Origin of the sequence: Cohnella algarum (assembly GCF_016937515.1) — a bacterium.
Classification (GTDB): Bacteria; Bacillota; Bacilli; order Paenibacillales; family Paenibacillaceae; genus Cohnella; species Cohnella algarum.
The window spans coordinates 1,732,403-1,788,770 of the sequence record NZ_JAFHKM010000002.1; the positions used below are offsets into that span (position 1 = coordinate 1,732,403).

The 56,368-nt window shown below is 59.4% G+C and carries 56 protein-coding genes, 2 pseudogenes and 1 riboswitch (2 of these 59 cut by a window edge); of the genes and pseudogenes, 45 read left to right on the forward strand and 13 right to left on the reverse strand.

Annotated elements, in window-relative coordinates; genetic code table 11:
- The 6 genes and pseudogenes from holB to rsmI all read left to right on the forward strand — a co-directional run.
- Window positions 1–5, forward strand: the end of a protein-coding gene (gene holB / locus JW799_RS07790) for a DNA polymerase III subunit delta' (RefSeq protein ID WP_205429331.1). 973 nt of this gene lie to the left of the window's left edge; the window shows 5 of its 978 coding nt (coding positions 974–978); its start codon lies beyond the left edge, outside the window; the stop codon is at window positions 3–5.
- A gap of 2 nt (window positions 6–7) precedes the next feature.
- The gene (locus JW799_RS07795; protein WP_080831674.1) at window positions 8–808 is read left to right on the forward strand and encodes a PSP1 domain-containing protein; all 801 of its coding nucleotides are present in this window, start codon (window positions 8–10) and stop codon (window positions 806–808) included.
- A gap of 39 nt (window positions 809–847) precedes the next feature.
- Entirely contained in the window at window positions 848–1,207 is a 360-nt protein-coding gene (locus JW799_RS07800) for an initiation-control protein YabA (RefSeq protein ID WP_080831673.1), read from the forward strand.
- A gap of 157 nt (window positions 1,208–1,364) precedes the next feature.
- The gene (locus JW799_RS07805) at window positions 1,365–2,321 is read left to right on the forward strand and encodes an MraY family glycosyltransferase (RefSeq protein ID WP_205429332.1); all 957 of its coding nucleotides are present in this window, start codon (window positions 1,365–1,367) and stop codon (window positions 2,319–2,321) included.
- A 143-nt stretch (window positions 2,322–2,464) separates the two neighbouring features.
- Window positions 2,465–3,237, forward strand: a pseudogene (locus tag JW799_RS07810) (tRNA1(Val) (adenine(37)-N6)-methyltransferase).
- Window positions 3,238–3,341: 104 nt separating this feature from the next.
- The gene (gene rsmI / locus JW799_RS07815) at window positions 3,342–4,295 is read left to right on the forward strand and encodes a 16S rRNA (cytidine(1402)-2'-O)-methyltransferase (RefSeq protein WP_240353200.1); all 954 of its coding nucleotides are present in this window, start codon (window positions 3,342–3,344) and stop codon (window positions 4,293–4,295) included.
- Between the two features lie 107 nt (window positions 4,296–4,402).
- Here rsmI and JW799_RS07820 read toward each other — a convergent pair whose 3' ends face one another.
- On the reverse strand, window positions 4,403–4,657 hold the full coding sequence (locus JW799_RS07820; RefSeq protein WP_080831669.1) for an AbrB/MazE/SpoVT family DNA-binding domain-containing protein: 255 nt from the start codon (window positions 4,655–4,657) through the stop codon (window positions 4,403–4,405).
- A gap of 321 nt (window positions 4,658–4,978) precedes the next feature.
- Here JW799_RS07820 and JW799_RS07825 point away from each other — a divergent pair, with 321 nt between their 5' ends.
- The 15 genes and pseudogenes from JW799_RS07825 (at window position 4,979) to JW799_RS07895 (ending at window position 18,338) form a co-directional block, all read left to right on the forward strand.
- Complete coding sequence (locus tag JW799_RS07825) at window positions 4,979–6,271, forward strand: HD domain-containing protein (RefSeq protein WP_205429333.1); 1,293 nt, start codon at window positions 4,979–4,981, stop codon at window positions 6,269–6,271.
- Between the two features lie 40 nt (window positions 6,272–6,311).
- The gene (locus JW799_RS07830) at window positions 6,312–7,085 is read left to right on the forward strand and encodes a TatD family hydrolase (RefSeq protein WP_080831667.1); all 774 of its coding nucleotides are present in this window, start codon (window positions 6,312–6,314) and stop codon (window positions 7,083–7,085) included.
- Between the two features lie 179 nt (window positions 7,086–7,264).
- Window positions 7,265–7,487, forward strand: a riboswitch (cyclic di-AMP (ydaO/yuaA leader).
- 437 nt (window positions 7,488–7,924) lie between these two features.
- Complete coding sequence (locus tag JW799_RS07835; protein ID WP_338026238.1) at window positions 7,925–8,911, forward strand: ubiquitin-like domain-containing protein; 987 nt, start codon at window positions 7,925–7,927, stop codon at window positions 8,909–8,911.
- A gap of 246 nt (window positions 8,912–9,157) precedes the next feature.
- Entirely contained in the window at window positions 9,158–9,715 is a 558-nt protein-coding gene (gene rnmV, locus JW799_RS07840; protein ID WP_205429334.1) for a ribonuclease M5, read from the forward strand.
- 7 nt (window positions 9,716–9,722) lie between these two features.
- Complete coding sequence (gene rsmA / locus JW799_RS07845; protein WP_080831664.1) at window positions 9,723–10,622, forward strand: 16S rRNA (adenine(1518)-N(6)/adenine(1519)-N(6))-dimethyltransferase RsmA; 900 nt, start codon at window positions 9,723–9,725, stop codon at window positions 10,620–10,622.
- Between the two features lie 94 nt (window positions 10,623–10,716).
- Window positions 10,717–11,601 (forward strand): sporulation peptidase YabG, encoded by an 885-nt coding sequence (gene yabG, locus JW799_RS07850; protein ID WP_205429335.1) that lies wholly within the window; start codon window positions 10,717–10,719, stop codon window positions 11,599–11,601.
- Between the two features lie 69 nt (window positions 11,602–11,670).
- Window positions 11,671–11,946: a biofilm formation stimulator Veg gene (gene veg, locus JW799_RS07855; RefSeq protein WP_080831662.1), complete on the forward strand. Its 276-nt coding sequence runs from the start codon at window positions 11,671–11,673 to the stop codon at window positions 11,944–11,946.
- Between the two features lie 159 nt (window positions 11,947–12,105).
- Window positions 12,106–12,285, forward strand: a complete 180-nt coding sequence (locus JW799_RS07860) for a small, acid-soluble spore protein, alpha/beta type (RefSeq protein WP_080831661.1) — start codon at window positions 12,106–12,108, stop codon at window positions 12,283–12,285.
- A gap of 196 nt (window positions 12,286–12,481) precedes the next feature.
- Entirely contained in the window at window positions 12,482–13,345 is an 864-nt protein-coding gene (gene ispE, locus JW799_RS07865) for a 4-(cytidine 5'-diphospho)-2-C-methyl-D-erythritol kinase (RefSeq protein WP_080831660.1), read from the forward strand.
- 115 nt (window positions 13,346–13,460) lie between these two features.
- Window positions 13,461–14,288, forward strand: coding sequence for a pur operon repressor (gene purR / locus JW799_RS07870; RefSeq protein ID WP_080831659.1), 828 nt, complete (start codon window positions 13,461–13,463; stop codon window positions 14,286–14,288).
- 12 nt (window positions 14,289–14,300) lie between these two features.
- Entirely contained in the window at window positions 14,301–14,699 is a 399-nt protein-coding gene (locus tag JW799_RS07875; protein ID WP_080831658.1) for a RidA family protein, read from the forward strand.
- 109 nt (window positions 14,700–14,808) lie between these two features.
- Window positions 14,809–15,093, forward strand: coding sequence for a septation regulator SpoVG (spoVG, locus tag JW799_RS07880; RefSeq protein WP_080831657.1), 285 nt, complete (start codon window positions 14,809–14,811; stop codon window positions 15,091–15,093).
- A 145-nt stretch (window positions 15,094–15,238) separates the two neighbouring features.
- Window positions 15,239–16,635, forward strand: a pseudogene (glmU, locus tag JW799_RS07885) (bifunctional UDP-N-acetylglucosamine diphosphorylase/glucosamine-1-phosphate N-acetyltransferase GlmU).
- A 52-nt stretch (window positions 16,636–16,687) separates the two neighbouring features.
- On the forward strand, window positions 16,688–17,644 hold the full coding sequence (locus JW799_RS07890; RefSeq protein ID WP_080831655.1) for a ribose-phosphate diphosphokinase: 957 nt from the start codon (window positions 16,688–16,690) through the stop codon (window positions 17,642–17,644).
- A 52-nt stretch (window positions 17,645–17,696) separates the two neighbouring features.
- Window positions 17,697–18,338: a 50S ribosomal protein L25 gene (locus JW799_RS07895; RefSeq protein ID WP_205429336.1), complete on the forward strand. Its 642-nt coding sequence runs from the start codon at window positions 17,697–17,699 to the stop codon at window positions 18,336–18,338.
- Between the two features lie 153 nt (window positions 18,339–18,491).
- On the opposite strand, the gene JW799_RS07900 is transcribed toward JW799_RS07895, so the two are convergent.
- Window positions 18,492–18,692 (reverse strand): hypothetical protein, encoded by a 201-nt coding sequence (locus JW799_RS07900; protein WP_080831653.1) that lies wholly within the window; start codon window positions 18,690–18,692, stop codon window positions 18,492–18,494.
- Window positions 18,693–18,859: 167 nt separating this feature from the next.
- Between JW799_RS07900 and pth the strand changes: the two genes are divergently transcribed.
- From pth to JW799_RS07920, 4 genes are all read left to right on the forward strand, one after another.
- The gene (gene pth, locus JW799_RS07905; protein ID WP_205429337.1) at window positions 18,860–19,432 is read left to right on the forward strand and encodes an aminoacyl-tRNA hydrolase; all 573 of its coding nucleotides are present in this window, start codon (window positions 18,860–18,862) and stop codon (window positions 19,430–19,432) included.
- Window positions 19,433–19,503: 71 nt separating this feature from the next.
- Window positions 19,504–19,734: an anti-sigma-F factor Fin family protein gene (locus JW799_RS07910; RefSeq protein WP_080831651.1), complete on the forward strand. Its 231-nt coding sequence runs from the start codon at window positions 19,504–19,506 to the stop codon at window positions 19,732–19,734.
- 260 nt (window positions 19,735–19,994) lie between these two features.
- The gene (mfd, locus tag JW799_RS07915; protein ID WP_205429339.1) at window positions 19,995–23,519 is read left to right on the forward strand and encodes a transcription-repair coupling factor; all 3,525 of its coding nucleotides are present in this window, start codon (window positions 19,995–19,997) and stop codon (window positions 23,517–23,519) included.
- Window positions 23,506–24,588 (forward strand): peptidylprolyl isomerase, encoded by a 1,083-nt coding sequence (locus tag JW799_RS07920; protein ID WP_205429343.1) that lies wholly within the window; start codon window positions 23,506–23,508, stop codon window positions 24,586–24,588. Before mfd ends, JW799_RS07920 begins: the two co-directional genes overlap by 14 nt.
- Window positions 24,589–24,727: 139 nt before the next feature.
- Here the strand turns inward: JW799_RS07920 and JW799_RS07925 are convergent, their stop codons facing one another.
- Window positions 24,728–25,807 carry a TIGR03943 family putative permease subunit gene (locus JW799_RS07925; RefSeq protein WP_205429345.1) on the reverse strand — a complete coding sequence of 360 codons (1,080 nt, stop codon included), beginning with the start codon at window positions 25,805–25,807 and terminating at the stop codon, window positions 24,728–24,730.
- A 20-nt stretch (window positions 25,808–25,827) separates the two neighbouring features.
- Window positions 25,828–26,835, reverse strand: coding sequence for a permease (locus JW799_RS07930; RefSeq protein WP_245809585.1), 1,008 nt, complete (start codon window positions 26,833–26,835; stop codon window positions 25,828–25,830).
- 408 nt (window positions 26,836–27,243) lie between these two features.
- Between JW799_RS07930 and urtA the strand changes: the two genes are divergently transcribed.
- From urtA to urtE, 5 genes are all read left to right on the forward strand, one after another.
- Window positions 27,244–28,542 (forward strand): urea ABC transporter substrate-binding protein, encoded by a 1,299-nt coding sequence (gene urtA, locus JW799_RS07935; protein ID WP_205429347.1) that lies wholly within the window; start codon window positions 27,244–27,246, stop codon window positions 28,540–28,542.
- A gap of 136 nt (window positions 28,543–28,678) precedes the next feature.
- Complete coding sequence (gene urtB, locus JW799_RS07940) at window positions 28,679–29,584, forward strand: urea ABC transporter permease subunit UrtB (RefSeq protein ID WP_080831646.1); 906 nt, start codon at window positions 28,679–28,681, stop codon at window positions 29,582–29,584.
- Between the two features lie 40 nt (window positions 29,585–29,624).
- Window positions 29,625–30,734 carry an urea ABC transporter permease subunit UrtC gene (gene urtC, locus JW799_RS07945; protein WP_080831645.1) on the forward strand — a complete coding sequence of 370 codons (1,110 nt, stop codon included), beginning with the start codon at window positions 29,625–29,627 and terminating at the stop codon, window positions 30,732–30,734.
- Window positions 30,685–31,470, forward strand: a complete 786-nt coding sequence (urtD, locus tag JW799_RS07950) for an urea ABC transporter ATP-binding protein UrtD (RefSeq protein WP_080831644.1) — start codon at window positions 30,685–30,687, stop codon at window positions 31,468–31,470. The genes urtC and urtD overlap by 50 nt, the downstream gene beginning before the upstream one ends.
- Window positions 31,448–32,155, forward strand: a complete 708-nt coding sequence (urtE, locus tag JW799_RS07955; protein ID WP_080831643.1) for an urea ABC transporter ATP-binding subunit UrtE — start codon at window positions 31,448–31,450, stop codon at window positions 32,153–32,155. The genes urtD and urtE overlap by 23 nt, the downstream gene beginning before the upstream one ends.
- 363 nt (window positions 32,156–32,518) lie before the next feature.
- Here urtE and JW799_RS07960 read toward each other — a convergent pair whose 3' ends face one another.
- Genes JW799_RS07960 through JW799_RS07985 form a run of 6 tightly spaced genes read right to left on the reverse strand, consistent with a single transcriptional unit; the run spans window position 32,519 to window position 37,796 of the window.
- The gene (locus tag JW799_RS07960) at window positions 32,519–33,106 is read right to left on the reverse strand and encodes a helix-turn-helix domain-containing protein (RefSeq protein ID WP_080831642.1); all 588 of its coding nucleotides are present in this window, start codon (window positions 33,104–33,106) and stop codon (window positions 32,519–32,521) included.
- Between the two features lie 47 nt (window positions 33,107–33,153).
- Complete coding sequence (locus tag JW799_RS07965; protein ID WP_205429349.1) at window positions 33,154–34,026, reverse strand: agmatinase family protein; 873 nt, start codon at window positions 34,024–34,026, stop codon at window positions 33,154–33,156.
- A 30-nt stretch (window positions 34,027–34,056) separates the two neighbouring features.
- Window positions 34,057–34,848, reverse strand: coding sequence for an ABC transporter permease (locus JW799_RS07970; protein ID WP_080831640.1), 792 nt, complete (start codon window positions 34,846–34,848; stop codon window positions 34,057–34,059).
- Window positions 34,838–35,665 (reverse strand): ABC transporter permease, encoded by an 828-nt coding sequence (locus JW799_RS07975; RefSeq protein WP_080831639.1) that lies wholly within the window; start codon window positions 35,663–35,665, stop codon window positions 34,838–34,840. The genes JW799_RS07970 and JW799_RS07975 overlap by 11 nt, the downstream gene beginning before the upstream one ends.
- A gap of 5 nt (window positions 35,666–35,670) precedes the next feature.
- Window positions 35,671–36,756, reverse strand: coding sequence for an ABC transporter ATP-binding protein (locus JW799_RS07980; RefSeq protein ID WP_176220550.1), 1,086 nt, complete (start codon window positions 36,754–36,756; stop codon window positions 35,671–35,673).
- Entirely contained in the window at window positions 36,732–37,796 is a 1,065-nt protein-coding gene (locus tag JW799_RS07985) for an ABC transporter substrate-binding protein (RefSeq protein ID WP_205429351.1), read from the reverse strand. Before JW799_RS07985 ends, JW799_RS07980 begins: the two co-directional genes overlap by 25 nt.
- A 369-nt stretch (window positions 37,797–38,165) precedes the next feature.
- Here JW799_RS07985 and spoVT point away from each other — a divergent pair, with 369 nt between their 5' ends.
- The 10 genes from spoVT to spoIIE all read left to right on the forward strand — a co-directional run bounded on the left by spoVT (window position 38,166) and on the right by spoIIE (window position 48,482).
- A complete protein-coding gene (gene spoVT, locus JW799_RS07990) occupies window positions 38,166–38,708 on the forward strand; it encodes a stage V sporulation protein T (protein WP_205429354.1) in 543 nt (180 codons plus the stop codon).
- A gap of 233 nt (window positions 38,709–38,941) precedes the next feature.
- Complete coding sequence (locus tag JW799_RS07995; protein WP_205429356.1) at window positions 38,942–40,666, forward strand: oligosaccharide flippase family protein; 1,725 nt, start codon at window positions 38,942–38,944, stop codon at window positions 40,664–40,666.
- A gap of 7 nt (window positions 40,667–40,673) precedes the next feature.
- On the forward strand, window positions 40,674–42,155 hold the full coding sequence (yabN, locus tag JW799_RS08000) for a bifunctional methyltransferase/pyrophosphohydrolase YabN (RefSeq protein ID WP_080831635.1): 1,482 nt from the start codon (window positions 40,674–40,676) through the stop codon (window positions 42,153–42,155).
- 171 nt (window positions 42,156–42,326) lie between these two features.
- Entirely contained in the window at window positions 42,327–42,599 is a 273-nt protein-coding gene (locus JW799_RS08005; protein WP_080831634.1) for an HU family DNA-binding protein, read from the forward strand.
- 3 nt (window positions 42,600–42,602) lie between these two features.
- Window positions 42,603–42,884 (forward strand): RNA-binding S4 domain-containing protein, encoded by a 282-nt coding sequence (locus JW799_RS08010; protein WP_080831633.1) that lies wholly within the window; start codon window positions 42,603–42,605, stop codon window positions 42,882–42,884.
- 675 nt (window positions 42,885–43,559) lie between these two features.
- Window positions 43,560–43,841, forward strand: a complete 282-nt coding sequence (gene yabP / locus JW799_RS08015) for a sporulation protein YabP (protein WP_080831631.1) — start codon at window positions 43,560–43,562, stop codon at window positions 43,839–43,841.
- Entirely contained in the window at window positions 43,838–44,431 is a 594-nt protein-coding gene (gene yabQ, locus JW799_RS08020) for a spore cortex biosynthesis protein YabQ (RefSeq protein WP_080831630.1), read from the forward strand. Before yabP ends, yabQ begins: the two co-directional genes overlap by 4 nt.
- Window positions 44,432–44,587: 156 nt before the next feature.
- Window positions 44,588–44,896, forward strand: coding sequence for an FtsB family cell division protein (locus JW799_RS08025; protein WP_080831629.1), 309 nt, complete (start codon window positions 44,588–44,590; stop codon window positions 44,894–44,896).
- 122 nt (window positions 44,897–45,018) lie between these two features.
- A complete protein-coding gene (locus JW799_RS08030) occupies window positions 45,019–45,459 on the forward strand; it encodes a S1 domain-containing RNA-binding protein (RefSeq protein WP_080831628.1) in 441 nt (146 codons plus the stop codon).
- A gap of 479 nt (window positions 45,460–45,938) precedes the next feature.
- A complete protein-coding gene (gene spoIIE, locus JW799_RS08035) occupies window positions 45,939–48,482 on the forward strand; it encodes a stage II sporulation protein E (RefSeq protein ID WP_205429358.1) in 2,544 nt (847 codons plus the stop codon).
- A gap of 301 nt (window positions 48,483–48,783) precedes the next feature.
- On the opposite strand, the gene JW799_RS08040 is transcribed toward spoIIE, so the two are convergent.
- Entirely contained in the window at window positions 48,784–49,968 is a 1,185-nt protein-coding gene (locus JW799_RS08040; RefSeq protein ID WP_205429360.1) for a helix-turn-helix transcriptional regulator, read from the reverse strand.
- A gap of 162 nt (window positions 49,969–50,130) precedes the next feature.
- Between JW799_RS08040 and JW799_RS08045 the strand changes: the two genes are divergently transcribed.
- Entirely contained in the window at window positions 50,131–51,012 is an 882-nt protein-coding gene (locus tag JW799_RS08045) for an SDR family oxidoreductase (RefSeq protein WP_080831683.1), read from the forward strand.
- Between the two features lie 51 nt (window positions 51,013–51,063).
- Here the strand turns inward: JW799_RS08045 and JW799_RS08050 are convergent, their stop codons facing one another.
- Both JW799_RS08050 and JW799_RS08055 read right to left on the reverse strand, forming a co-directional pair.
- Window positions 51,064–52,053 (reverse strand): sigma-70 family RNA polymerase sigma factor, encoded by a 990-nt coding sequence (locus tag JW799_RS08050; RefSeq protein ID WP_176220548.1) that lies wholly within the window; start codon window positions 52,051–52,053, stop codon window positions 51,064–51,066.
- Window positions 52,054–52,066: 13 nt separating this feature from the next.
- The gene (locus JW799_RS08055; RefSeq protein WP_080831623.1) at window positions 52,067–52,513 is read right to left on the reverse strand and encodes a carboxymuconolactone decarboxylase family protein; all 447 of its coding nucleotides are present in this window, start codon (window positions 52,511–52,513) and stop codon (window positions 52,067–52,069) included.
- Window positions 52,514–52,693: 180 nt separating this feature from the next.
- Between JW799_RS08055 and JW799_RS08060 the strand changes: the two genes are divergently transcribed.
- From JW799_RS08060 to hpt, 4 genes are all read left to right on the forward strand, one after another.
- Window positions 52,694–53,449, forward strand: a complete 756-nt coding sequence (locus JW799_RS08060; protein ID WP_080831622.1) for a vWA domain-containing protein — start codon at window positions 52,694–52,696, stop codon at window positions 53,447–53,449.
- Window positions 53,433–54,350 (forward strand): serine/threonine protein kinase, encoded by a 918-nt coding sequence (locus JW799_RS08065; protein WP_245809584.1) that lies wholly within the window; start codon window positions 53,433–53,435, stop codon window positions 54,348–54,350. The genes JW799_RS08060 and JW799_RS08065 overlap by 17 nt, the downstream gene beginning before the upstream one ends.
- Before the next feature lie 34 nt (window positions 54,351–54,384).
- The gene (gene tilS, locus JW799_RS08070; protein WP_205429362.1) at window positions 54,385–55,803 is read left to right on the forward strand and encodes a tRNA lysidine(34) synthetase TilS; all 1,419 of its coding nucleotides are present in this window, start codon (window positions 54,385–54,387) and stop codon (window positions 55,801–55,803) included.
- 63 nt (window positions 55,804–55,866) lie between these two features.
- A protein-coding gene (gene hpt, locus JW799_RS08075; RefSeq protein WP_080831619.1) for a hypoxanthine phosphoribosyltransferase crosses the window boundary here: on the forward strand, window positions 55,867–56,368 show its 5' portion. Its footprint extends 38 nt past the window's final position; the window shows 502 of its 540 coding nt (coding positions 1–502); it begins with the start codon at window positions 55,867–55,869; its stop codon lies beyond the right edge, outside the window.

Sequence of the window (56,368 nt, forward strand, 5' to 3'; positions counted from 1 at the left end):
GGTAGCGTTGTACGATGTTGTCGGCGTCCGCTTCAAAAAAGCGGGCAAAGTCTATTATTTCGACCCCGCCGAGCATCCGGTATCCAAAGATCAACACGTCATTGTGGAAACGGCGCGCGGTGTCGAATACGGCACCGTCGTGATCGGGCCCAAGAAGGTGGAAGAATCCGATGTCGTGCTGCCGCTCAAAAAAGTGATCCGCGTCGCCGGTGATCACGACGCCCATATGGTGGAGGAGAACCGGAACGCGGCCAAGAACGCTTTTACGATCGGGCTGCAGAAGATTAAGGATCATCAGCTTCGGATGAAGCTGGTGGACGTGGAATATACGTTTGACCGGAATAAAATCATTTTCTACTTCACCGCCGAAGGCCGCGTCGATTTTCGCGAGCTGGTGAAGGATTTGGCCAGCGTATTCCGGACCCGTATTGAACTTCGTCAAATCGGCGTGCGTGACGAAGCCAAGATGCTCGGGGGGATCGGTCCTTGCGGACGCGTTCTCTGCTGCTCGTCGTGGCTCGGGGATTTTGAACCGGTCTCGATCAAGATGGCCAAAGATCAGAACTTGTCGCTCAACCCGACGAAGATTTCGGGGCTGTGCGGGCGATTGATGTGCTGCCTCAAATACGAGCACGACAATTACGAAAGCGCGAAGGAAGAGCTGCCTGCCGTCGGCAAGGCCGTCGTGACTTCCTTCGGCGAAGGCAAGGTCGTCGGATTGAACGCGGGCAGCCGCACTGTCCATGTTCAACTGTTCGAAATCGGAAAAGTGAAGGAATTGCCTTTTGATGAAGTTGTGGTCAAGTAACGTTGCGACACTACCTGAGGCTTGAGGTGTAAGGCGTTGATGAAAGACATTTTTCTTCGCGTGGACGAGCTTGAAGCGTCTTTGGGCAATTTGCACGGGAACTTCGGCGAACTTCGGCTGCAGATCAAGCAATTGCTTGAAGAGAATCAACGGCTCCAGATGGAAAACCAGCAGCTGCGCAACGTGTTGAGGCGCGAAACGGCTGCCCAAGCTTCGGATGAGGCGACAGACGAACCGGCCGTCGTCAAAGGCAAGGACAAAGCATCCGCAGTCGTAGGGGAGGGCCACGACAATCTGGCCCGGCTGTATCATGAAGGTTTTCATATTTGCAACGTGTATTACGGTCATTTGCGCCTGGAAGGCGATTGCCTGTTCTGCTTGTCGTTCCTGAGCAAATAGCGTAATCACGGGAAGCGTGGAGATGAGATGCCGTCCGTCCCTCTGGGGACGGGCGTTTTTTTATAAAAAAACGTTAATGGCTCCTTAAGTTGACACTTCCCGACTTTTCCGACTACAATCGAGGAAAAAGCCTATCCATCCGGGAAAGGAGTCGAAGATGAGTTATCTTTTCGCTTTTCTGTTATCCTTGTTCATCGTGATCGCACTCATCCCGCCGCTGAAAAAAGCTGCGCTTCGCATCGGCTTCGTAGACAAACCGAGGGCGGACAACGCGCGAAAAATACATAGAGACCCGATTCCGCTGACCGCCGGCATTGCGATATTCATCGCTTTTATCGTTGCGTATTTGATCTTTGTTCGGGATTCCTGGCCTCAGACGGCCGCGATCGTCTTCGGCGGGCTGCTCGTCCTGCTGATCGGAATCGTGGACGACTGGTACAAGACGCACGGCAAGGAGTTTCCGGCTTTGCCCAAATTCCTCGTTCAAATTTCGGCGGCGGTTCTCGTTTACGCTTCCGGCATCGTCTTCGCCGGCTTCGAGAATCCGTTCAACGGAGCTTACATCGTCCTTCCCGAATGGCTGTCGTTCCTGTTCACCGTCCTGTGGATTTTCGGGGTAACGACCGTCATCAACTTTACCGACGGCATGGACGGTTTGGCGGGCGGCCTGTCGGCCATATCCGGCGGTACGCTGCTCGTCGTCGCGCTTGTCATGGGCCAGCAAAGCTCGGCAATGATGGCCGTCATTACGGTCGGCGTCTCCATCGGCTATCTCGTGTTCAACCGGCCTCCGGCCAAAGTGTTCATGGGGGACGCCGGAGCGACGTTTCTCGGATTCATGCTTGGCGTCGTCGCGCTCGACGGGGCGTTCAAGCAGGCAACCGTTCTTTCGCTGTTCATTCCCATTTTGGCGCTCGGGGTGCCGATTCTCGACAATATCCGCGTCGTTCTCGTCCGCATGATCAAAGGGGTTCCGATTTACCAGGCCGATTCGTCCCAGGTCCATTACCGGCTGCTGGCGACGGGCATGAAGCCGGTGCAGGTCGTCTCGTTTCTGTACCTGGTCAATCTTTGCTTCGGTCTGTTTTCGATCGTGCTGCTGTTGGCTCAATAACGGGCATTAAGCGATAAAACAGGTCCTCCGGTGCCGCGATCGGCCGAGGGCCTGTTCGTTTTGCGGCCGAATGATGAAATCGCGCATGAAATCGAGTAAGCTAATGAAGACGAAGATGAGAAAATGGAGATGGACAAACTAGCATGCAGCCTCAACCGAACCTGCTGCCCGGCGAACGGATCGACGATTTGCTGACGTACGAGCTGAAAATCATTCAAAGCTCCGATGTGTTCAGCTTTTCTTTGGACGCCGTGCTGCTTGCCCGTTTTGCCGGCGTGCCGCCGCGCGGACGGGTGCTCGACCTGTGCACAGGCAACGGCGTCGTGCCTTTGCTGCTGACGACGCGGACGAATGCCGCGATCGACGGCGTGGAAATCCAGCCGAGGCTTGCGGACATGGCCGAGCGCAGCGTCAAGCTGAACGGCCTGGAAGAGCGGATCCGCATTCTGGAAGCCGACCTCAAGACGCTTGGCCTGAAGGACGGAGAAAGCCCGTACGACGCCGTAACGGTCAACCCGCCTTATATGCCGGTCCATACGGGGACCATAAGGAAAACCCGCATCAGGCGATGGCCCGCCACGAGATCGGGTGCACGCTGGAAGACGTAGCCGCCGCCGCTTCCCGGCTCGTCAGAAGGGGCGGGCGCGTATCGATGGTTCATCGGCCGACGAGGCTTGCCGAAATTATCGACGCGCTGCGGCGCCATCGGCTCGAACCGAAGCGAATCCGCTTCGTGCACCCCCGGATCGGCGCGGAAGCGAATATGGTGTTGATCGACGCGATGAAGGAGGGGCGCCCGGAAGTGCGGACGCTTCCGCCGCTCATCGTGTACGGGGGCGAGGGCAGAACGTATACGCAGGAATTGCTGGACGTTTTTTACGGAAGCAAGAACGAGCTTAACGACTTTCCGTCTTAGGAAAGCCGCGCGGAAGGGTGTCGATTTTTGCCTGGGAGAAGGACATATATAATAGTAGAAATGCAATACAGACCGAAACCGGTTCGGCAAAAGGAGGAAACGGCATGAGCGAAAAAAAGGCGGGCGAAGCCGGAATGCCGGACGTCTCAGCAGCCATCGCGCAAAAAAGCTTCGACGATCGAAAGCCGACCGGAACGCTGTATTTGGTGGGAACGCCGATCGGGAACTTGGAGGATATGACGTTCCGCGCCATTCGCACGCTGAAGGAAGCGGACTTGATCGCGGCCGAAGATACGCGCCAATCCCGCAAGCTGCTCACGCATTTCGACATTTCGAACCGGCTGGTCAGCTACCACGAACACAACAAAGCCGCAAGCGGTCCCGAGCTCATTCGCCTGCTGCTCGATGGAAAAAATATCGCGCTCATCAGCGACGCCGGCATGCCGGCCATTTCCGATCCGGGCGCCGACCTCGCCGCGGCGGCGATCGGCCAGGGCATCCCGGTCGTCCCGATTCCGGGAGCGAACGCCGCCCTGTCCGCGCTGACCGTTTCGGGGCTCTCGACGGAGCGGTTCACGTTCGTCGGCTTTCCGCCCAGGGATCGCAAAGGCATGGAACGCCTGCTGGCCGGGCTCGGCGGCGAGGCGGGGACGCTCGTTTTCTACGAATCGCCGCACAGGCTCGTCAAGACGCTGCAGGCGTTCGCCGACAAGTGGCCGAACCGCCGGGCGGCCGTCATTCGGGAGCTGACGAAGCGGCATGAAGAAGCGGTCCGGGGAACGGTGCAGAGTTGTCTGGCGCATTTCCGGGAATATCCACCGCTCGGTGAAATATGCATCGTGCTGGAGGGCAGGGCTTCAGCCGAGGCTGGCGGGGAAGAGGGAGAACGTTCCGGCGAGCCCGCGTCTGCCGTCTGGTGGGAGCCGCTGACCGTAGCCGAGCATGTGGAGCATTACGAAAAGACGGAAAAGGCAAACCGAAAGGAAGCGATGCGTCTGGCGGCACGGGATCGCGGCTTGTCTCGGCGGGACATTTACCAAAGCTTGCTTGAACGGTAAAATCAAAAAGATCCCTCCCGAGGCTTGTCCGGGAGGGTTATAAGGAGATATAAAAAGGTTAGAATTAACAGAAAACAGACTTTCAATGCTATTATAACGTATTTTCTTTAATTTGTCACAGGTGTAGGCAAATCCTTCAAGCAATCTCGGCAAACAATTTTTCCTTTGAAGTAAATGACGTTTTCCGCGTTGCCGCAGAAGATGCATGCCGGCTCGTATTTCTTCAGCATGATGCGCTCTCCGTCCACGTAAATTTCCAGCGCATCCTTCTCTCCGATGCCGAGCGTACGGCGCAGTTCGATCGGAATGACGACACGGCCGAGCTCATCGACTTTACGAACAATTCCCGTAGATTTCATCATTTGGAAACTCCCTCTTTTCAGGTTAAAATAAAATCAAGGCCACCTTTTATTCAAGGAATCAAGCCTATAATTCGTCATAATTCGACATTTTCCCGAATTATCGCTTATAATCATACCAACCATTCCCATTTAAGTCAACCAATCAATTTGCGGATTGGAAAATTTTAACTTAAGAATGCTTTATTTATAAGCTTTTAACGTCCATAATGACAACGGAATTTGATGAAAATGTCAACTTGATTCCACTACCATTAAACGACAAACTTCGACATAAGTTTCGGTTTCTGATCGTTTTTTCATTATTTTAAGGAGGTGTTGTCGATGAGCCGTCGGCTGGAAGAGGAGAAAGTGTTCAAGGATCCGGTTCACCATTCGGTTTATGTGCAAAACGAGACGATCTGGAAGCTGATCAACACGCCCGAATTTCAACGACTGCGGCGAATACGGCAGTTGGGCACGACCTACCTGACGTTCCATGGAGCCGAGCACAGCCGGTTCTCCCACTCGCTCGGCGTGTATGAGATTACGAGGAAAATTATCAGCCAATTTGAGCGTAATCGATATCAGGATTGGCCGCAAGAGGAAAATTTGGTAAGTTTATGCGCTTCCTTGTTGCATGATGTCGGACACGGCCCCTTTTCCCATTCGGTCGAACAAGTGTTCGGCAACGATCATGAGCGGTGGACATGCGACATCATCCTCGGGGACACGAATATCAACCGGATTTTGAAGGAGGTCGGCCGCGATTTTCCCGAACGGGTTGCCGCCGTCATTCGCAAAGACTACGACAAGCCGATCGTCATCAGCCTCGTTTCCAGCCAGATGGATGCCGACCGCATGGATTACTTGCTCCGGGATGCGTATTTTACCGGCGTCAACTACGGCACCTTCGACCTGGACCGGATTTTGCGGGTGCTGAGGCCTCATCAAGGGCGTATCGTCGTCAAGGAAAGCGGGATGCATGCCGTCGAGGACTATTTGATGTCGCGTTATCAGATGTATTGGCAGGTATACTTCCATCCCGTTACGCGCAGCTCGGAAATCGTGCTGAGGCAAATTTTCCGCAGGGCGGACGAGCTGTACCGGAGCGGGTATGCGTTCGGTTTTATGCTCCCGCAGCTCAAGCATTTGTTTGAAGGCACGATGACGGTGGAATCGTATTTGAGCTTGGACGAATCGATGGTTCAGGCGGCATTCGGACAGTGGATCGGCGAGCGGGACGAGCTGCTGGCGGACTTGTGCTCGCGATTTCTTCATCGCCGCTTGTATAAATATATTTCGCAGGACGCGCTGGACGAGGCGTTGATCGAGCGCATTCGCAAGGAGTGGGCCCGCATCGGCCTCCATCCCGGTTATCACCTCGAGATGGATACGCCGGTGGATCTGCCTTATGACGTGTACAAGCCCGGAGCGGCGCTGGACGCCTCGGAAAAGCCGCCGATTTTGCTGCTCGACAACAAGGATCGGCTGACGGAAATCTCGGTCAAGTCGGACATCATCCGTTCGATCACGGGCTTGCACCGGGGAAATTACTATTTGTATTATCCGGAAGACGAGGTTCGGAGGAAGGCAACGGAATTGGAGCCGGAAATCCGCGAGCTTTTCGGAATGTAAAAAAAAGAACTTGCAAAAGCAAAAGGAGACGCCATACGCTATGTTATTCGACACGCACGCCCACCTGGATTCGCCAAAGTTTGACAGCGATCGCGAGGAGGTCATCGCCCGCGCGCGGGAAGCCGGCGTCGAAACGATCGTCAATATCGGCTTCAACCGGGAGACGATCCCGACGACGATGGCGCTCGCGGAGAACTATCCGTTCATTTACGCCGCCGTCGGCTGGCACCCGACCGACGCGATCGACATGAAGTTTGAGGACGATTTGGCCTGGATCGAACGCTTGTGCGCCCATCCGAAGGTGGTGGCGATCGGCGAAATCGGGCTTGACTATTATTGGGATACGTCTCCGAAGGACGTTCAGCACGCCGTTTTCCGGGAGCAAATCCGTTTGGCCAAACGCCTGCGCAAGCCGATCGTCATCCATAACCGGGACGCCCACGAGGACGTCGTCCGGCTGCTTCGCGAGGAAGGCGCCTCCGAGGTCGGAGGGATCATGCACTGCTTTTCCGGAAGCTGGGAAACGGCCAAAAAATGCCTCGACATGAACTTCTATATTTCGTTCGGAGGACCGGTTACGTTCAAAAATGCAAGGGTTCCCAAAGAGGTGCTCGCGAACGTGCCGGACGACCGTTTTTTGATCGAAACGGACGCCCCGTATTTGACTCCGCACCCCTACCGAGGGAAGCGAAACGAGTCCGCTTACGTGCGGTTCGTAGCGGAGGCAGCAGCGGAAATAAAAGGGAAATCCGTGGAAGAAATTGCAAATTTAACGACCGAAAATGGTCTCGCCTGTTTTCGTCTACCAAGATAAAACGCTAACAATCGAAGAAAAATCATTTAGTTATGCGAAAAAACTGGTTTTTGATCGATGAAACCTAAAAATTCAGCTTTATTTCGTTCAAAAATGGAGGATTTCGCGCTTTGACCCTTCTTTACACCTTTGGCGCCGAGAGGTTATCATCTAATCCAAGAGTTTGAATATGGCATCCCTTTTCCAGTGCGCTGAGTCTCCGAACGGAGAGCGGGGGACCCGACGCGGAGGACCGGTTCGTACGCGAACCGCGATTTCCGCGGCCGAGTAATCTTGGGGTGAATTTTGCTGGCAACCGAAGCATCCGTCCAGGCCGGACGGTCCGTCGGATTGCGGGCGGATAGGGCCGCTCTCTTGGCCCGAACCCGACAGCTAACCTCGCAAGCGTATGAGAGAGAGGTCACCTCGTGCTGCCCATTTCCCTTTCGACGTCGCAAGCGGAGCCACGAACAGATCCTCTGTCCGTCGGCTTTTTTTGTTGTCCGTTTTTTGCGGGAGGAAGAGGCGAATGTTTTCGGGCGGCGGGTTGGTGCCGTTTACTGGTGAACGACGGCCGGGTGCTTTCGTGCGAAAGCCGCTCCGTGCGAAGCCCAGCGCCGTTAACCAAAAGGATAGTCGCGTCAGACGAAGTCATGCTTAGGCAGTCGACGGCGGGGCTATGAAGGAGGAACGAGAAAATGGGAACCGTTCCTGTCGGGAACACCCATGATCCACGACCGACCGGCAAGCTTTTCGCAGCGCGATGGAAGCATGAGCATTTGCGTTTGATCCTGCTCAGCGCAATTCTCTCTTTTGCTATGACCATCTTGTTCTTATTGCTGCTACACGGCGCGTCCGCCATGAGCGTAACCGTCGTGGACGGCGGGACGACAACCGTCATCAAAACGAAATCGTCCGATGTGCGATCGCTGCTCTCGGAGCACAACATCACCGTCGGCCCGCACGATCAAATATCCCAGCCGCTCGATGCCGAGCTGCAGGAGGGCAGCACGATCGCGATCGATCGCGCCGCGAAAGTCGTCCTGCAGGCGGACGGGAAGAAGGAGATCAAATATACGACCGCAGATTCCGTTCAGGAAGTTCTGCACGCCTCGAACCTCTCGTTGTCGGCGGACGACCGGGTAACGCCCGACAAGTCGGCGCCGGTTACCGAAGGCATGACCATTCAGGTGCTGAGAGTGGATAAAGAGGTCGTGGAAACGTCGCATCCGGTGACGTTCGCCATCGTGGAAAAGCAGGACCCCACGCTGCCCGAGGGCAGCAAAAAAGTGATCCAAACCGGCAAGGAAGGCACGCTCGTGACGAAAACCGAGCGCGTCTATGTCGACGGTCGCCTGGTCAGCGACCAGCTGGTATCCAAAACGATCACGCAGCCGTCCGTGCAGAAAATCGTCGCGGTCGGCACGAAGAAAAAAGAGCCCGAAGTCACGACGTTGTCCTACGACGCTTCGGCTAACGGCACGGTTCAGCTTAACGGAAAGTCGGTCAAAGTGAAGCAGGTGCTGAAGAACGTCAAGCTTACCGCCTATACGGCGGGCCCGGAATCTACGGGCAAGGACGTAGGCGACGAGGGCTACGGCATTACCGCATCCGGAACGAAGGTGTCGGAGGGCCGCACGATCGCGGTCGATCCCGACGTCATTCCGCTCGGCTGGTGGGTCTACATCGATGGCATCGGCTTCCGCCGAGCCGAAGACACCGGCAGCGCCATCAACGGCAAAAAAATCGACGTGTATTTCGACAGCGAGAGCCATGCGAAGAAGTTCGGCTCCAAAAAAGGATACACCGTATACGTCATCGGCCCTGTCAAGCCTTCCGCCGACTAAAGCGGAGGCGCAAGGGCGATTCCCGGTCGTGCCGGATCCGCCGCCGCGGTCCGGACGGCCGGACGGCGTCAATCGGGGATGCCAACCGTAGACGCCGAAGAACGAGCACATTTGACATAGATAGCGGCAATTGCAGGGAAGGGGCTTTCGGGCCTCTTCTTTTTTGCATGGGCAAGGTTATAATAACGAGTAGGACTTTGCCCGTCCTTTGGGCGAACCCGAAGAACGGAGCGGAAGGATCAAGCGATGATTCAGGAAATGATTGTGGTGGAAGGCAAGGACGACACGGCCGCCATCCGGCGGGCGGTGCAGGCCGATACGATCGAAACCGGCGGCTCGGCGATCGGCGAAGACGTGCTGCGGAGAATCGAGCTGGCGCACAAGCGGCGCGGCGTGATCGTATTTACCGATCCGGACGCTCCGGGGGAGCGGATTCGGAAAATCGTCGCCCAGCGGGTGCCGGACTGCAAGCACGCGTTTCTGACGCGCGCGGAGGCGAGAGGCAAGGACGGCATCGGCGTGGAGCATGCGTCCGACGAGGCGATCCGCCGGGCGCTTGCGCAGGCGAGAAGCGGCGAGGCGGCGCCGGAGGCCTCGGGGGAGGCCGACATCGCCTGGTCCGATCTGATGGACGCCGGACTGATCGTTCACGCCTCGGCGGCGCGGCGCCGGCAGCGGATGGGGGAGCTGCTCGGCATCGGATACGCCAACGGGAAACAATTTTACAAGCGCTGCGTCATGTTCCGCATCTCGCGGGAAGAGTTCTTGGACGCGTTAACGCAGCTGGAGCGGGAAGGACTGTAGGCGGAAGATGAACAACAACGGATCGCGCGGGGGAGCCGACATCGCAACCCCGAACCGGACGAAAGACATTATTCGCAGGCACGGCTTTACGTTCAAGAAAAGCCTGGGGCAAAACTTTTTGACCGACAAAAACATTCTCGATAAAATCGTCGCGGCGGCCAACCTCGGCCCGGAAGCCGGAGCGCTGGAAATCGGGCCCGGCATCGGCGCGCTGACGGAGCGCCTCGCGCAGGAGGCGGGGCAGGTGGCGGCCGTGGAGATCGACGACCGGCTCATTCCGATTCTCCGCGAGGTGCTGTCGGTCTACGACAACGTCACCGTGCTGCACGCCGACGTGCTCAAGGCCGATCTGCGCTCGTTATGGCAGGAGCGATTCGCCGGCTGCGAGCGCGTCAGCGTCGTCGCGAACCTGCCGTATTACGTTACGACGCCGATCATCATGAAGCTGCTGGAGGACCGGCTGCCGATCGAAGCGATCGTCGTGATGGTGCAGAAGGAGGTCGCGGAGCGCATGGCCGCCTCGCCGGGCGGCAAGGATTACGGCTCGCTCAGCATCGCCGTGCAGTACTACTGCGAGCCGGAGTACGTCTGCACCGTGCCGCCGGGCTCCTTCATCCCGGCGCCGAACGTCGACTCGGCCGTCATCCGGCTGAAGCGCCGCGGCGAGCCCGCCGTGGAGGTGCGGGACGAGGCGCGGTTTTTCCGCATCGTCCATGCCGCGTTCGCCCAGCGCCGCAAAACGCTGCACAACAACCTGGCGGCGTTCGCCGGCAAGGAGCGCAAGGGCGAGCTCGCGGACGTTCTGACGGCGTCCGGCATCGATCCCGGACGCAGGGGCGAAACGCTGTCGCTCGCGGAGTTCGCCCGTCTCGAGGGCGCCCTGGCCGCTGCGGGCATCGTGAAGTGAAGTAAACGGGACGCCGAACCGACGACGCATCGGTATTTGCCCTGCACCATGTGGCATTCGCCTCCATAGGATAGACGAAAGAGGTGATTTGCCCATGAAGCAGGGGGATTTGGTCGTCCGCAAATCGTACGGCGGTGACATCCTTTTCCGAATTGCGGCGCTATCCGGCCGCTTGGCGATTTTGCGCGGCACGGATTATCGTTTGCTTGCGGACTCGCAGGTGGAGGATTTGCACTCGGTGCGGAACCCGGACGAGCTGGGCGGAACCCGGCAGGTACGCATCCGGGCAAACGAGTCGCTTCGGCGGATGAAGGAAGAAAGGGCGCAGCTGCGGCCGCATGGCGGGCAGGCCCAGCCGCTCGGCTACGCGCCGCGCCGCGACCCTTACTTCGAGCTGCCCGGAAAGGTGCTCCATCTCGACGGGGATCAGAACTACCTGAAGAAAAGCATGGCCGTGTACGAACAGCTCGGCATTCCCGCGAATGGCGCTCATTGCCACGAGTCGCAAATGCCGCAAGTGCTCATGCAGCTTCTTCCCCGGGTAAAGCCGGATATCGTCGTCGTCACCGGCCATGACGGGGTCCTCAAGCAGAAAAACGATACGCAGAGCCTCAGCAGCTACAAAAACTCCTTCAATTTCGTCCGGTCGGTGCAGGTGGCCAGAGAATACGAAAAGCATCGGGACTCCCTGGTCGTCATCGCGGGGGCGTGCCAGTCCCATTTCGAGGCCATCCTTACGGCGGGGGCCAATTTCGCGAGCTCGCCGGGCCGCATCATGATTCACGCGCTGGATCCCGTGTACGTAGCCGTACGGGCGGCGTTCACTCCTTTTCGCGACACGATCAACATCGCCGACGTCATCGCCCACACAATCAGCGGCATTCAGGGCGTCGGAGGCGTCGAAACGATGGGGAAATATCGGATTGGGCTGCCAAATCCAAAAAACATTGTTGACAAAAAAACGGAAACGCTGATATAATATTTTTTTCGATTTGACAAACCACCTCCCTTTAGTTATAATTTACAGGGAAAGAGGTGGTAGTGGATCATGGCTAAAAACACGCTTATGGAGATCAAGCGGAGTTTGGAACCCCATGTCGGCTCCAAAATCATGCTCCGCGCCAATGGTGGACGCCGCAAAACCGTCGAACGAACCGGCGTGTTGGAAGAGATCTACCCGTCCGTTTTTATTGTCAAGCTGGACCAGGAACAGAACGCTTTCAAGCGGGTTTCGTACAGCTACGCCGATATTTTGACCGAATCCGTGGAAGTGATGGTTTGCAACGATGACGGCCAAGTTCGAATCAACTTCATGTCGCATTGACACGGTTTTACACACACGGGCAACCGGGCGCCAAGCGCCCAGGTTGTCCGTTTTGCGTGTTCGAAAGCCCGAGGGTGATATCGATTCGCCGCAACGGGGCATCCTAAGTCCGGGCGCACAGGTTTGTCGCCACTTGCTTCTGAAAAAGGAGGCGTTCCGATGGGCCGCAGAAGGAGCACGATGTCCGAGCAGTTCAAGGCCGAGCTGGCCAAGGACCTCGGTTTTTACGGCACGGTCGAGCGTGAGGGCTGGGGCGGCATTCGCGCCAAGGATGCCGGGAACATGGTCAAGCGCGCGATTCAGATCGCCGAACAGGCCGCAGCCAAAAAACCGCAATGAAGCGGGAGGCAGGGCAAGGACGCCGACGGGAAGGCGCTGCCGCCGCCCTGCCTCGGCCTTTTCTTTGCAATCGCTCTCAAGGCCGCTGCCGCGCCTTTTTTAACCTAAATCGCAATTCCGCCGGGGGTTTGTTATAATATGTAAAGCTTTCGACCGCTTTAACGAACCGGTTTTACTTAGCCGACAGGTGATGAACATGACAAATAAAGTGTACGAAAAGGCCCCGGCCAAAATCAATTTGCTCCTCGACGTGCTGCGGAAGCGGGAAGACGGCTACCACGAAGTCGAGATGATCATGACGATGGTGGATTTGGCCGACCGTCTGGAACTGTCCGAGCTGCCGCGCGACCAGATCGTGCTTACGAGCCAAGCCGGATTCATTCCGCTCGACGAGAAAAATTTGGCGTTCCAGGCCGCCAGGCTGATCAAGGAACGCTGCGGCGTAAGACGCGGCGTGTACATACACCTGGACAAGCATATTCCCGTAGCGGCCGGCCTGGCCGGCGGCAGCAGCGATGCGGCAGCGGCGCTGCGGGGCCTGAACCGGCTATGGGAGCTGGGCCTGTCGGCCGGCGAACTCGAGCAGCTCGGCGCCGAGCTGGGCTCGGACGTTCCCTTTTGCATCCGGGGCGGCACGGCGATCGCCCGGGGGCGCGGCGAGAAGCTGGAGACGATTCCGAACCCGCCTCAGTGCTGGGTCGTGCTGGCCAAGCCCCCGATCAACGTCTCGACCGCCGACGTTTACGGGAAGCTGCGGGCGAACGAGCTGAAGACGCATCCGTCGATTCCGGACATGCTGGACGCCATTTCGCGGCAGTCGTTCGCGGACGTGTGCGCCCGCCTCGGCAACGTGCTGGAAACGGTCACGCTGGATCGGTACCCGGAGGTGCGGCAGATCAAGAACGTCATGGAAAAGCTCGGCGCGGACGGCGTGCTGATGTCGGGGAGCGGCCCGACGGTGTTCGGGCTCGTTTCCAAAGAATCGAAGGTGGCGCGGCTGTACAACGGGTTGCGAGGCTTTTGCAAGGAAGTGTACGTCGTGCGCATGCTGACGGGTTGAATTGACGTTTTATGTAAACAAAATTGTCATCCCTTTTCGATCCTCCTTGCCCAAAACCGGATAAAAATGATATGATGTCGATAAAATATTCGGGTTTGGACCGGGAGTGAGACTTTTGAAAAAGTTGAAGCGCAGCGCGCGCCTCGTGGAAATGACTCAGTACCTGCTGGCCCGTCCCCATACGTTAATATCGCTAACAGCGTTCGCCGATCGCTACCAGTCGGCCAAGTCTTCCATCAGCGAAGATTTGGCGATTATAAAAGAGGTCTTCGAAGAAGAAGGGATTGGAGATTTGCATACGCTGGCGGGAGCGGCAGGGGGCGTGCGCTACGTGCCGAAAAGCGGAAAAGAGCAAGCGCTTCAAAAAATAACGGCCGTCTGCAGGCAGCTGGAGCAGCCGGACCGGCTTTTGCCCGGCGGTTATCTGTATATGACCGACCTGCTCGGACAACCGGCTTTGCTGCAGGAGATCGGGCGCATGTTCGCGACGGCGTTCGCCGACCGGGATGCGGACGTGATCATGACCGTCGAAACGAAAGGAATCCCGCTTGCCTTCGCGGCGAGCGTCTACCTGAACATTCCGGTCGTCATCGTCCGCCGGGATCACAAAGTAACCGAAGGCTCCGTCGTCAGCATCAATTACGTATCCGGTTCCAACAAGCGCATCCAGACGATGTCGCTCACCCGGAGAGCGCTCAAGGAGCAGTCCCGCGTGCTGATCATCGACGACTTCATGAAAGCCGGCGGCACGATCCAGGGGATGGTCGATCTGCTCCACGAATTCCGGGCGACGGTTGCCGGCGTAGGGGTGTTCGTCGAATCCGGCGAAATCGACAACGAGGAACGGCTGCTGCACGATTACGTATCGCTTGCAAGCTTGCGCGAAGTCGATTTGAAGACGCGCCAAATCGTCGTTCGTCCGGGCAATTTTTTTCAAAGCTAAGGAGGAACTTCCATGTCTCTCAAAATCGTATCCACAACCGAGGCGCCAGCCGCGATCGGGCCGTACGCCCAAGCGGTGAAGCTGGGCAATTTGCTGTTTACGTCCGGCCAAATTCCGCTCACGCCCGCGGGCGAGCTCGTGGAAGGCGGAATCGTCGAGCAGACGCACCAGGTGCTGCGCAATCTCCAGGCCGTGCTGGCCGCCGAAGGCGCCAGCCTCTCGAACGTCGTCAAAACGACCGTGTTTTTGAAGGATATGAATACGTTCGCCGCTTTTAACGAAGTGTATGCGAGCTATTTCGGCAGCCATACTCCGGCGCGTTCGACGGTGGAAGTGGCCCGATTGCCGAAGGATGTTTTTGTCGAAATCGAATGCATAGCGGAGATTTTTGTCGAAAATGGAATAATTTAAAAAAATTTTTTAATTTTTCATCTCATTTGGCTAACATTCAGCAGGAATTTGCGCAATAATGTGGAATATTACACCAAGTCTTCCGATGGGGCAAAGGTGGTGAACACAAGTGCAAATTACAGATGTGAGACTGCGTCGTGTCAATTCCGAAGGACGTATGAAAGCCATTGCTTCAATTACGATAGACAATGAGTTTGTCGTTCATGACATCCGCGTGATCGACGGAAACAATGGCATGTTCGTAGCCATGCCGAGCAAACGGACGCCGGACGGAGAGTTCCGGGACATCGCTCACCCTATTTCCTCGGGTACCCGCGAGAAAATCCAATCCGCTGTCCTGGCGGAATATGAGCGTGCGGCCCAAGAAGAAGAAGTCCTGGTCGAAGGTGCGTAATTGCGGCTTGCGAAAGCCCCCTCGAAAAAAAGGAAATTATTTTTTATGAGAGAGCCTTAATCGGGCTCTCTTTTCATTTGCCTCGGAATAAGCTATGATTCTTTAGGGATTGTTGTTGTGCGAGCGGAAGGAGGAAGACCTTTTCATGGCAAGAATGGCGATCGTTTTGGCCGCCGGACAAGGCAAACGAATGAAATCGAAATTATATAAAGTTTTGCATCCCGTGTGCGGAAAACCGATGGTTCGGCATGTGCTGGATGCGGTAGGGCAGGCGAATTGCGAACGCGCCGTCGTCGTCGTCGGGCACGGCGCCGAGACGGTGCGGGCCCGGCTCGGCGACTCGGTCGAGTACGCCCTGCAGGCCGAGCAGCTCGGCACGGGGCACGCCGTCATGCAGACCCGTTCGCTGTTGGCCGATGCCGACGGCGTAACGGTCGTCGTCTGCGGCGACACCCCGCTCGTGACGGCCGCGACGATCGAGGCGCTCATTTCGCTTCACGAACGCGAAGGCGCGGCGGCGACGGTCATGACGGCGGAAATGGCCGACCCGACCGGGTACGGCCGCATCGTACGCGGACCGGACGGCGGCGTCCTGCGCATTGTCGAGCAGAAGGACTGTTCCCCGAGGAAGCGCAAATCCGCGAAATCAATACCGGCACGTATTGCTTCGACAACCGGAAAATGTTCGCGGCGCTGGAGCGGGTCACGAACGAAAACGCGCAGGGCGAATATTATTTGACCGACGTATTCGGGATCCTCAAGCAGCAGGGCGACCGCATCGCCGCTTATATGACGGACGATCCGGCCGAAGCGATCGGGGTGAACGACCGCGTCGCTCTCGGCGAAGCCGAGCGGCTGATGCGCCAAAGAATTGCGCTGAAGCATCAGCTTAACGGAGTCACGATTATCGATCCGGCGAGCACGTATATCGAATCCGACGTGACGATCGGGCCGGATACGGTGCTATACCCGGGCACGATGCTGCGCGGATCGACGGCGATCGGCTCCGATTGCGCGATCGGTCCTCATGCGGACCTGACCGACACCCGCGTCGGCGACGGTTCGGCGATCCGCCAGTCGGTTGCCGACCAAGCGCTGCTCGGGAACGAATGTTCGGTCGGGCCGTTCGCTTACTTGCGTCCGGGAACCCGTCTCCATGACGAGGTCAAAATCGGCGATTTCGTCGAAGTGAAAAACAGCGTCGTCGGCCAAGGCAGCAAAATTCCCCATCTCAGCTATGTGGGCGACGCCGAAGTCGGCGCGGGCGTCAACATCGGCTGCGGCGCGATAACCGCCAATTACGATGGATACAATAAATCGAAGACCGTCATCGGCGACAACGCCTTTATCGGCACCAACGCAAACCTGATCGCCCCGGTAAAGGTAGGCGAAGGCGCGTACGTCGTCGCCGGATCGACGATCACCCACGACGTGGGAGCAGGCGATGTCGCGATCGCGCGGGAGCGCCAGGTCAACAAAGCCGGGTATGCCGAGAAGCTCCGCAGCAAAGCCCGTTCGAAAAAAGAGCGGGAGTCCAAATAACCCAATACGCAATGCGCATTTGACTACATCGGAAAGCGGGTGGCTTGGCTTCATGTCTTATCCGGACGCCACTTTAAAACTGTTTGCTTGCAGCTCCAACACCAAACTGTCCGAAGCGGTGGCACGGCATATCGGCGTACCGCTCGGAGACGCGGACATGCGCCGGTTCAGCGACGGCGAAATCCACATCCGGCTGAACGAGAGCGTTCGCGGCAGCGACGTCTACGTCGTGCAATCGACCTCGCAGCCGGTTAACGAGCACTTGATGGAATTGCTCGTCATGGTCGACGCGCTCAAGCGCGCCTCCGCCAAAACGATCAACGTCGTCATTCCTTACTACGGGTATGCCCGCCAGGACCGCAAAGCCAAGTCGCGCGATCCGATCACGGCGAAGCTCGTCGCCAATTTGATCGAAACGGCCGGAGCGCACCGCGTTATCGCCATGGATTTGCACGCGATGCAAATCCAGGGCTTTTTCGACATTCCGGTCGACCATCTGCTCGGCGTCCCGATTTTGGGCGACTACTTCAAGTCGAAGGGACTGCTCGCTCCCGTCGTCGTTTCCCCGGACCACGGCGGCGTCGTGCGGGCGCGGCGTTTGGCCGACGAGCTGCAATCTCCGCTGGCGATCATCGACAAGCGCCGTCCGGAGCCGAACGTCGTGGAAGTGATGAACATTATCGGCGACGTCGCGGGGCGGACCGCAATTTTGATCGACGATATCATCGATACGGCCGGAACGATCTGCCTCGCGTCGGAAGCGCTGAAAAAAGCGGGAGCCAGGGAAATTTACGCCTGCTGCACGCACCCGGTATTGTCCGGACAGGCGCTGGCGCGTCTCGAGGATGCGCCGATTACCGAGGTCGTCGTGACCGACACGATTCCGCTGCGGTCTCCGTCCGCCTCGACCAAGGTTCGGGTGCTGTCGGTCGCGCCGCTGATCGGCGAAGCGATTATCCGCATTCACGAGCAGCAGTCGATCAGCAAACTGTTCGAACCTCATGTTTAATGATCGGCCGTAATGGGTACGAATAGGGTATACTCGCAGGAGGGATGCCCGTATGAGTACGACATTACATGCCGAACCGCGCGCCGGGAAAACGAAAGGCGAGCTTCGCCAGCTTCGGCGCGGCGGAAAAATTCCGGCCGTCATTTACGGCAAGCAGATGGAGGCCGCGGCAATCGCGCTGGAGGCGAGGGAGCTGGCCTCGTTTTTGCGGAGCGAAGCGCACAGCATCGTGGAGCTGGACGTGGCGGGACTCGGCAGCCGCTCCGCGCTGTTGAACGAAATTCAGCGGGACGCCTTGAACGGGGAAGTGCTTCATGTCGATTTTCATCAAATCAATCTGAACGAGAAGATTCAAACGCCCGTTCGGCTTGATTTTACCGGCGAAAGTCCCGGCGAAAAGGAAGGCGGCATGCTGCAAATCGTCATGCACGAGCTCGAGGTGTCGTGCGTAGCCAAAGATTTGCCCGACCGGCTGACGGTGGACGTAAGCTCGCTCCAGCTTGGCGATCACTTGACCGTAGGCCAGATTCCTCTGCCGGCCGGCGTGACGGCGGCGTCGGAAGCGGATATCGTCGTCGTCTCCGTCCTCGCCCCGCAGAAAAACCTTTCCGAAGACGAGGTCGAGGCGATGGACGACGCAGCCGAGGAGAACGCGCAGCACAGCAAAGCCGCGAATACGGCGGACGTCGATTGAACGGCGCAAGCGAATCGAATCAGGCAACCGAAAGAGCGCGGACGGCTCACAGCTCCGCGCTCTTTTTTCGCGATCGGGATAAAAGCGCCGCGCCCGCCCGTCTGCTGCGAAGACGGCGGGCGCAGTGCCGAACCTTCTTCCGCCGTCCGTTCTTCAATAGCCGGGACGGGAAACGAAAGTGAATTGTTTGCGGCTGTAAAAAATGTTGTTGATCTTCACGAAGTCTCTGCCATAATATTCGATAAGTCCGATGTCGCTGTGCAGCCGCCCGCGATAAACTTGAATCGGAACTTCCGCGGACATGTGATCGTAGAAATGATTGTCGTCGAAGATCATCTGGCCGTTCATGTACATGAATTCGCCTTCTTTCTCCAATGGTTTTATCAAGCTGTTGCATTTAGCGGTTATCTGATTTTGCTGTCATTATTTAGGACACGCAAGCGGCGGATTTCGTTGCATTCCCCCGCAAAAAGGCGTACGGCGCCGAAACGGACTCTATGAAGCTGGAGGGGCACCCGAAAATGAAGTGGATTGTCGGACTCGGAAATCCCGGTTCGGAATACGAAGCGACCCGGCACAATGCCGGATTCATGGTCATCGACGAGCTGGCGAGACGCTGGCAGACGAACGTCGGCCAGAGCAAGTGCAAGGCGTTGATCGGCGAAGCCCGCGTCGGAGGAACGAAGGTCGCGCTCCTGAAGCCCATGACCTACATGAACTTGTCCGGAGAGTCGGTCCGCGCTTTTATGGACTATTACAAAGCTAGGCTGGAAGACGCCATCATCGTTTACGACGATCTCGATACGGAGACGGGGCGGATCCGGCTTCGCTATCAGGGAAGCGCCGGCGGCCACAACGGCATTAAATCCATCATTCAGCATACGGGCACGCAGACGTTCAACCGCGTCCGCATGGGCATTTCGCGCCCTCAGCCGGGATTTCGGATCGTGGACTACGTGCTGTCGCCGTTTGCGAAAGCGGAGCAGCCGGACGTGCGGAAAATGGTCGAGGAAGCTTCCGACGCCATCGAGTATTCGCTCGCTCACCCGTTCGAAGAGACGATGGCGAAATTCAATGCCCGCCAGAACGCTTAATTTTGGCGAATCGGGGACATACTGAAGAGGAACGCGGGAAGCCGCATACCAACTCTTTAGGAGGCATACATATGGCAGTAAACTATGTTTGCCGACATTGCCGCATGCCGCTCGGAAGCTTCGAGAACGGGCTTGTCCCCGAGTACAAGCTGGGCCTGCAATTCTTGACCCCCGATGAACGAAAGCGTATAATATCGTATAATTCCAATGGGGACGTTACGGTAAAAGTCATCTGCGATTACTGCAGCGAGACGTTGGATCAGCATCCGGAACTTTCTCTGCTGTCCAATCCCCTTCAATGAGCCTATGAATGCGTTGCGGCGTCGAAACGGAGGCCTTGGCATGAGCCGGGGCTTCTTTTTAACGATACGGAACGTTTTTCTCGCTTGGATCTCCTGGAACGAGTGCGCCCGGGTGCGTGGAGGGCGCAGTCGTTTTGCTTGCGTTACAATCCTTCGCGGATAGCGAATATCATGAATAAGGCGCTGTTGCGAGCGAAGCCGACCGTCTGCACGCTGTCTTTTGCAGCGGAAACGCTTTACGTCAGAAAGGGGAACCCGCCATGAAGGCGCTGTTGAATACGTTTGCGACCGATCCCGATTTGATTTCGGTGCTTTCCGGCGTGCGAAGCGGCATGCGGGAGCAGCTGGTGGCCGGCATGTCCGGATCGGCGCGGCAAGTGATGATCGCGACGATGTACCGGGAGCTTAAGCGGCCGATGCTCGTCGTGACGCACAATATGTTCTCCGCCCAGAAAATAGCGGAAGACTTGCAGGAATGTTTGCCGCAAGGAGAAGTGCTGCTTTATCCCGCCAACGAGCTGATCGCGGCGGAGACGGCCATTTCGAGTCCGGAAATGTCGGCGCGGCGAATGGATGCGCTGCTTCAACTCGCGGAAGGATTCCGCGGGGTCGTTGTCGTGCCTTTTTCGGGGGTTCGGCGGTTTCAGCCCGATCGCCGCACGATGGCGCAGGCTTCCGTCAAGCTTGCGGTCGGCGAATCGCTGCCGATGGAGACGTTTTTGAAGCAAATGATCGGTTTGGGCTACGAACGCGTCGACCGCGTCGAGCAGAAGGGGCATATGAGCGTTCGCGGCGGCATCGTCGACTTTTTCCCGTTAACCTCGCCGGTCGCCCTTCGCGTGGAATGGTTCGACGACGAAATCGATTCGATCCGCACGTTCGACCCGACCGATCAACGGTCGATCGACAAGCTGGACGAAACCCGCGTCAGGCCCTGCCGGGAAATGATCGCGGACGAGCGCCGGTTCGCGAACGCGGCCCAGCATGCCTTCGAACTGCTCGAAAAGCAGCTGGAACGGATGACCGATCGCCAGGCCAAGGATCGGCTGCGTTCGGAAATTGCCCGGGAAATCGATTTGCTTCGGCAAAACGTTTATTTTTCCGAAATCTACAAATATATCTCTTTGCTTTACCCGGAACGCCAGACGCTGCTTGACTATATTCCCGAAGATACGCTGCTGCTGATGGACGAACCGAACCGGTTGAATGAAACGGCCCGCCAACTGGAACGAGACGAATCGGAATGGGCGACGCATCTGCTGCAGCAGGGCAAATCGCTGCCCGGCTTCGTGCTGGCCGTGGAAGCGGAACGGGCGCTGTACCCGAAATCGTATCAAGTCGTGTACTTGTCCTTGTTCGTCCGGCAAATTCCTCACACCCAGCCGCAAAATATCGTCAATTTCGTCTGCCGGTCGATGCAGAATTTCCACGGACAAATGAACGTGCTCAAGGCGGAAATGGAACGCTGGCATAAGAGCGGCTCCCAAATCGTCATGCTGGCCGGCAACGGCGAGCGGGCAGACCGGATGAAGCGGGTGCTGGAGGATTACCATATCGAGCAGCCGGAAATCGCCCTCGGCAACCTGCAAAGCGGCTTCGAGCTCCCGTCGGTCAAGCTCGTCGTCATTACCGAAGGCGAGATGTTCACCCAGAAGCAGCGGAAAGCCCGCCGCGTCGACCGCCGCATGGACAACGCCGAACGCATCAAGAGCTACACGGAGCTCAAGGTCGGCGATTACGTCGTGCATCAAAATCACGGCATCGGCAAATATTTGGGCATCGGCACGCTGGAAATCAACGGCATTCACAAAGATTATTTGCACATCGTCTACGCCGGCGGGGATCGTTTGTCCGTGCCGGTCGAGCAGTTCGACCTCATTCAGAAATACGTAGGCTCCGAAGAGAGGGAGCCGAAGGTAAGCAAGCTCGGGGGAGCCGAGTGGACCCGGGCGAAATCGAAGGTCCGCTCGTCCGTCCAGGATATCGCCGACGATCTGATCAAGCTGTATGCCGAACGGCAGGCGACGACGGGCTACGGCTTCGGCGAGGATACGCCGTACCAGCAGGAATTCGAGGCGATGTTCCCGTACGAGGAAACGCCGGACCAACTGCGGGCGATCGAAGAGATCAAAAAGGATATGCAAAAGCCGCGGCCGATGGACCGGCTGCTTTGCGGCGACGTGGGCTACGGCAAGACGGAGGTGGCGGTGCGCGCCGCGTTCAAGTCGGCGATCGAAGGCAAGCAGGTGGCCGTGCTCGTGCCGACGACCATTCTCGCGCAGCAGCATTACGAGACGTTCCGCGAGCGGTTCGCGGGATATCCGTTTCAAATTCGCGTCTTGAGCCGGTTCCGTTCCCGCAAGGAGCAGAACGAGACGATCAAGGCGCTGAAGGCGGGCACGGTCGACGTCGTCATCGGGACGCACCGGCTGCTGTCGCAGGACATCGTGTTCAAGGATTTGGGGCTCCTGATCGTGGACGAGGAGCAGCGCTTCGGCGTCTCCCACAAGGAGAAGCTCAAGCGGCTGAAGACGAACGTGGACGTGCTGACGCTGACGGCGACGCCGATTCCGCGGACGCTGCATATGTCCATGCTCGGCGTGCGCGATCTGTCGGTCATCGAGACGCCGCCGGAAAACCGGTTTCCCGTGCAAACGTACGTGGTCGAGTACAGCCCGACGCTTGTGCGCGAAGCGATCGAGCGCGAGATGGCGCGGGACGGACAGGTTTACTTCTTGTACAACCGCGTGCAGGGCATCTACCAGATGGCGGAGCAAATTTCGGCGCTCGTTCCGGACGCCCGCATTGCCGTCGCCCACGGGCAAATGTCCGAGCAGGAGCTGGAGCGGACGATTCTCGATTTTCTCGACGGCGATTACGACGTTCTCGTCAGCACCAGCATCATCGAAACGGGGGTCGACATCCCGAACGTCAATACGCTTATCGTGCACGACGCCGACAAGATGGGTTTGTCCCAGCTGTACCAGCTGCGCGGGCGCGTGGGCCGTTCCAACCGGATCGCTTACGCCTATTTCACGTACCAGCGCGACAAGGTGCTGACGGAGGTGGCCGAGAAGCGGCTGCAATCGATCAAGGAGTTTACCGAGCTCGGGTCCGGGTTCAAAATCGCCATGCGCGACTTGTCCATCCGGGGCGCGGGCAATTTGCTGGGCGCGGAGCAGCACGGCTTCATCGCTTCGGTCGGCTTCGATCTGTATTCGCAAATGCTGGCCGAGGAAATTCAGGCGCGCAAGGCGAAGCAGTTCGGAGAGGAAGAAGCGCCGCCGCCGCAAGTCAACACCCAGCTGGACTTGGCCGTCGACGCCTACTTGCCGCCCGAATATATTTACGACAGCATCCAGAAAATCGAAATCTATAAAAAAGTGGCGGCCGCCGCTACGCTTGACGACGTGGGCGAGCTGTTCGACGAATTGGTCGACCGGTTCGGGGAGCCTCCGAAGTCCGTGCTCAACCTGCTTGCCGTCGCCCGTCTCAAAGTGTACGGCCGGCATTACGGCATCGAGTCGATCGTCAAGCGGGGGGACGAGGTGTGGATCAAGTTCGAGGAGCGCCATCGCCAGGTGATGGACGAACCGAAATTGAAGCAGCTCGAAAAGCGCTTCCAGGGCAAAATGCAGATCGCTTCGCTGCAGCCGCAGCCGCTGTTGAAAATGATGGTAAAGCGGCTTGACGACGATGCGATGTTGGCTTTTGTCGAGGATTTTCTGGTACAATACAAGGAAGCGACAAAAATTAAGGGGGAATTGCAGGATGTTGCGCCATAGAAGCAGCCTGGCCGGCCGGATTGCGGCTTTAACGCTGGCTGCGGTGCTGTTTGCGGGCCTGTTGGCCGCATGCGGCAAAAACGAGGACGACGCCAAAGTCGTCGCCGAATACGAGGGCGGTCAAATTGCGAACGGAGAGTTCGAAGCTTACAAAACCTTTTTGAAAATTTTCTATTACGCTTCCTTCCCCACGATCGTGGACGAGCCGACGTACCAGGAAGAAATTTTGAAGCAGCTTATCGGCATCCGCATTTTGAGCGACCGCGCGACCGACGACGTCAAGAAACAGTCGGAAACGGACGCCAAGGAGCAGTTCGACCAGATCAAGTCCGAGCTGGACGCCAACGAAGACGTGAAGAAGACGATGGAGGACGGCAGCCTGACCGAGGACAAGCTCCTTCAGTTCATGACCGAACAGGTGACGATGCTCAACCAGGGCGTGGCCGACGTCTCGGACGAAACGGCGCAAACGTATTACGACGAAAACAAAGACAGCTATAATTACGCCAGCGTGCGTCATATTTTAATCGGGCTTACCGACAAGAACAATAACACCCGCACCGACGAGGAAGCGCTGAAGCTCGCCAACGAAGTCAAAGGCAAGCTGGAAGCGGGCGGCGACTGGACCGAGCTGGCCGCCGAATATTCCGATGACGGCGGTTCTGCGTCCAACGGCGGCCTTTACGAAAAGTACGATCCGAACCAATGGGTCGAAGAGTTCAAAAACGCCGCGCTGACGCTCGAGATCAACGAGATCAGCGATCCGGTCAAGACGTCGTACGGCTACCATGTCATGAAAGTCGAGGACCGCGGCACGAAGACGTTCGACGAAGTGAAGGCGGAAATCAAGCAGACGCTCGCCTCCGAAGAGGTCAGCAAGTTCATGACGGACGAGCTCCCGGGCTTGATTACGAGCACGGATTTGCCGGAGCCCCCGGCATCGGAGTCTCCTTCGGCTTCTCCGTCCGCCTCGGCATCTTCGACTCCGGGCGCATCGGCGCCCGCGACGGAATCCCCTGCGGCTTCCCCGGACGCAAGCGCGTCTCCGTCGGCCTCCGCGGCCGAATAATCGGCAGACGGCTCCCTATTAAATTAAAACCTCCGGTTCCGCTTGTTAATGGCGGACTCGGAGGTTTTATTTTTGGACGGAGCATCCGGGTCGCTTCCCGTGCCGTTAGCGCGCTTGCGCCCCGCAAGGTCGCGAGCCGTCAATCCAGCCCGAATTCCAGATCCGCGTAAATATACGGCTCCTTGATCGGCTCGATTTCCTCCGCATTCGTCAAATCGAGCTTCATGATCGTCATGCCGTTGTATTCCGTCGTCCCGATCGTGCCGGTCACCCGCAGCCAGCTGTCGTTTCCGAACCGGGACGCGTCTTCGGCTTCCACCATGACGCCGTAGGGCAGCGCGTCCGCGGTGCAGCATTGGACCGCAAAGCGCCCGATGACGAACTGATGATCGGCCATCGTTTCATCCCGGTAGACGAAGCCGTTGATCGCCATTTCCTTGCCGATGAAATTGTTCAAATACAAGTCGACCGTCGTCAAAATTTCCATGTAGCTTTTTTCGGTGACGGTGATGACGGGATCTCCGTATATTTGTTTGCCGTACTTCGCGTAAGCCGCGCTGAAGTTGTCGTAAGGGAACAGCGCATCCAGCGGATCGGAAGAGGCCGAAACGCCGGCGTCGCCGCCGGAATGGTCTTCCGGGGCCGGGCTTTCCGAAGAAACGGGCGAACGGTCCCCCGGCGCGTTCCCCGTTCCCGGCGCATTCCCCGTGCCGTTCTCCTCCCCGGCGCCGGGCGCGTTCGCCGAATCCGGCGGGGCGGAGGCCGCAGAGGTCGGCTCCGCTTCGGGCAAGCTCCCCTGCGAGAAAGGCTGGAGCTGCTCCTTCATGTCGGCGGACGAGCTCAGGTTCATGCCCTTTTTGGCGGCCATCGCGCTGCCCATCGTCGTATCGGGCGTCAGGAAGCCGACGGCCAGGGGAACGGCAAAGCAGGCGTACAGCAGCACGCTCTTTAGAAGAGAGCGCGGCATCTCATGGTCGTGTCCGCAATCGCAAGCGGGCCGCGCGCCGTTCAGGAGCCGGACCGCCTGAAACAACTGGCCGGCCGCCAAAGCGTAAACGCCGAAAGCGGCCAGTTTGATGTAGATCGTCATCCGCGGCGCGACGTAGAGCGTCAGCGTATCCAGGCTATTCAGCCTGACGATGTAAAAGGCGATGCCGGCCAAAATAACGGCCCGCACGAGATGGTGGGCGATTTGCGCCCGGTCGGGGCGTGCATGCATGCGGTTGGCAGCTCCTTTCTTCAGACGAGTCCGACCCAATCGGCCAGGACGGTCACGACGAGCACGGTCGCAAAAATCAGAAACGACAGGCGAACGACGAATTTCTTGCGGAATACGGCGAGCATCATGATCGTGTTTTTCAAGTCGAGCATCGGGCCGAACACGAGGAAGGACAACAGCGCTCCCGTCGGGAACGTTCCCGTAAAGGACGCCGCAATGAAAGCGTCCGATGTGGAACAGAGCGATATCAAGTAGGCGAAGGCCATCATGAACAAATGGCCGCCTCCGTCCCAGCTGAGGGAAAGGAGGGTGTCGCGGCTGACGAACGTTTGGATCGCGGCGGTAAGAAAAGCGCCGAGCAGCAAGTATTTTCCCATTTCGAAAAATTCGTCCGACGCGTGGGAAAACGCGTGGGCGAGCCGGTTATTGCCGTCGTGCCGGTGTTCGCGGCCGCGTGCGGCGGGAGCGGCCGGCGCCGAGCGCAGCGGCTGCTCCTTGACGGAGCGGTGCAAAATCAGGCCGATCGCCGCGACGGCGATAAAGGCGAGAAGCGTCCGGTACAGAGCGACCTCCGGTTGAGTCCGAAAGGCCATGAAGGTTGAAATATAGGTCACCGGATTGATGATCGGCGCTGCCAGAATATAGGTAATGCCGAGATAAACGGGCATCCCTTTTTGAATGAGGCGGCGGACGACCGGAATCATGCCGCATTCGCATAAGGGCAGCACGATGCCGAGCAGGGAGGCGATGCCGATGCCGAGCCAATGGTTTTTCGGCAGAAGCTTGCGCACCGTTTCCTCCGAAACGAACGTTTGCAAAAAGGAAGAAGTGACGACGCCCAGCAAAATAAACGGCAAAGCCTCCAAGAAGATGCTGATGAAGACGGTTTTCAGGCTTTCCAATTGGCCGGTTTCGATTTGCGGCAGCCTAAGCCCGAAGGAGGTTTCCCCGCCGAAAAAAATGAGATAGAGCATATACAGGCAGCCCAGCGTGAGCAAATTGACTCCCCATTTAAAAAAGGCAGGCACCCGAACCCTCCTCGTTGATTGTAACGATTACAGTTTATTTTACCTTATGTTGGTCGAGAGATAAATAGCCGAACGAGTTTGCCGAACGACCTCCCGAATGCGAACAGCGGCGGCCCAAATCCGGAAAAATCCGAACAGGAAATATAAATTGACGTACAATCCTTGCTTCGGAGGGGATTTAGGGCACATTTTTCGTTCATTAAGCATATTCATGGAAGTAAATCTAACACTAATCCAAAGAATAATTAATAATTATGTAAATTCATGTCGAAATTCCACTACTTTTGTTAGATATATTGACGCCAATCTTTTCCTCCTCTTATAATTGGATCACGAACGGAAGACGCAATAAACCGTCTGAACGTTCGGAAAAAGAGATAGAAACCAGATGATCAGGGGAGTGGGGACATGAAAAGGAGAAAATGGTTGAACGGTCTGGCAACGCTTGCGGCGGCCTGCCTCGTTTTGGCGGCTTGCGGCGGGAACAGCGGCAATAACGGAGCGTCGCCGTCGGCGTCCGAATCTTCGCCGTCGGCGTCGGCTCCGTCATCGTCGGGATCGGCGTCGCCGTCGGCAATCGGCGGAGACACCGTCAAAGTCGGAATCCTGCATTCGCTGAGCGGCACGATGGCGATCAGCGAAGTGTCGGTACGGGACTCCGAGCTGCTGGCGATCGAAGAAATCAACGCGAAGGGCGGGGTGCTCGGCAAACAGATCGAACCGATCGTCGAGGACGGCGCATCCGATTGGCCGACCTTTGCGGAAAAGGCCCGAAAGCTGATTTCGGAAGACAAGGTGGCGACCGTTTTCGGCGGCTGGACGTCGGCAAGCCGGAAAGCGATGCTGCCGGTTTTCGAGGAATTGAACGGACTGCTCTGGTACCCGGTGCAATACGAAGGCATGGAATCGTCCCCCAACATTTTCTATACGGGCGCGACGACCAACCAGCAAATCGTCCCCGCGGTCGATTACCTGCTGGAGAACGGCAAAAAGAAATTTTACCTGCTCGGCTCCGACTACGTTTTCCCCCAAACGGCCAACAAAATCATCAAAGAACAGCTGAAAGCCAAGGGCGGAGAGCTGGTCGGCGAAGAATACACCCAGCTCGGCCATACCGATTACTCCACGATTATCGCCAAAATCCAGGCCGCCCAGCCGGACGTCGTCTTCAACACCCTTAACGGGGACAGCAACGTCGCCTTCTTCAAGCAGCTGAAGGATGCGGGCATCACGTCCGCGGATCTGACGACGCTGTCGGTCAGCATCGCCGAAGAAGAAGCGCGGGGCATCGGACCGGAATATCTCGAAGGGCATCTGGTCGCCTGGAACTACTATCAAACGACCGACACGCCGGAGAACAAAACATTCGTCGAAAGCTACAAAGCCAAGTACGGAGCCGACCGCGTGACGGCGGACCCGATCGAAGCCGGTTACGTTGCCGTATACTTGTGGGCCGCGGCCGTCGAGAAGGCGGGTTCGTTCGAAGTCGACAAAGTGAAGGAAGCCGCCGCCGGCATCGAATTCGCCGCTCCGGAAGGCAAGGTTACGATCGACGGCGAGAATCAGCATATTTACAAGACGGTCCGGATCGGCGAGCTGCAAGCCGACGGGCAGATCAAGGAGCTCTGGAATTCCGGGGAGCCGGTCAAGCCGGATCCTTACCTGAAAACGTACGATTGGGCCGCCGGCCTGAGCTCGGGTTCGTAATCGAAAAAAACGGGAAGGGAAGCGTTCGGAGCTGCCGAGCCTTCCCTTGCTTTTCAACGACGATTCGGCCGATTTTTGCGCGGCTTTTCCTTTCCCGCCTCCGGAGGCGGAAAGGCCAGAAAGGAGATATCGGGCCATGGCGTTATGGTGGACGCAATTGTTCAACGGCCTTAGCGTAAGTTCCATCCTCCTGCTGATCGCGCTCGGCCTGGCCATCACGTTCGGGCTGATGCGGGTCATCAATATGGCGCACGGAGAGTTTATTATGATCGGCGCCTACTCCGCTTACATGGTGCAGCAATGGTTTCAAGCTTCGCTGCCCGAGAGCATGTTCGACACTTATTTTCCGCTGGCCATTCTGTTCAGCTTTGCCGTCGCGTTCGCGATCGGCTACTTGCTGGAAACGTCGCTGATCCGGTTTTTGTACGGGAGACCGCTGGACAGCTTGCTGGCGACATGGGGCGTCGGCCTCGTGCTGCAGCAGGCGGCGCGTTCGATCTTCGGCGCTCCGAACGTCGGCGTGACGAGCCCGTCCTGGCTCGACGGGGGCTTGAAGATCATGACGGGCGTCGTCCTTCCTTATAAAAGGCTGTTCATTATCGCGCTTGTCGCGCTCGTGCTGCTTGCGATGTATGTTTATATTTATCGCAGCGCGCCCGGAAGGCGGATGCGCGCCGTCATGCAAAACCGCGAGATGGCGGCTTGCCTCGGCATTTCCACCCGGCGCGTCGATTCCGTCACGTTCGCCATCGGTTCGGGCATCGCCGGCATCGCCGGCTGCGCGCTCACGCTGATCGGCCCGATCGGCCCGACGATCGGCACGAATTACATCGTCGACGCGTTCATGGTCGTCGTGCTCGGCGGCGTCGGAAAGCTCGTGGGAACGGTCGCCGGAGCGCTCGGGATCGGCACGCTGAACACGCTGTTCGAATGGTGGACGAATGCGTCGCTCGGCAAGGTGCTCGTCTTCCTGTGCATCGTCGCCTTCCTTCAATGGAAGCCGATGGGACTCGTTGCGGTCCGCAGCCGGTCGCTGGATTAACCGGCGCCGTTAAACTTCGCGTATAGGTGGTGAGCGACGGATGTTCGCTTCGGTACCTTTGACCCGCCAAAAGCTGTGGCTGCTGGCCGGTTATGCGGCGGCCATTGCGATTTTGCTGGCGGCTCCGCTTTTTTTGAACGACTTCAGACTTAACATTTTGGCGAAATGCCTGGCGTTCGCGATTGCGGCGCTCGGACTCGATTTGCTGTGGGGCTATACCGGCGTGCTCAGTCTCGGGCACGGAGTGTTTTTCGGCCTCGGCGGCTATGCGATGGCGATGCATTTAAAGCTTACGGCGAGCGGGGACCGGCTGCCGGATTTTATGGATTGGACCGGGATGACCGCGCTGCCCTGGTTCTGGGAGCCGTTCAAGAGCTTCGCCTTCGCCGCCTTGATGGGCATTCTCATACCGGCGGCCCTTGCGCTTTTCCTCGGCTTCTTTACGTTTCGGAACCGGATTCGCGGCGTTTATTTTACGATTTTGACGCAGGCGCTCGTCATCATTACGGTGACCCTGTTCGTCGGACAGCAGAAATATACCGGCGGCACGAACGGATTGACCGGCTATACGACGCTGTTCGGACAGCCGCTTTCCTCCGGCGCTATGAAGACGGGCATGTATATCGCGACGGTCGTCGCGCTCGTTCTCTCATTCCTGCTTTGCCGCTACCTGGTCAAAAGCCGGTTCGGCAAAGTGCTGCGCGCGATTCGGGACGGCGAAAACCGCGTCCGGTTTCTCGGCTTCGACCCGTCGCTGTACCAGATGGCCGCCTTCGCCGTTTCCGCCGCCCTCGCGGGGCTGGCGGGCATGTTTTTCGTGCTTCATGTCGGCATCATTTCCCCTTCGGCCATGGCGATCGTTCCCTCGATCGAAATGGTGCTGTGGGTAGCGGTCGGCGGCCGCGGGACGCTGGTCGGCGCCGTCGTCGGAGCGATCGCGCTCAATCAGGCCAAAAGCGGCTTGAGCGAATCGTTCCCCGACGTATGGACGATTTTCCTCGGCGCGTTGTTTGTCGTCGTGACGGTGTTCCTGCCCGGCGGGCTGATCGGCCTGATCCGGAAGCTGGGAGAGCGATTCGATAAAAGGAGGAATGAACGGCATGAGCCTGTCCTCGATTCTGTCGTGCCAGAAAGTAAGCGTACAGTTTGACGGCTTCAAAGCGGTTCAAGGAATGGATCTGACCCTTGTGCCCGGGGAGCTGAGGTTTCTGATCGGTCCGAACGGCGCGGGCAAGACGACGATGCTCGACGTCATCTGCGGCAAGGTGAAGCCTAGCGGGGGCAAGGTTACGTTCCATGCGAAAGCGGGCAGCGTGGATATCGCGAAGCGCCGGGAGCATGAAATCGCCGAGCTGGGCATCGGGCGAAAATTTCAAACGCCGTCGATTTTTGCCGGCTTGACCGTCGACGAGAACCTCGAAATCGCGATGTCGCAAAACCGGGGCATTTTCGCGACGCTCCGGGCGAAGATGACCAAAACGGACCGGGCGCGGATCGACGCCCAGCTCGAGCTGATCGGCCTCGCCGACAAACGGAACCAGCGGGCCGGCGGGCTGTCGCACGGAGAGAAGCAGTGGCTGGAGATCGGCATGATGCTGATGCAAGAGCCGGAAATTTTGCTGCTGGACGAACCGGTCGCGGGGATGACCGACAAAGAGACGGACAAAACCGGCGAGCTGCTGCAGCAAATCGTGCGCGAGCGGACCGTCGTCGTCGTTGAGCACGACATGGAATTTGTCCGCAATTTCGCGAGCTCCGTCACGGTCATGCACGAAGGAAAGCTGCTGAAGGAAGGCTCGATGGACGAAGTGCAGCGGGACGACCGGGTCATGGAAGTGTACCTTGGCAAAAGGCGGGATGCCGATGTTGTCGGTTCAACGGCTTGAATCCGGGTACGGCGAGAGCGTCATTTTGCGGGAAGTGTCGCTGGCGGTGGAGCCCGGGCAGGTCGTCTGCCTGATGGGGCGCAACGGCGTCGGCAAGACGACCCTGATCAAGAGCATCATGGGCGTCATCAAAAGCCGCAAAGGCTCGATCTCGTTCCACGGAGACGACCTGACGCGAAAAACGCCGGGCGAGCGGGCGCGCAAAGGGATCGGCTACGTGCCGCAAGGCCGGGAAATTTTCCCGCAGCTGTCCATTTACGAAAATTTGCGGATCGGGCTGGAGGCGAGCCGGGACAAGGCGCGGCGGCGGGCGAAGGAAATTCCCGAGGAGGCGCTTTCGAAGTTTCCCGTTCTGAAGACGATGTACAACCGCAGAGGCGGGGATTTGAGCGGCGGGCAGCAGCAGCAGCTGGCGTTCGCCCGGGCACTGGCTTCGGAGCCGGAGCTTCTGCTGCTGGACGAACCGACGGAAGGCATTCAGCCGTCGATCGTCGAGGATATCCGCGATGTCATTCGCGATATACGCAACGACGGCAAGACGGCGATTTTGCTCGTCGAACAGAGTCTGGAATTCGTCCGCAGCGTCGGCGATCGTTTCTATATTATGGAAAAGGGCTCGATCGTCTGGGAAGGCGGCCGCGACCAGCTGGACGATCCGGCGGTGATGCGGTATTTGACGGTTTGAGCGCCGACCGGCAGGCGGCAGCGGGCGAGTGAGGGAGGCTGCGGGCGGCAGGCGAATGCGGACGAGTGCGGGCAGCTGCGGCGCGTCCCCGCGAGTCCGATCTGGCCGTGGCCGCGCGCAGTTGGGTAAAAATGACTCATCTCGCCCGGCCGTGCGCCTAGAACGGCGCGCAGTTGAGTAAAAATGACTCATCTCGCCCGGCCGTACGCCTAGAACCGCTTGCAGTTGAGTAAAAATGACTCATCTCGCCCGGCCGTGCGCCTAGAACGGCGCGCAGTTGAGTAAAAATGACTCATCTCGCCCGGCCGTACGCCTAGAACCGCTTGCAGTTGAGTAAAAATGACTCATCTCGACGGCTGTGCGTCACCCGACCGACGCGCGCCCGCGCGGCAGCATCACCCAGATGCCGACAGCGTCGCCGTCGCCGGGATTGTAAAACTCGTGTTTTTGCGAACTTTCAAAAACGATGCTGTCTCCGGCCTCCAGCCGAAAGGTTCGGTCCTCGATCAGCACGTGAAGCTCGCCCTCGAGCAGGTATCCGATTTCCCGGCCTTGGCGGGCCAGTTGGGGAGAGGGCTTCGCTTCTCCCGGCCGGATCCGCATTTCGAACATTTCGAAGCCGTTGTCGAGCGACGGGCTCAAAGCCCGGTAAAGTACATTCGGATGAAGCATGTTCACCGTTTTCTGGTCTTGCCTTTTCGTTAAATGCACGTCGGAAGAGGCTATATCCTGAAAAAAAGAAAATACCGGAACGTTCAAACCATGACTGATTTTCCACAAGGTATCCAGCGAAGGATTCGTCTGGCCGGTTTCGATTTGCGAAACCATGCTCTGGCTGAGCCCCGCTTTTTTGCTCAGTTCGTCGACGGTCAGCCCTTGCTCCTTGCGGATTTTGCGGATTCGTCTGCCGATCACGCCTTTCGGAAATTCCATTTCCCCGATTTTGTCCATTTCGGCTCTCTCCTTTTAACGATAACCAGAAGAGTTGCCCCTTACCCTTATACTCTCGCCGTCGCGCAGTCGAACAGAATGCGCGCGGCCATGCCGCTCGTAATCCCCTGGTGATCGAATAAAGGATTCACTTCCGCTATATCCATCGCGTGAATGTGGCGGTACAGTCCGTCCAGAATGCCGAAACATTGCGGCGGCGTCAGCCCGCCCGGCTCGTTGGCGCCCGAACCCGGAGCGAAGGCCGAGTCCAGCACGTCGATATCGAACGTCAAATAGATCGCTTCGACGTCGCGCAGCGCCTCCAGCGTCTTGTCGATCACGTCCTGCGCGGTCATGCGGTGCACTTCCGCCGCCGTGATCTGGACGATCCCGGTCTCCTGCAAATATTGGCCGTACCAAGGATAATTGTAGCTTCGCACGCCGATTTGCACAATATGCTCGGGGTTCACGTTCGGCAATTCCAGCGCCCGGCGCATTTGGCTGCTTTGCGAAAACTTCCCTTGCACAGGGGAATCGTCGACGAGGTCGAGGTGGGTGTCGAACTGGATGATGCCGACCTTGCCTTTCGTCCGCTCCGCCAGCGCCTTGAAGCCCGGATACGAGATGGAGTGGTCGCCGCCGAGAATAAACGGGAAAATGCCTTGGTCGAACGCCTCGCCGATTTTGCGTTCGGCGTTTTCGAACGTTTTCTCCGTGCTGTAGGCGACGATGTCGATGTCGCCCAAATCGATCATTTCCGCGCCGTTGAAATCGATCAGCTGCCGTTTTTCCACGTTGTAGATTTTGCCGTCCTGAATCCGGTTTTGCAGCCACTTCGCGTTTTCGCGAATCGCCTGGGGCGCATAACGCGCGCCGGGACGGCCGAGCGATGCGCCGCCGTCCCAAGGAAACCCGATGATGCCGAAATTTTGACCGTTCATGTTCGTTATGCTCCTTTCAGACTCCAACGTTCAACCTTCCAAATAACGGTGTATCCTAAACTTTTTCTCCAAAATCACGATCAGCAGCGTCGAGACGATAATCGTCAGCCCCGCCAGCGCCGTCACGACGGGATTGATGTCGAGGGACACGAGCTGGAAAATGCGGATCGGCAGCGTGATCGTATCCGCCTGCACGAGAAAGTTCGTGACCGTATATTCGTCGAGCGAGACGAGAAACGACAGCAGCGCTCCGGAAATCAGCGCCGGGGTCAGCTGCGGCAGGACGACCGTCGCGAAGGCGTAGCCTTCTTTCGCGCCGTGCACGATGGCGGCTTCCTCCAGCACCGGGTCCAGATGCCGAATGCTCGCGATGGCGATGCGAATGACGTACGGCGCTATGATGACCGAATGGGCGAGCACGAGCGCAACCGGAGAGCCGGCGAGGCCCGCCTGCACGAAGATGATCAGAAAACCGATCCCCGTCGTGACCAGCGGCACGATGAGCGGTCCGAGAAATAACGATTCCAGCGCCGACTTGAACGGCAGCCTGCCCCTGACGATGCCGACGGCGGACAGCACCCCGACCGCGACGGAAAGCGCCGTCGAGCAAACGCCGACGATCAGGCTGAGCGTCAGGGAGGACCAGATCCGCCCGTCTTCGAACAGCGCCGAATACCGTTCCATCGACCATTCCGTCGGCGGGAACTGAAACATGTCCGACGCCCCGAACGAAACGGGGAGGATGATGACCATCGGCGCCGCGATGAACGCGAGGAGCAGCGCGATCCAGACATATCCGGCGATTTTCAGGCTATTCCGCATGGCGGCCTCCTTTCTCCAGCCTGCCGATCATCGACAGCGCCAGCACGACGACGATAAGCAGCAAAATCGAAATCGCCGACCCCAGGCCGAAATTGCCGATTTTCACGATCGAATCGTAGGCCATGTTCGACAGCATCTGGTTGGACGGGCCTCCGAGCATAATCGGCACCAGGAACGTATTGGCGGAAAGGGCGAAGGCGACCGACGCGCCGGCGAACACGCCCGGAAGCGACAGCGGAAACGTGACGCGCCAGAACGTTCTCGCGGAGGAGGCTCCGAGCATCGTCGAGGCCTCCAGCACCGCCGCGTCCATTTTTTTGAGCGACGTGTAAATGTTTAGCGCCGCGAACGGGAGAATGTAGTGCACGATCCCGAGAATGACGGCGGTCGTATTGAACAAAAGCGACAGCTCCCAGTCCGGGTTCAGACCCGTCAGGAACGAGTTGATCGGCCCTTCGCCGCCGAGCAGGATCATCCATCCGAACAGGCGGACGGTCAGGCTCATGAACATCGGGGCGAGCACGAACATCAGCCAGAGGCCTTGGGACCTGGCCGATCTCGTCGCGATGAAGTAGGCCAGGGAGTAACCGAGAACGAGCGCGATGACGGTGCTGACGACCGAAATCCAGAGCGTTCTTCCGAGCACTTCCAGGTACACCTTTCCGGCAAAGAAATCGGCGTAGTTCTGGAAGGAAAAAGCGCCGTCGTCGGTCAGGCTTTCGACCAGAACCCTGAGCAGCGGGTACAGGAACAACACGGCCATATACGCGACAGCGATCCAGCCCATGATCGTATAATATCGTTGGATTCTGGGCATGGGGCTTACCCTTCCTTAAAGAAGGCGACGGATTCGGGCAAAAATTCGCAGCGAACGCTCGAACCGGCTGCCGGAAGCGGGTGTACGAGCCTTTGCGTGATGACGGTCATTTCCGCGCCGCCCGCGGCTTCAAGCCGGAGCCGGTACTCGGTCGCCCCGCCCAGGTAGCGGCTGTCCGCTACGGTCGCGGCAACCGTCCCGGGCCGCTCTCCGTCCGCGATTTGCAGCGCGTTCGGCCTCAGCAGCACGACGCCCTTCGCGCCGTCCGCGCCGTCCACCGCATGCCCGACGGGCACGTCCAGCGACCCGATCCGGGCGAGGCCCCGGCCGACGAGCTCGGCGCCCTCGAGCCGGTTCGTATAGCCGAAGAAATCCGCGACGAACGGCGTGACCGGCGAGGTGATAATTTCCTCCGGCGCCGCGAACTGCTCGATTTTGCCTTTGTTCAGCACGGCGATTTTATCGGATAAGTAGAGAGCTTCGTTCTGGTCGTGCGTGACGAAAATCGCCGTAAACCCGAGCGATCGATGCAGGCTGCGGATCTCCTTCAGCATCTGTTCCTTCAGCCGCGCGTCGAGATTGGAGAGCGGCTCGTCGAACAGCATCAGGACGGGCTCGACCGCCAGCGCGCGGGCCAGGCTGACCCGCTGCTGCTGGCCGCCCGACAGCTGCTTCGGCTTGCGGCCGGCCAGGTGCGAAAGGCCCACCATCGCCAAATATTTTTCCACCCGTTCCTTGATGACGGACTTGCTTTCCTTTCGCGCCTTGAGTCCGTACGCGACATTGTCCCACACCGTCATATGCGGAAACAGGGCATACTGCTGAAACACCATGCCGAAATTGCGCTTGTTCGCCGGGGTGGAAATAATGTCGCGTCCGTTCAAAACGATCTGGCCGCCGTCCGGCTGCGCGAGCCCCGCGATCATCCGCAGCAGCGTCGTTTTGCCGGATCCGCTCGGCCCCAAAAGGGAAAGGAATTGGCCTTTGGCCAATTCCAGGTTGATGTTCTCTACGACGGTAACGTCTTTATACCGCTTCGTAATATTTTTCAGCGATATGGCGCCGTTTAGCGCGTGGTCGCTTCTGTCCATTTGGTCAGCCATTCCTCTCTTTTCGGAAGAAGTTCGTTCCATTCCGGAGCCAGCAGGTTCGCCAATCCCTCTTCGCCGTAAACGACCTTTTGCTGCAGCTCCGCATCCAGTTCAACCGTCTTGTTCGTCGGCCCGTAGAACAGGTCTTGCGCGAAGCCCTGCTGCGCTTCCGCCGTCAGCGTGAAGTCGATAAGCTTGGCCGCAAGCTCTTGATTGGCGCTGTCTTTCAAGATGCCCAGCCCGCTGCGGATCAACACGCCGCCTTCTTCCGGAATGACGAATTCGACCGATTTGCCGGCTTCCTTCATTGCGGTGGCCCGGCCGTCGAACCAGGCGGCCATCGTGACCGCTCCCGTTCCGAACAACGATTCCGGAGCCGAGAACGAAGAATAGTACTGCGCGACCGAAGGGGTAAGCTCCTTGAACGCCGTCCACACCGGATCCATGTTTTCGTAGTCCGCTCCGACCGCCTTCGCCGTCAGCAAAATATCCGGAATCCACTGGCTCATCAGCGCTACTTTGCCTTTGACTTCGGGGTTCCACAAATCGTTCCACGACGTCGGCGCTTCCGCCTTGTCCGGATTGTACGCAATGCCCCAGGCGCCGAACACGTTGACGAGGCCGTACGTTTTGCTTTCGTTGCCGTTCAGGATCGCTTGCGGATAAAGGTTGGACCAGTTCGAAAATTGATCCTGCGCAAGCTCGGACAGCAGCCCTTGATTGCCGGCTTCGATGAGGTCGAAATCGTCCAGCTGCACGATGTCGATTTTCTCGCCGCCTCCTTGCGCGAGCTTCGTGACGCCCGTATACGGGGCCAGCGTGACTTTGACTCCGGGATTCGCCGCTTCGAACGGCTCGATGACATATTTCGCGAACGCTTCGTCGTAAGTGCCCCCGAACGACGTCACGACGAGTTCTTGGCTTTGCGCCGCCCCGCCGGATGCCTGTCCGTTATTGGAAGAGGAGTTGCCTCCGCATGCTGACAACACGCTCACTGCTGCGATCATTAAAGCGACAAGCGAAATCCATTTGGCCTTCATTCCATACCCTCCATAAAATAGGAAAAAACATGACGAACTTCTCTGGTTGTCACTCGAATTCTCCTTATAAAATATTAACTATTTTTATATTTATTCATCTTAGTTAATATCATCATGGCTGTCAATGAACAAGCCCGTCACAAAAAATGACACTTCCGTTGCGATTCCGGCGTCAACCGACCATTATTTGGCGAAATCCCCCAGCCGTGGGTATACGCATAAGAAAATGGGAGGGGTTGAATACTATGCCCAAGTTCAAGTTCACCCAACAATGGAGTGTTCTTGCGTACGTTAAAACAGCCGGCCGCCGAAGCGCGGCCGCTCCGGGCCAAGGTCCAAAACAACCAAGAAAGCGGGGCAACACGAGCCATGAAAGCAACCGGGATAGTACGCCGCATTGATGACCTCGGTCGAGTCGTTATACCGAAAGAAATCCGCCGCACACTCCGCATTCGCGAAGGAGATCCGCTGGAAATTTTCGTGGACCGCGACGGGGAGGTCATTCTGAAGAAATACTCGCCGATCGGCGAATTGGGCGATTTCGCCAAGGAATATGCCGAGTCTTTGTCCGAGAGCACCGGCCATATCGCCATGATTTCGGACCGCGACACGATCATTGCCGTCGCGGGCGCTTCTAAAAAGGAATATTTGGAAAAACCGATCGGAAACCTGCTCGAAAATTGCATGGAAAACCGAAAAATATTGCTTGAATCGAGCTCCGGCTCGTATGAAATTTTACGCGATCATGCGGAGTCGATATCCTCCTATGCCGCCGCGCCGATCGTCGCCAGCGGGGACCCGATCGGCACGGTCGTTCTTCTGAGCAAGGAAGAAGGCGTCTCGATGGGAGACATGGAAAGCAAGATGGTGGAGACGGCGGCCGGATTTTTAGGCAAGCAAATGGAGCAGTAACCCGGCAATTTCGGGGTCGCGTCCGGAATCGGCATCGGAAAGCTTCGCGGCAGTGGCGGACCACTGGCCGGCGGAGCTTTTTTCGGATGGTTCGGCCGCGGCTTTCGGACATTCGAGCGCGCAAGGAGGACGCCGCCGGCGGTTCGCGGTATAATGGCTGTTAGAATGACGGGTAAAATGGTCTCGATGGCCGAAACGGATGCCGCGGGAGCGGCCTAGAAAGGAACTGCATCATGACGGAAAGACGGTCGTCCGGCAAGGGCTCCTCGTCGCTGCTCAAGGGAGCGGCGCTGCTCGGGGGCGCCGCCTTGCTGTCCAAGGTGATCGGCACGCTGCAAAAAATCCCGCTGCAAAACCTTGCGGGGGACGAGGCGTTCGGCCTGTACAGCGCCGTTTACGCGTTTGCCGTCATGTGGATGACGCTGGCGGCGGCGGGCGTGCCCGTGGCGGTATCGGCGCTCGTCGCCGAGCGCGTCGCCGAGGGCGACGAGGAAGGCGCGAACCGGGTGCTGCGTTGGTCCGCCGGGCTGCTGATCGCAAGCGGCGTTGCCGCGTTCGGCCTTCTCCAGCTCGGGGCGGACGCGTTCGCCCGCTGGATGGGCGTTTCGCAAGCGGCGGATGCCATTCGCACCAGCTCGCTTGCGCTGCTGTTCGCGCCGCTCGTCGCCGCGCTTCGCGGCGGCGCGCAGGGGCGCATGGACATGCTGCGGCCGGCGGCCTCGCAGCTTGTCGAGCAGTGCGCGCGGGTGGCGTTCATGCTCGCCGCGCTGCTGTGGGCGCTCCGGCACGCCTGGTCGCCGGAAGCGACCGCCGCCGCCGTCCATGGCGGCATGGCGGCGGGGGCCGCGGCGGGCCTCGCGGCGCTCGCGGGCCCGCGGGTTTGGCGCCGCGCGATCCGGCGGCGCGAAGCGGCTGCCGCCGCATCGCAGGCGGCGAGCAGCGGCGGCAGCGCGCGCGTAGCGCCTCGGGAGCCGCGCCGCGCGCTGCTTGGGCGCATCGCCGCCGTGGCGCTGCCGGTAGCGGTCGCGTCGCTCGCAGCCCCGCTGTTCGGGCTGATCGACGCGTTCACGCTGCCGCGCCTGCTGCAAAGCGCCGGGCAATCTTCCGCCGAAGCGCTCGCCTCGTTCGGCGCCTACAACCGCGGCATCGCCCTGCTGCAGCTGATCGTCATGGCGGCCGGCAGCGCGGCCGCGGCGCTCGTGCCGGCGCTGACGGCCGCCCGGGCGCGGGGCGATCTCGCGGACGCGGGCGCCCGCGCCGCCTTCGCCATGCGGCTGGCGGCGTGGTTCGCGGCCGCCGCGGCCGTCGGCCTGGCGCTGCTCGCCCGCCCGGTCAACGTCGCCCTGTTCGCCGACGGGCGCGGAACCGCCGCCATGGCGCTGCTCGCCTTCGCGGCGGGCGCCGGCGCCCTGCAGGCCGTGGGCGCCGCCCTGCTGCAGGGCCTCGGCGACTTGCGTTCGCCGGCCCTGCATCTTGCCGCCGCCGCGCTCGTCAAGGCGGCGGCCAACGCGGCGCTCGCGCCCGCCTTCGGCATCGCGGGCGCGGCGCTGGCCGCGGTGGCGGCGTACGGGACCGCCGCCGCCCTGACGCATCGCCGCCTGCGCCGCCAGGCGGCGATGCCGCGCCCGAGCGCCCGCGCCGCCGGCCGCGGGGCCCTCTCGCTCGCGGCGATGGCCGCCGCCGTCGCGCTGCTCGCCGCCGCGCTGAACGCGCTCGCGGGCGGCCTCGCGCCGCGGGCCGCGGCGGCGCTCACGGCGCTGCCCTGCGCGCTCGCGGGCGCCATCGTGTTCGCCGTCGCGCTCATCGCGACCGGCGCGCTCGGGCCCGCCGACTGGCGCGCGCTGCCCGGCGTCGCCGGCACCCGCCGGGAAGCGGCCCTGAACCGGCTTGCCGCCGTCTTGCGCCGCGGAACAACGGTTGCGGCCGATCCGCAAAATTCGATTCCCCCGAAAGGATGATTCCAAAATGTCTTCCTCCATTGTTGTCGTCGGCCTCGGCTCCGGCGGCGAAGACCGGTTGACGCTAGGCGTGCTGAAACAGCTGGAAGCGTCCGGGCGCCGGTTCGCGCGGACGGCGGACCACCCGGCCATCGCCGACCTTGCCCGGCGCGGCATCGCGTTCGAGTCGTTCGATTCCGTCTACGAGGCGCACGACGATTTCGAACAGGTTTACGAAACGATCGCGGAGCGGCTGCTGGACCTTGCCGCCGAATCCCCGGACGAACCGGTCGTATACGCCGTTCCCGGCCACCCGATGGTCGCCGAGCGCACCGTGCGGCTGCTGCGCGAGCGCGCGCCGGAACGGGGCGTCGGGCTGACGCTGGCCGGAGGGGAAAGCTTCCTCGACGAAGCGTTCGTCCGGCTCGGTTTCGACCCGATCGAAGGCTTCCAATTGCTGGACGCGTCCGAGCTTTCCCGCGAGCTTTTGCGCCCCCGGCTGCATACCGTCATCGGACAAGTGTACGACGCCTATACGGCTTCGGACGCGAAGCTTGCGCTCATGGACGTCTATCCGGACGACTATCCGGTCGTCGTCGGCCAGGCGCTGGGCGTGGACGGGCAGGAGCGCGTGCGCCGCATTCCGCTGTACGAGCTGGACCGGCTGGACGAGTACGGCAACCTTACGCTCGTGTACATACCGGCGAGCGAGGACGAGCGATTGCGCCGTCATTCGTTCGAGCGGCTGCACGAAATCGTCGGCATTTTGCGCAGTCCCGAAGGCTGTCCCTGGGACCGCGAGCAAACGCACCGGTCGATCCGCAAAAACTTCATCGAGGAAACGTACGAAGCGATCGAAGCGATCGACAACGACGATCCCGACAACATGAAGGAGGAATTCGGGGACGTCCTGCTGCAAATTTTGCTTCACAGCCAAATGGAGGAAGAAAACGGCGCGTTCACCGTGTTCGACGTGCTGGCCGAGCTGAACGACAAGCTCATTTTCCGTCATCCCCACGTGTTCGGCGGCGGCGACGCGCGGGACGCGGAAGAGGCGCTGCGCAACTGGGAGGCGATGAAGGCCGAGGAGAAGCGCCGCAAGGGCGCTCCCGAGCGGAAGTCCAGGATGGACGGCATCCCGAAGGATTTGCCGGCGCTGCCCCGCGCGCACAAGCTGCAGAAAAAAGCGGCCGCCGTCGGCTTCGATTGGCCGGATTTGGCCGGCGTGTTCGCGAAGATCGAGGAGGAGCTGGCCGAGCTGAAAGCGGCCGTTAAGGACGAGACCGAGGAGCGGCGCAAGGAGGAGCTCGGCGATCTGCTGTTCGCCGTCGTGAACGCGTCGAGGTTCATCGGGGCGGATCCGGAGGAAGCGCTGGCGGCGACCAATCGAAAATTCGTCTCTCGATTCCGATATATAGAAGAGCAATTAGGTATAAAAGGGCGAAGCTTTGACGAAACTGACTTAACAGAAATGGAAGATTTATGGCGGGAGGCGAAGAACCGGAAGTAGGCTCAAGACGGCCGAATTCGGCACGACTAGGCCCGATTCAACAATTTTCCTTAATTTTTTTGCCGGCGAAGCAGGATTTTTTCATGGCAGAAAGAATAGTATTCTTCGTGTCTTTTTGCCAGCTTTACTAAACTCAAATTTCCGATTTCAAATCTAGGAGGAATTTTTATTATGAACAAGACGGATCTGGTAAACAGCATTGCGGAGAAAAGCGGTCTGACGAAGAAGGACGTTGAGTCCGTATTGAACGGTTTCCTTGGCGAAGTTTCCGACGCCCTGGCCAAAGGCGAAAAAGTGCAGCTGATCGGCTTCGGCACGTTCGAAACGCGCAGCCGCTCCGGCCGCGTCGGCCGCAACCCGCAAACGGGCAAAACGATCGAAATCGCCGCTTCCAAAGTTCCGGCGTTCAAAGCGGGCAACAAGCTGAAAGAAGCCGTCAAGTAATTCATGCGGCTTGACAAGTTTTTGAAGGTGTCGCGCCTGATCAAGCGCCGGACCGTGGCGAAGGACGTGTCCGACCAGGGGCGCGTCCTTCTCAATGGCAGGGAAGCGAAGCCGAGCGCCTCGCTGAAGGTTGGAGACGAGCTGGAAATCCAGTACGGACAACGCATTTTGACGGTCCGCGTGGAGAAGCTGGCGGATTCGACGCGCAAGGAGGACGCGGAGAGCCTGTACTCCGTTGTGAAGGAAGAATACAGAAAGAGCGAAAACCCTCCGTTCCTCTCCTGATGAAGACGAAAGCTGGCCCCCACCGAGCGCGGTGGCGGCCGTTTTTTTTGCACCGTGTTAAGCGCCTCCGGATGCTTGCCGGGCCGCCGTTCGAGGAGGCGAAAAACCGGCCGATGGCGTCGGGAAAGCCTGCGTCGGGCAACCTTATGGCGTCGGAAAGCCTGCGCAAGAGCTATCGGGCCGCAGAATGCCTCATATCGGCCGCCTGCAGAATGACTCGCTCGGCCGCCTATGTTGGATTTTATCCAATCGACGTAGCGGGAAAGGAGAAAAATCCGATTTAGAGTGGATTTTATCCAACGAAAAACGGCCATTTCGGCCGGAATGGACGAAACGGACTTGCTAGAATGGACAAAATCCAATCAAGCCCGAGGTTTTTGCGAGAAAGCCGGTTTTGATTGGACAAAATCCACTGAAGCTCCGCCGCGCATGCTTACCCAACATCCCCGCCGCAGCAAGCCAAGAATACTACTCAGTCCCCCTGCCAACCCATCGAACGCGTCGCCACACGCCAAGAAGACCAGCCAGTCCGCTGCCAGCCCAACGTACCCGCCGCCGCTTCGTCCTTCAACCCGTCTGCGGCCCATCCAGGACGCGGCACCGGTTTTCTCCCGACCCCCGTTCTAATCCGAACTTCTCCCCCATAAGCTAGTCTCATAAAAGGAGGGACGTGCCATGGACTATGGGAAGGGCGCGAAGCGGCAGGAGGTTCGGCTGCTCAACCGCAAGTTGATGGACATTTCCGGCGTGCTCAACGTGGAAAGCTTCGATACGGACGAGTTTTTGCTGGAAACCGAGTGCGGTCGCGTGACGATCAAAGGCCAGAACCTTCATATGAAAAACTTGAGCCTGGAGCAGGGGCTCGTCACGATCGAGGGACATATCGACTCCTTCTTTTACATGGACGGGGCTTCCGTCGGCAAATCCAAAGGCTTGCTCGGGAAGTTGTTCAAGTGAATGCGGCCGTTCATTGGTCGACGATCGGCGCGATGATCGCGCTCGGGCTCGGCATGGGGTTCGCGTTCGACGCGTATCGGGTCGCGTGCGGCCGGTTCAACGTTCGCCGCTGGATGCTGCCGGGACTGGATTTGCTGTACTGGGCGGCCGCCACCGTCGTCGCATTCCAGCTTTTGCTGGCCAACAATTTCGGAGAGGTGCGCCTCTACGTTTTTCTCGGCATCGGCATCGGGGTCACCGGCTATTTTGGCCTGTTCGGCTCGTTCGCGCGCAAGCTGGTCGCCTGGCTGTACCGGGTGATCGAGGCGGCGGCAAAAGGGCTGTGGAAGACGGCGCGGATTTTGCTGATCGTCCCGGTCGTCTGGATCGTGCGCGTGCTGGCCCGGCTGATCGACATCGTTTTCGTGGTCGTCGTCGCGATTTTGCTGTGGACGGCAAAGCTGCTGCTCAAACCGCTTGGCGGCATCGGCGGGTGGCTGTGGAAACGCCTGCTGCCGGTTCGGCGGAAAGCCGGAAAGTGGTTCGCTCCGGTCGTTCGGGCGAAAGAACGCTGCGCAAGGTTATGGGAACGCCTCCGCCGAAAGTCATAATTCGACACGGCCGGAGGTTTTTTATGCGTCATAAGGCGTATTCTATCTAGCTTTTCGCGTATGCTATAATAGTAGCGCCCGATCTGTTTTTTCGATTATGGAAAGTCGTTTCGGTTCGGGGTACTCGGGGCAAGGGATCGGAAAGGGGAGCTTCGGATGGCTACGCGCACGACGTCAACGCCGGCATCGGTAGGAGCACGCAGACGGCTTAAGCTGCTGCTGCTTGTCATCGTCCTGTTCATGAGCTGGGCGACGTATACGATGCTGCATCAATACCACCAGCAATCCGAACGTTCCGCGAAGCTGCAGGAGGCCAAGAGCAAGCTGGCGGAAGCCGAGGCGAAGACGGCCGCGCTGAAGCTTGAGGTCGAAAGGCTCAACGATCCCGAATATATCGGCCAAATCGCCCGCAAAGATCAAGGGATGATGCTTCCCGGAGAACGCGCCATTCAAGTTCAACCCTAAAATGGCGGTATTTTCGAGATATCCGTCTGTTGACCTTGCTTTTCACAATCGGTTATAATCGGCGTAAGCCGGATTGATATATTGAACGGCACACTTATGTTCAGGGAGGAACATCGGTTTTTATGGCCATCGAAGTGGGCACGAAATTGGAGGGTAAAGTAACCGGCATTACGCATTTCGGAGCGTTTGTGGATTTGTCGGGCGGAGTTACGGGCCTCGTTCACATTTCCGAAATCGCGGACAGCTATGTTAAGGACGTCAACGAGCATTTGAAGATCAGCGACGTCGTTACCGTCAAAGTCATCAATGTGGACAAGGACGGCAAGATCGGCCTGTCCATCCGACAAGCTGTTGACAAGCCGCCGGAGCAACAGCAGCAGTATCGCGAACAACGCGGACCTCGCGGAGATCGCGGAGGTCGACCCTTCAAACCGGGCGGTCCGGGCCGCGCCTCGTTTGAGGATAAGATGAACCGGTTCCTCAAGGACAGCGAAGAGCGCATGTCCACCCTGAAGAAGAGCACGGAATCCAAACGCGGCGGACGGGGCGGACGTCGATCGTAATACCCGACCCCTCATTTTTATAGAAGTTTTATAGCAGCAACCAGATAACCGTCGGCTCGGCTGGCGGTTTTTCGCGTTTTCGGGAGCGTTCCGCGCAAGCCGAACGGCGGATGGCGATTCTTTCATTTATAACGGTTAAAAGTTTTTAACGAAAACCCGGATCGGGAGCGATCCGGGTTTTCTCTATTTCGAGGGCATCCGGCACGGCAGCGAAAAAAGAGGGCGTTTTGCGGTCGCCAATTGCCGTCGGATGGAGGCGTTTTCCTCTCCGGCATTCGACGGAAGGCATCGCAGGCGTCCGCTCGCGGAAGCCGTTTCCCCAACTCCGGCGCGGATTTGCCGGTTGCCGAACGGCGTCGCCGCCGCCTCGCGCCCGCTGTCGGAAAAAACTTTTGCTTCGCCAACGGCTTCTGACAAACTTCATGAAACGCCGCTCCTATAATTAGAGGCACACTCTTTGGAAAACGAGGTGCTCATTGATGATCAAGCAGTCCGTCATTCCCTTCGTGCCGCGCCAGCAGCAAAATCCAAATTCCGATGAGAACAAAAAGGAGAGACGATGGAAATTCAATTTGCGGAATCCGCGAAAAAAACCGGCGCCGTCCCGGCCCGGAGATCGCGCCTTGGTCGGTTTGTTTCAGCGTTATCGATGGGCATTGCTCGTCGTTGCCGTCGGTTTTTTGCTCGGGCGAGCGGTTATGCTGGAAGGGCTCGCGCCTTTTGCGGCCGCCTTCTTCGCCGTCGTGCTGTACACGCGCAGAGACTTGGCCGTGTGGGCCGCGGCGGGGGCGTTCGCGGGGAGCTTCTGGTCGCTTTCGGGGGAGCCGGCGGTCATCGCCGCGGAGATCGGCATCGTCTATCTGCTTGTCCGAGCGCTGGAGGCGTACGAGCGAGCGGATCTGTCCCACGCTCCGGTCGTCGTGTTTACTTCGACGCTACTGGTCCGCCTCTTTGCGACGGTCATGACGGAGACGTCGGCCGGCTGGCTGCCGTACGCGCTCACGGCGGTGGAGGCGGGACTTGCGTTCGTGCTGACGCTGCTGTTCCTGCACGCCCTGCCCGTCTTGTCCCGGCCCGCGAGAAAATCCCGCCTGCGCCACGAGGAGTGGGTGGGACTGATGATCCTGGCCGCCTCGGTGCTGACGGGCGTCGTCGGCTGGGCCGTCTACGGCGTTTCGCTGGAGATGCTGCTGTCCCGCTACGCGGTCGTGCTGGTCGCGCTTGCCGCCGGTCCTTTGGTCGGCACTTCCGCGGGGGTGATCGCCGGCATTATTTTGAGTCTTTCGGATTTGAGCGCCGTTTCGCAGATCGGCATTTTGGCCTTCGGAGGGCTGATGGCCGGGTTGATCCGACAGGGCGGAAAGCCCGCGGTCGCGTTCGGCCTGCTGCTGGGCACTTCGATGTTGTCGCTCTACGAAGGGCAGGCCCAGACGACGATGGCCTCGGTCTGGGCGTCCGTAGCCGCTTCCGTCCTGTTGTTCGCAACGCCCCGGAAGTGGATCGACTCTATTGCAGGATATGTGCCGGGGACGGCGGATTATGCCCAAAATCAACAGGACTACGCAAAAAAAGTCCGGGACTTGACCGCGGAGCGGGTCGAGCGGTTCTCGGAGGTGTTCCGCCAGCTGGCCGGCAGCTTCCGCCAGATCACGTATGCCGGAGAGACGGCCCGCAGCGAACGGGATTTCGAACATTTTATCAATACGGTGCACGAGACGAATTGCCAGAGCTGCCATCGGAGGTGGCAGTGCTGGGACGGACAGTTTTTTCAAACCTACAAATTGCTGACGGACATGATGAGCGCGGTGGAAACGGATCCGGAGCTCGCCGCTTCCCATCTGCCCAAGCCGTGGACGCGGCATTGCGTCAAAACCCCGCAGGTGCTGGAGGTGCTCAAGCGGCAATACGACTTGTACCGCCACGACCAACACTGGCGGCGCCAGGTGCAGGACAGCCGGCTGCTGGTCGCCGAGCAGCTGTCGGGCGTCTCCCAGGTCATGGACGACCTGGTGAAGGAAATCCGCAGGGAAGCGAAGGAGCTGAGCCGGCAGGAGGAGCAGATTCGGGAAGCGCTCGATGGCTTGGGGCTGGCGATTCAACGCATCGATATCATTAATCTGGAGGAGGGACAGGTCGAGATTGAAATGATCCATGCGTTCCGGCCGGGGTACGACGAGTGCCGGAAAATGATCGCGCCGCTGCTTAGCGACATCCTCGGCGAAAGCATTTCGGTGCGAAGCGAGCGCGTGGCGGAAGGACCGGGGAAGTGGACGACCGTCACGTTCGGTTCTGCGAAGGCGTTCGAAGTGACGACCGGGGTGGCCGCGGCGGCCAAGGACGGCGACCTGCTGTCCGGCGACAGCTTCAGCATGACGGAGCTGGGGAGCGGCAAGTTCGCGGTATCCATCAGCGACGGCATGGGCAACGGGGCGCGGGCGAGGCTCGAAAGCAGCGCGGCGCTGTCGATGCTGGAGCAGCTGCTGCAATCGGGCATCAACGAGCGGGTGGCGATCAAGTCGGTCAACTCGATTTTGCTGCTGCGCTCGCCCGAGGAAATGTTCGCGACGGTCGATCTCGCGCTGATCGACCTGTACACGGCGCAGGCGACGCTGCTGAAGATCGGTTCGACGCCGAGCTTCATCAAGCGCGGGCGCGAAATCATTCCGATCGCGGCGAACAACCTGCCGATCGGAATCCTGCAGGACATCGAGGTCGACTTCCTGCAGATCGATCTGGAGCCCGGCGATACGCTCATCATGATGACGGACGGCATCATCGACGCCCCGGGACACGCGATCAACAAGGAAATGTGGATGAAGCGGGTGCTTCAGGAAATCGCGAGCGACGACCCGCAGGAAATCGCGGACGCGCTGCTTCAGACGGCGATGCGCCAATATCCCGGCGGAAGCGTCAGGGACGACATGACCGTCGTCGTCACGAAGATCGCCCGGCGCGAGCCGGAATGGGCGGCGTTCCGCTGGCCGGGACTGGACCGGCTGGAGCGTTCGCGAACGGTCAGCTGACGGACTTTATCGGATGCTCGAATTTCTTCGGGCAAACACAGGCTCTGATCTTATTCAAGGAGGAGATGCACCGTGAATATGACATACGGTTCGAATGCCGCGAAGGAAAAACAAACGAGGGTCCGACGGCGCGACGGAATCGCCGCGACGGGTCCGCCGCCGCGGGCGCGGCGGGGAATCGCGCTTGAAGCTTGCCGCCGGCCGCGGGCCGTTCGTCCGGATCGGTAACGCTGCGTTGAACGCTAATGACCCATGAGGGTTTCATATAAATATTCCGTTTTGTTTTGGAGGTGGGACGAAGTCAATCGGTTGACCGGCTGTCCGCCTCGGGGAACGCCTCCCCGCCCTCCGCGTACAGCTTCAGCAGGGCCGCGGCCTCATTCGCCATGGACTGCCGGAGCGATTCCGGCCGGAGCGCGAGGGCGGAGGCGCCCAACCCGAGCAGCAGCCGCGCCGCGTACGACTCGGTTTGCAAGTCGACATCGGCCTCGACCCAAGCCTCCGACGCTTGCCGGGAGGACAATATGCGAACATATCGTTCCGAGGCGAATTGCCGCCAAGCGTCGGTCCTCACCCGCACTTGCGCCGGATAGCTGGGGAGCGAGGCTTTGAACCGGGCGGTCGACCGCTGCCACCAGGAAGCGAGGTCGAACGTTTCGGGCACTTGAAAACGATCTTCCAACAGCTCGGCCGAAACGAGCCGGGAAACGCGGAACGTGCGCACCCGGTCTTCGGGCGAAGCGCAGGCCATGGCGTCCGGTTTAACGTCGGGCTCCGGCTTCGGCTCGCGTTTCGGACCGGATTTCGCTTTCGGGCTCGCTTCCGGATCCGGGCCGCCCTTTCGATCGGCGTTCCCGTCCGATACGGCGTTCCGGTCCGGGACTTTCCCCGCTTTGCGATCTTCCCCGCGTTCCTCCTCCACCTGACCGGCGAAGTACCAGGTTTGCCGTTTGGCCACCAACCCCCACGGACAGACGGCGAACGGAGCGTGAATCCGCTCATCCGCGCCAACGTAGCGGATGAGCATTTTCCGCTGCTCCCACACGGCCTTCTGCACCGTCTCCAAAAAAGGCGCCGGCTCGCCGGCTTCATGCCACCCGGCCCCGTCGATATGCAGATGGCGGCGGACGAATTCGGCTTCGTCCCGCCTCGCGGGCGGCAGCGCGGAGAACAGCTTGCGCAGCGCGCTCGACGTGTCGTCCGGGAGCTTCAGGTCGCGCACCGCGCTCGACGATTGCAGCGCCAGCAGCGCGGTAATTTCCCCCGTCGTCAGTCCCGTCAGCCGGGTCCGGTAGCCTTCCTGCAGCACCCAGCCGCCGCTCGCGCCTCTTTCCGCGTAAATCGGAAAGCCGCTCGCGGACAGCGATTCCATATCGCGATGCACGGTTCGCGGCGACACCTCCAGCCGGCGGGCGAGCTCGCCGGTCGTCGCTTTTCCTTGAGCCTGCAGCAAATGGAGAATTCGCAGCAGCCGGTCGCCTCGCATGGGCCATCCCCCCATTCCCGTTCGCGCTTGCGCCTCGTTCGTTCGGCCCCGCGAAATGATTTTCCGAATACCGTCAGTATACCGTTTCAATTATGACACTAGTTGTCTTATATGCAAGAGTAGCATAACGGTATTCCGAATCCAAAGGCGGTGCTCATGAACATGGAAAAAACGTTGGCAGGAAAAGTGGCGGTCGTCGCGGGAGCGACGAGAGGGCTCGGCAGGGCGATCGCGATCGCGCTCGGCGAAGCGGGGGCCGTCGTGTATTGCACGGGCAGAAGCGTCCGGGGCAATCCGTCGGACATCGGGCGGAGCGAAACGATCGAGGAAACGGCGGAGCGGGTGACCCGTTCGGGCGGAACCGGCATTCCCGTTCGCGTCGATCATACGGACGAGCAGCAGGTAAAGGCGCTGTTCGAGCGGATCGCGGACGAGCGGGCGGGCCGTCTGGACATCGCCGTCAACGACGTCTGGGGCGGAGATTCGCTGATCGATTGGGAGAAAAAATTTTGGCAGCAGGATCTGGCAAGCGGATTGCTCGTCCAGCAGCGCTCGGTCTGGTCCCATATGATCACGAGCCGTTACGCCGCGCCGATGATGGTCGAACGGGGGAGCGGGCTGATCGTCGAAATTACCGACGGCTGGAATTACCGCTATCGGGGTCATCTGTATTACAGCTTGGCGAAAATTTCGTCCATTCACCTCGCCGAAGCGATGGCCGCCGATTTGAAGCCGCACGGCGTCGCCGCGGTCGCCGTTACGCCCGGTTTTTTGCGCTCGGAGGCGATGCTCGACCATTTCGGCGTCACGGAGGACAATTGGCGCGACGCGATCAAGATCGAACCGCATTACGCCATGTCGGAGACGCCGTTCTATGCGGCCCGGGGAATCGCGGCGCTCGCCGCCGACCCCAGACTGCTCGACAAGAGCGGCGGCATCTACACGTCGTGGGGATTGGCGGACGAATACGGGCATGCGGACGTCGACGGCCGGCGGCCCCATTGGGGAAATTACGCGAAGGAGCAGGGCTTTTACTCCGAGTGATCCCGGCAGCCATCAGACCCGCCGCTGCTCGCTGATTTCGGCAGACGGAGGTTATTCCTTTTGGGCGGACGGCCGCGATTCGAAGCCGGGTTGCGGAAGTCCCGCGATTGCTCGGCGCTCTTCTCCGGCAATCCTTCCGAAGGCTTGCAGCTTATCCGGATTCAGGACCGCATAAACGGCGCGCAGCGGCTGCGCGCCGCCGCCGGCAAGGCCGAACGCGAAGACGGCCTTCAGCTTCCCCTCTTCCCAAGCGGCGATGCCCGGTTCGCCGTTGACGTTCGCGACGGACAGCTCCGCATGCCGAAGCGAGCGGGAGGCCATCGCCTTCAGCAGCGCGACCACGCGGGAAGCGCCCGCAATCGGATTGATCGCCGCTTTCGTCCGGCCTCCGCCGTCGGTCAGCATGACCGCGTCCTTGGCGAGCAGGGCCAGCAGCTCTTGCACGTCGCCTTTGGCGAACGCGGCGGCAAACCGCCGCGCAAGCCGATCGCCCGCCGCCGGAAGCGGGCGTTCCCGATCGGCCGGACCGAGCTTGCGGAGCGCCCGGCTGACGAGCTGACGGCAGCTCGCCTCCGTCTTGCCGAGGATTTCCGCCATTTCCGCATACTCGAAACGAAGGGCTTCCCGCAATACGACGGCGGCTCTTTCGGCCGGGCCGAGCCGCTCCAGCAGCACCAAATAAGCGTAAGACATCATTTCCGCTTGTTCGGCGACGGCGGAAGGGGCAGCGTCCCGCCCTCCTTCCAGCGGCTCCGGAAGCCATGGGCCGACATACGTTTCGCGTCTTCGGCGGGCGGACTTGAGCGCGTTCAAGCAGCGGTTCACGGTCAGCTTGCTCAGATAGGCCTTCGGATTGCGGACGGCCCCCGGCTCGAAATCCGGATTCGCCTGAAGGGACGAAAACGTTTCCTGAACGATATCCTCCGCGTCCGTCCAGGTTCCCATGATCCGGTAAGCAATCCCCAGCAAATAACGGCTGAAGGCCGAATACCACTCCTCGATGCTCGATCCCGAATTTCGTTCGTCCGGCACGCCGTTCACGCGCCATCCCCCTTTATGAATAACAGCCGGGAAACATCCCCGTGGACACCGCGATCCGGTTCCAGCAATTGATGGCGTTGATCGCCATGATCAGGTCGACAAACCCGGCCTCGTCGAAAAATTTTCGCGCGTTTTCATACGCCTCCAGCGGCACTCCGGTCTCGGACAGCCGGGTGACGCACTCGGTCAGCTCGAGCGCGGCCCGTTCCGATTCGCTGAAGCAGGGCGCTTCCCGCCATACCGGAAGAAGCGCGAGGCGTTCCGCGGATTCGCCGAGCTTCAGCAGGTCCCGGGAGTGCAGGTCGACGCAAAAGGCGCAGCCGTTCAGCTGCGAGGCCCGAACCTTGATCAGCTCGCAAAGGCGGCGGTCGAGGCCGCGGCCGGCAACGAAACGCTCCAGCGAGGCAAGCGCCTTGTAAGCTTCGGGATTGGCCTCCCGATAATTCATTCTCATTTTCACGGGTAAATCCTCCTTTTTCTCCTCTTCGGTTGCCGCGGGCAAAAATCTCCCGTCTACGAATAGACAAAACGCCTCCCTTTTTTGTGACATCAAGCCGCTCTTCGGCGCCGCCGGGGTTAAATCTAGCGATTTTTGCCCACAATAGATTGCTATAGGGCACAAAAAAGAGGAGTGAACGTCATGAAGCAAATTTTGCTTATTACCGACGGCGGATCCAATGTCGGCGAAAGTCCGGTCGTCGCCGCGGCGCAAGCGTATGCGGAAGGCATCGTCGTCAACGTGGCCGGGGTCGTGGACGACGGGGCGATCGGCGAGCACGGCGCGGCGGAAATCGCGGAGATCGCGCGGGCGGGCGGCGGCATGAGCCGCATCGTCGCGACGCCGCAATTGTCGGGGACGGTGCAGATGATGACGCGAAAAACGGTCGCGGCCACGGTGCAGCAGGCCGTCAATCACGAGCTGCGGCAATTGTTCGGCGTCGGATCGGTTGCCGAGCTGCCGCCGGCGAAGCGGGCCGAAGTCGTGCGCGTCATGGAGGAGATCGGGGAGACGGCCGAGCTGCGGGTGGCGCTGCTGATCGACGCCAGCGCGAGCATGCGGCCGAAGCTGTCCGCGGTGGAAGAGGCGATTCGCGATTTGTCGCTGAGCCTGCAGGCGCGGGAAGGGAACAGCCTGGCGGCGGTGTTTCATTTTCCCGGGGAATTCGGCGACGAGGCTTGCGTGATGGATTCCGGCTGGACCGGGGCCGTCGACCGGATCCGCATGCTGTCCGGGAAGCTGAAGATGCGGGGAACGACGCCGACGGGGCCGGCCCTGCAGCGGGTGTTGGAGTTTTTCCGGGAGACTTGTGGTAATATCATGGTAGAACCTGTACAAACATCCTCGCTTGCAAAGCGGGACGAAACGCTAGAGGTGCGGAGTGACTACGTCGTCTGAATCCCGCTTGCAGCCGGGAACGGTATTGCGCGGGAAATGGAATGGCAAAAGCTACACCCTGCAGCGTCTGCTCGGCATCGGCTCGAACGGCCAGGTGTACCTCGCGTCGCACGGACGGGCCGTTTGCGCGATCAAGATCGGCCAGGACACCGCGGACTTGCAGGCCGAAGCGAACGTGCTCGCCTCGCTCGACCAGCGGGAGCGGGGACGCTCGCCGTTCTTGCTGGACGTGGACGATGTCGCGGTCGGGGAGCGGGTGCTGCCTTTTTACGCGATGCAGTATGTGCCCGGCCAACCGGTGAAAACGTATATCCGGCGGCATGGCGCGGAGTGGGCCGGCGTCATCGGGTATCGGCTTCTCAAGCGCCTGGCGGAGCTGCATGCGGCCGGCTGGGTATTCGGGGATCTGAAGAGCGATAACATCCTGGTAGGAAAATACGGCCAGGTCGGCCTGGTCGATTACGGCGGGACGACCGCGATGGGACGCAGCGTCCGGCAGTTTACCGAAATGTACGACCGCGGCTTCTGGTCGGCCGGCAGCCGGACCGCCGAGCCGGCTTACGACTGGTTCGCGGTCGCCGTGCTGTGGATTCACGCGCTCGACGGCAAACGGCTCATCCATCTCAGCCGGACGCTCCTGCCGCAAAACCGGCACCCGCGCGAGCTGATGACGCTCGTGCGGACGAACCGGCTGCTGAGGCCGATGGAACCGTGGCTGCAACGGGCGCTGGCGGGGGAATTCAGGGATACCGCCGAAGCTTGCGAGGCATGGCGTGCCGCCCTTGCGCCGCAAGCCCGTCAGACGGACAAGACGGGCGGCGTGCCGGGCTGGATGGCCGGCCTGTTCGCCGTTTCGCTCGTTTTGTGCGTATCCGTTACGGCGTATTGGCTGCTTCAATAGGAAAAAGAGCATTAGCTGCGGACGGGGGACACCATTGGACGATCTTTTGCTTCGGGTCGAAAAGGAAACCGCCGGACAAAGCTGGCGGAAGCCCGGCGAGACGATCGTAGCCGCCGTCTCCGGCGGGCCGGATTCCATGGCGCTGCTTCATATGCTGAAGGAGCTGTCGGAGCGGGACGGCTTTCTCGTCGTCGCCGCCCATGTCAATCATCGGTTTCGCGGAGCGGAAGCGGACGGCGAAGAGGCGACGGTGCGTCAGGTCGCGGAAGGCTGGGGCATCGTTTGCGAGACGGCGGCGATCGACGTTCCGGCTTACATCGCCGCAACCGGGAAAAATCCGCAATCGGCCGCCCGCGAAAAAAGATACGAATTTCTTCGGGAGGTCGCCCGGCGCCGCGGCGCGGGGACGATCGCGCTCGGCCACCATGCGGACGATCAGGCGGAGACGGTGCTGATGCGCATATTGCGGGGCACCGGCATCGGAGGGATGGCAGGAATTCCGGAGCGCCGCCGCGAAAAAGAATTGGAACTGATTCGGCCGTTGCTGCGTATAACCAAACATGAGCTTCTCGAATACGGCGCGAGGAACGGGATTCCCCACGTCGTCGACAGCAGCAACGCCAAAACGCATTATTTTCGCAACGCGGTTCGATTGGATATTTTGCCGATGCTGGAGAAGTACAATCCCCGGCTGCGGCCGGCTCTCATCCGGTTGTCGGAGCTCGCTTCGGCGGAGAACGACTTTATGGAAGCCGAGGCGCGCAAGGCGCTCGAACGAACGGCGGAACGCCGGGGAGACGGCTGGACGATCGATCGCCGCGGCTTTCGCGGTTTGCACGTCGCTTTACAACGCAGATTGATTAAATTAATATTAAGCTGTCTTGAAAACGAGAACGAACCCGCCGATTTCGAAAGGGTGGAAGAGGCCGCCGCCGCGATTTCCTCGGAACGGACGACCGGCTGCCGCATCGACCTCGGACGGGGATGGACGGTCTTGTGCGAGTACGAATCGGCTTTTATCGGATGTGCGCCGGCGTTAACGTCCGGCTTTTCCTATTCCGTTTCCGGACCCGGAACGGATGCGGCCGTGCCGGAAGCCGAGACCCTGTTCCGTTTTCGCTGGTTTACCGGAAGCAGCACCTCTCCTGCGGAGTTTCGAAGGGAGGCTTTTTTTGACGCGGCCGATCTGCGATTTCCGCTGACGATTCGCAGCCGCCTTCCCGGCGATCGGCTGGAGCCCCATGGATTAAAAGGCTCCAAAAAAGTGCAAGATATGTTCGTCGACGCTAAGGTTCCGCGTTTGCGAAGGGATTCGGTGCCGCTCCTTGCGGACGCGGACGGCCGCATTTTGTGGATTCCGGGCTTGCGCCGCTCGCGGCATGCCGTTCCGAACGACGCGACCGCGGCCACGGTTCGGGTCACGGCCGAATCTCTTCGCGACAATCGCGAATAACAGCGACATGAACGGAGTAATGCTATCATACCGTGTATTAAATCGGATCGGGAGGACCCATCTTTGCAGAACGACATTCAAGAAATTCTGTATTCCACGGAAGAGATCCAAGCGAAAGTCAAGGAGTTGGGCGCCGCCGTCAGCCGCGATTACGAAGGGCGCAACCCGCTCGTAATCTGCGTGCTGAAGGGCGCCTTTATTTTTATGGCGGACCTGGCCAAGAACATCACGGTCCCGATCGCTCTGGATTTTATGGCCGTCTCCAGCTACGGCAATTCCACCCGGTCTTCCGGAGAGGTGCGCATCGTCAAGGATCTGGACACCTCCGTCGAAGGCCGGGACGTCATCATTGTCGAGGATATTATCGACAGCGGCCTGACGCTCAGCTACATTATCGACGTTCTCGAGCGCCGCAACGCCCTGTCGGTTCGGGTCGTCGCCCTCTTCGACAAGCCGGGGCGCAGGACGGTCGACCTGAACGCCGACTATACGGGCTTCGTCATCCCGGACGCTTTCGTGGTCGGGTACGGTTTGGATTACGCGGAGAAATACCGCAATTTGCCTT

What these genes read in the sequence shown, in the direction of transcription:
- urtA (WP_205429347.1), top strand. Translation starts at nt 27,244, where the DNA reads ATGAAAAGGAGAAAATGGTTGAACGGTCTGGCAACGCTTGCGGCGGCC.
- yabP (WP_080831631.1), top strand. Translation starts at nt 43,560, where the DNA reads ATGGACTATGGGAAGGGCGCGAAGCGGCAGGAGGTTCGGCTGCTCAAC.
- mfd (WP_205429339.1), top strand. Translation starts at nt 19,995, where the DNA reads ATGAAGGCGCTGTTGAATACGTTTGCGACCGATCCCGATTTGATTTCG.
- JW799_RS08010 (WP_080831633.1), top strand. Translation starts at nt 42,603, where the DNA reads ATGCGGCTTGACAAGTTTTTGAAGGTGTCGCGCCTGATCAAGCGCCGG.
- JW799_RS07975 (WP_080831639.1), bottom strand. Translation starts at nt 35,665, where the DNA reads ATGCCCAGAATCCAACGATATTATACGATCATGGGCTGGATCGCTGTC.
- JW799_RS07970 (WP_080831640.1), bottom strand. Translation starts at nt 34,848, where the DNA reads ATGCGGAATAGCCTGAAAATCGCCGGATATGTCTGGATCGCGCTGCTC.
- veg (WP_080831662.1), top strand. Translation starts at nt 11,671, where the DNA reads ATGGCTAAAAACACGCTTATGGAGATCAAGCGGAGTTTGGAACCCCAT.
- JW799_RS08040 (WP_205429360.1), bottom strand. Translation starts at nt 49,968, where the DNA reads ATGCGAGGCGACCGGCTGCTGCGAATTCTCCATTTGCTGCAGGCTCAA.
- JW799_RS07900 (WP_080831653.1), bottom strand. Translation starts at nt 18,692, where the DNA reads ATGTACATGAACGGCCAGATGATCTTCGACGACAATCATTTCTACGAT.
- JW799_RS08060 (WP_080831622.1), top strand. Translation starts at nt 52,694, where the DNA reads ATGAAGCAAATTTTGCTTATTACCGACGGCGGATCCAATGTCGGCGAA.
- JW799_RS07890 (WP_080831655.1), top strand. Translation starts at nt 16,688, where the DNA reads ATGTCTTATCCGGACGCCACTTTAAAACTGTTTGCTTGCAGCTCCAAC.
- JW799_RS07910 (WP_080831651.1), top strand. Translation starts at nt 19,504, where the DNA reads ATGGCAGTAAACTATGTTTGCCGACATTGCCGCATGCCGCTCGGAAGC.
- JW799_RS07825 (WP_205429333.1), top strand. Translation starts at nt 4,979, where the DNA reads ATGAGCCGTCGGCTGGAAGAGGAGAAAGTGTTCAAGGATCCGGTTCAC.
- JW799_RS07860 (WP_080831661.1), top strand. Translation starts at nt 12,106, where the DNA reads ATGGGCCGCAGAAGGAGCACGATGTCCGAGCAGTTCAAGGCCGAGCTG.
- yabN (WP_080831635.1), top strand. Translation starts at nt 40,674, where the DNA reads ATGTCTTCCTCCATTGTTGTCGTCGGCCTCGGCTCCGGCGGCGAAGAC.
- JW799_RS08005 (WP_080831634.1), top strand. Translation starts at nt 42,327, where the DNA reads ATGAACAAGACGGATCTGGTAAACAGCATTGCGGAGAAAAGCGGTCTG.
- rsmI (WP_240353200.1), top strand. Translation starts at nt 3,342, where the DNA reads ATGAGCGAAAAAAAGGCGGGCGAAGCCGGAATGCCGGACGTCTCAGCA.
- urtE (WP_080831643.1), top strand. Translation starts at nt 31,448, where the DNA reads ATGTTGTCGGTTCAACGGCTTGAATCCGGGTACGGCGAGAGCGTCATT.
- pth (WP_205429337.1), top strand. Translation starts at nt 18,860, where the DNA reads ATGAAGTGGATTGTCGGACTCGGAAATCCCGGTTCGGAATACGAAGCG.
- JW799_RS07830 (WP_080831667.1), top strand. Translation starts at nt 6,312, where the DNA reads ATGTTATTCGACACGCACGCCCACCTGGATTCGCCAAAGTTTGACAGC.
- JW799_RS07820 (WP_080831669.1), bottom strand. Translation starts at nt 4,657, where the DNA reads ATGATGAAATCTACGGGAATTGTTCGTAAAGTCGATGAGCTCGGCCGT.
- spoVT (WP_205429354.1), top strand. Translation starts at nt 38,166, where the DNA reads ATGAAAGCAACCGGGATAGTACGCCGCATTGATGACCTCGGTCGAGTC.
- yabG (WP_205429335.1), top strand. Translation starts at nt 10,717, where the DNA reads ATGAAGCAGGGGGATTTGGTCGTCCGCAAATCGTACGGCGGTGACATC.
- JW799_RS07960 (WP_080831642.1), bottom strand. Translation starts at nt 33,106, where the DNA reads ATGGACAAAATCGGGGAAATGGAATTTCCGAAAGGCGTGATCGGCAGA.
- rsmA (WP_080831664.1), top strand. Translation starts at nt 9,723, where the DNA reads ATGAACAACAACGGATCGCGCGGGGGAGCCGACATCGCAACCCCGAAC.
- JW799_RS08045 (WP_080831683.1), top strand. Translation starts at nt 50,131, where the DNA reads ATGGAAAAAACGTTGGCAGGAAAAGTGGCGGTCGTCGCGGGAGCGACG.
- JW799_RS07920 (WP_205429343.1), top strand. Translation starts at nt 23,506, where the DNA reads ATGTTGCGCCATAGAAGCAGCCTGGCCGGCCGGATTGCGGCTTTAACG.
- JW799_RS07965 (WP_205429349.1), bottom strand. Translation starts at nt 34,026, where the DNA reads ATGAACGGTCAAAATTTCGGCATCATCGGGTTTCCTTGGGACGGCGGC.
- JW799_RS07995 (WP_205429356.1), top strand. Translation starts at nt 38,942, where the DNA reads ATGACGGAAAGACGGTCGTCCGGCAAGGGCTCCTCGTCGCTGCTCAAG.
- JW799_RS08025 (WP_080831629.1), top strand. Translation starts at nt 44,588, where the DNA reads ATGGCTACGCGCACGACGTCAACGCCGGCATCGGTAGGAGCACGCAGA.
- JW799_RS07980 (WP_176220550.1), bottom strand. Translation starts at nt 36,756, where the DNA reads ATGGACAGAAGCGACCACGCGCTAAACGGCGCCATATCGCTGAAAAAT.
- rnmV (WP_205429334.1), top strand. Translation starts at nt 9,158, where the DNA reads ATGATTCAGGAAATGATTGTGGTGGAAGGCAAGGACGACACGGCCGCC.
- JW799_RS07800 (WP_080831673.1), top strand. Translation starts at nt 848, where the DNA reads ATGAAAGACATTTTTCTTCGCGTGGACGAGCTTGAAGCGTCTTTGGGC.
- JW799_RS07925 (WP_205429345.1), bottom strand. Translation starts at nt 25,807, where the DNA reads ATGCATGCACGCCCCGACCGGGCGCAAATCGCCCACCATCTCGTGCGG.
- spoIIE (WP_205429358.1), top strand. Translation starts at nt 45,939, where the DNA reads ATGATCAAGCAGTCCGTCATTCCCTTCGTGCCGCGCCAGCAGCAAAAT.
- JW799_RS07835 (WP_338026238.1), top strand. Translation starts at nt 7,925, where the DNA reads ATGAGCGTAACCGTCGTGGACGGCGGGACGACAACCGTCATCAAAACG.
- ispE (WP_080831660.1), top strand. Translation starts at nt 12,482, where the DNA reads ATGACAAATAAAGTGTACGAAAAGGCCCCGGCCAAAATCAATTTGCTC.
- JW799_RS08030 (WP_080831628.1), top strand. Translation starts at nt 45,019, where the DNA reads ATGGCCATCGAAGTGGGCACGAAATTGGAGGGTAAAGTAACCGGCATT.
- JW799_RS07985 (WP_205429351.1), bottom strand. Translation starts at nt 37,796, where the DNA reads ATGAAGGCCAAATGGATTTCGCTTGTCGCTTTAATGATCGCAGCAGTG.
- JW799_RS07805 (WP_205429332.1), top strand. Translation starts at nt 1,365, where the DNA reads ATGAGTTATCTTTTCGCTTTTCTGTTATCCTTGTTCATCGTGATCGCA.
- urtC (WP_080831645.1), top strand. Translation starts at nt 29,625, where the DNA reads ATGTTCGCTTCGGTACCTTTGACCCGCCAAAAGCTGTGGCTGCTGGCC.
- JW799_RS07875 (WP_080831658.1), top strand. Translation starts at nt 14,301, where the DNA reads ATGTCTCTCAAAATCGTATCCACAACCGAGGCGCCAGCCGCGATCGGG.
- urtD (WP_080831644.1), top strand. Translation starts at nt 30,685, where the DNA reads ATGAGCCTGTCCTCGATTCTGTCGTGCCAGAAAGTAAGCGTACAGTTT.
- JW799_RS07895 (WP_205429336.1), top strand. Translation starts at nt 17,697, where the DNA reads ATGAGTACGACATTACATGCCGAACCGCGCGCCGGGAAAACGAAAGGC.
- urtB (WP_080831646.1), top strand. Translation starts at nt 28,679, where the DNA reads ATGGCGTTATGGTGGACGCAATTGTTCAACGGCCTTAGCGTAAGTTCC.